Genomic DNA, 57,671 nt, shown 5'->3' with positions numbered 1-57,671 from the left:
CGGTCAGGGGGTAGTTGGTGGCCTCCCGGGCGTCCAGGTCGCGGATCCGCAGGCCGTGGGCGCCGGCCGTGGCGTCCCCGACCGGGTAGTTCTCGAAGACCACCAGGCTGTCGAAGAGCGGCGTCCCCGGGGGCACCTCGCCCAGCGCGTGGATCTCGCCCAGTGGCAGGTGGTCGAACCGGCGGTCCTCCGCGCGCGCCTGCTGCACCTCGCGCAGCCAGGCACCGCTGGCGGCCCGACCGTCGACGGTGACCCGCGCGGGCAGCGTGGTGATGAAGAGCCCCACGATGGTGTCGGCGCCGATCAGGTCGGTGGGCCGGCCGGAGACGGTGGTGCCGAAGCAGACCTGCGCCTCGCCGCTCCAGCGCGACAGCAGCAGTGCCCAGGCGCCCTGCACCAGGGTGTTGAGGGTCAGCCGGTGGCGGCGGGCGAACGCGGTGAGCCGGCCGGTGGCGGCCTCGTCGAGCTGCTGGGAGAGCCAGTCGGCGGAGCGGGCCGTGGTGTGCTGCTCGGGCCGGCGGTCGTAGGGCAGCGCGGTGGGCGCGCTCAGGCCCGCCAGCGTCTGGCGCCAGTGCTCGACCGCGCGGTCGGTGTCGCGGGCGGCCAGCCAGGCCGCGTAGTCACCGAAGGGCCGGCGCTCGGGCAGGCTCGGCCGCTCGCCCCGCGCCAGCGCGGCATGGGCGGCCAGCACGTCGCCCAGGACGTGGAAGACGCTCCAGCCGTCCAGCAGGACGTGGTGGAAGGTCCACACCACCCGCACCGTCCGGGGCGCGAGCCGGACCAGGGCCAGGCGCAGCAGCGGGGCCTGCTGCAAGGTCAGTTCGGCCCGCTGGTCGGCGAAGAGCTTCGCCAGCTCGGCCTGGCAGCGCTCGGCCGGCAGCCCGCTCCAGTCGTGCTCGGTCACCGGCAGCTCCACCTGCCGGTGCACCACCTGCAGCGGTACCGGCACGCCGGTCAGCGCCACGGCGGTGCGCAGCACCGGGGTGCGGTCGACCACGTGCTGCCAGGCGGCGGCCAGCGCGGCCGGCTCGCCCACGCCGTCCAGCACGAAGGTGATCTGCTCGATGTAGAGGCCGCTGTCCGCCTCGTCCAGGCCGTGCACGACCATGCCGGTCTGGGTGGGGGTCAGCGGGTACACCTCCGCCACCTGCCGGCCGGTGCCGACCAGCCGGTCCACGCCTGCCTGGTCCAGCCGGGCGAGCGGGAAGTCGGAGGGGGTACGGCCGCCGGCCCCGGGCTCGGCGCAGTGCGCGACGATCGCCCGCAGCTCCTCGGCCAGTTCGGCCGCGAGCCGGGCCACGGTCTCGCGCCGGTGGACCTCGCCGGAGTAGGACCAGGTGAACTCCAGCCGCCCCTGGCTCACCTGCCCGAGCACGTCCAGCAGGTGCGGCCGCTGTGCCGAGCGGTCCATCCCGCCGGTGAGCGGGCCGTGCGGCCCGAGCAGCAGGCCGCCCGGGGCGGGGCTCCAGTCCTGGCGGCCCAGGTAGTTGAAGCCGATCTGCGGCAGCGCGGGCAGCTGCGGGCCGGGCGCGGGGTGCAGGTGGCGCAGCGCGCCGTGGCCCAGCCCGCCGCGCGGCACGGCCCGCAGGTTCTCCTTGACCGCCTTCAGCGCGCTGCCCAGGTCGGCCCGGCGGGGCACGTCCAGGGCGAGGGGGTACATCGTGGTGAACCAGCCCACCGTGCGGGCGAGGTCGACGTCGGCGAAGAGCTCCTCGCGGCCGTGGCCCTCCAGCGCCACCGCCACCCGGTCCCGCCCGGTCCAGCGGGCCAGCACCCGGCCCAGCGCGCACAGCAGCACGTCGTTGACCCGGGTGCGGTAGACCTCCGGCACCTCCTGGAGCAGCCGGCGGGTCTCCTCGGCGTTCAGGGCGACGGTCAGCGAGCGCTCGGTGGCGCCGGTGTTGGCGCCGGGCAGGTCCCGGGGAAGCTCGCCCGCGGTGTCGCGCCCGGTCTCCTGCCAGTGGGCGAGTTCGTCGTCGAAGCCGCCGGCCGCGGTGTGCGCGGCCAGCTTGTGGACCCAGGCGCGGAACGAGGTGCTCTTGGGCCCGAGGTCGGGCCGCTCGCCCGCGCGCAGCGCCTGGTGGGCGCGCTCCAGGTCGGTGAGGATCAGCCGCCAGGAGACCGCGTCCACCACCAGGTGATGGGCCGCCAGCAGCAGGACCGGGGGCCGGTCCTGGCCCCGGCGGCAGAGCGCGGCACGCAGCAGCTCCCCTGCCGCCAGGTCGAATCCGTCGGCCAGCTCCTCGGTCAGCGCCGCCAGCCGTGCCTCGGCGTCCGCCTCGCCGGACAGGTCGTGCACCCGCAGGTCGGGGGCCGCGCCGGGGGCGCTGCCGTACTGGCGCCACTCCCCCTGGCCGGCCGCCTCGAAGCGCAGGCGCAGCGCGTCGTGGTGGTCCAGCACGGCGGCCAGCGCGGCGCGCAGCAGTGCCTCGTCCGGGTCGGCGGCGAGCTCGAAGGAGACCGCCTGGGTGAGGCGGGCCGGATCGCCGCCGAGGGTGTCGAAGAGCCAGTGCTGGACGGGGCCGAGCGGGACCTCGCCCACCACCGCGCCCTGCTCGGCGGCGACCGCCGCGACCGGCGCGTGCTCGGCGGCCAGCGCGAGTTCGGCCAGCGTCTGGTGGGCGAACAGGTGCCGGGGGGTGAGCGACAGGCCCGCGCGGCGGGCGGCCGAGACGATCTGGATGCCCAGGATCGAGTCCCCGCCGAGCGCGAAGTAGTTGTCGTCGGCGTGCACCTCGGGCACGCCCAGTACCTCGGACCAGATCGCGGCGAGCGTCTGCTCCGCGCCGGTGCGCGGCGCCCGCTCGCCACCGCCGGCCGGGGCGGCCCAGCGCGGCTCGGGCAGCGCGCGCCGGTCGAGCTTGCCGGTGGCGCCCAGCGGCAGCCGCGCGAGCGGCACCACCACGGCGGGCACCAGGTGCTCGGGCAGCGTGCGGCCGAGGAAGGCGCGCCAGCCGGCGGCATCGGGCAGCTCGCCGTCGCGGGCGACCGCGTAGCCCACCAGGCGGCGGTGGCCCTCGTGCTCCACCACCCGGGCCGCGGCGGCCGCCACCCTGGGGTGGCGTGCCAGCGCGGCCTCCACCTCGCCGAGTTCGATCCGGAAGCCGCGCACCTTCACCTGGTCGTCACTGCGCCCGACGTAGACCAGGTCGCCCTCGGCGCTCCAGCGCACCAGGTCGCCGGTGCGGTACATCCGCTCGCCCGGCGCGCCGAACGGGTCGGCGACGAAGCGCTGCGCGGTCAGGCCCGGGCGGCGCAGGTAGCCGCGGGCCACGCCGGTGCCGGCCAGGAACAGCTCCCCGGGCGCGCCGACGGGCACCGGGCGCAGCCGCTCGTCCAGCACGTAGGCCCGGGCGCCGCCGACCGGCCGCCCGATCGGCGGGTCGCGGTCGGGGTCGGCGGGGTCGCAGGTGAAGGCGGTGGCGTAGACGGTGGCCTCGGTGGGGCCGTAGATGTTCAGCACCCGGCAGCCGGGGACCGCCGCGCGCACCTGGCGCACGGTCCGGGCGGGCAGGCCCTCGCCCGCCAGCACCACCGTCTCGGCGGTCAGTTGGAGGGCGTCCTCGGCCAGCAGCCGGCCCAGCGCCGAGGGCACCGCGCTGAGCAGTCCGGCCCGCCACGGCTCGGGGCGCTCGGCCAGCGCCAGCAGGTCGCGGACGATCTCCACGCAGCCGCCCGAGAGCAGCGGCGCGAAGATCTCGAACACCGAGACGTCGAAGTTGAGCGAGGTGGCGGCCACCACGTGGGCCAGGCCCCGGCCGGCGAACTCGGCGGCGGCCCAGTCGGTCAGAGCCAGCACCGAGGCGTGGGCGACCACCACGCCCTTGGGGCGGCCGGTGGAGCCGGAGGTGTGGATCACGTAGGCGGGGTGCTCCGGCCGCAGGGCGGCCCGCCGCTCGTCGTCGCCGAGCGCGGCGCCCGAGGCGGCGGCCAGCTGCGCCGCGCACGCGGGGTCGTCCAGCACGATCCGGGTGAACGTGGCCTGCGGCAGCCGCTCGGCGCCGGCGGTGCTGGTGATGACGGCGTCGGGCCGCACGTCCTCGAAGAGGAACGCGATGCGCTCGGCCGGGTAGCCCGGGTCCACCGGCAGGTAGCCGGCGCCGCTGCCGAGGACGGCGAGCAGCGCCACCACCAGGTCGGCGGTGCGCGGCAGCGCGAGCGCGACGAAGCGCTCGGGCCCGGCGCCGGCGGCGATCAGCAGCCGGGCCAGCCGGTTGGCGCGCTCGGCCACCTCCCGGTAGGTCAGCGCCTGGTCGCCGCAGCGCACGGCCACCGCCTCGGGGGTGCGCGCGGCCTGGCGGGCGAAGGCCTCGGGCAGCGTGGCGTGCGGTGCTTCGGTCACCGTCCCGCCGAAGCGCCGCAGGAGTGCGCGGCCCTGCTCGGGCTCCAGCAGCGGCAGTTCGGCGAGCGGGCCGGTCAGGCCCGCGGCCATCGCCGCCAGCAGGGTGCGCAGGCTCGCCCCGATGCCCTCGACGGTGGCGGCGTCGAAGGCGGCCGGGTCGTAGTCGAGGTTGACGGTCAGGGCCTCGCCGGGGGCGACCACCACGCTGAGCGGGTAGCTGGTCGGCTCCACGTCGCGTTCCGACTCGACCGACAGGCCGTGCCGGGCCACCGCGTCCTCGTCGAACGGGTAGTTCTCGAAGACCACGATGCTGTCGAACAGGCTCGTCCCGCCGGGCACCTCGCTCCAGGACTGGAGCTGGGCGAGCGAGACGAAGTCGTGCCGCCTGGCCTCGGACTGGGCGGCCTGCAGCTCGCGCAGCCAGTCGAGCAGCGGGCGTTCGGCCGCGATCCGCACCCGGGTGGGCTGGGTGTTGATGAACAGGCCCACCATCGAGGTGACGCCCGCCAGTTCGGCGGGCCGGCCGGAGACGATGGTGCCGAACACCACGTCCTCGCCGCCGCCGTAGCGCGAGAGCAGCAGCGCCCAGGCGCCCTGCACGACGGTGTTGACGGTCAGCCCCGCCTGCTGGGCCTGCTCCCGCAGCCGCGCCGACAGCCCGCTCTCCAGCGTCACCCGCACCGAGGACGAGGAGGAGGCGCGGTGCGCCTCGGCGGGGCGCCGGTCGCGGGGCAGTTCGGTCGGGGCGAGGAAGCCGGCCAGGCTCTCGCGCCAGTACCGCTCGGCCGCGGCGGTGTCCTGAAGGGCCAGCCAGCGCAGGTAGTCGGCGAAGGGGGCGCGTTCGGGCAGCTGCGGGCGGCCTCCGGTGGTGAGGGCGGCGTAGCGCTCGCACACCTCGTCGAAGACCTGGGCCGCGCTCCACCCGTCGAGCAGCACGTGGTGGAAGGTCCACACCAGCCGCACCCGGGTCGGCGAGAGCCTGATCAGGGCCAGGCGCATCAGCGGCGCGGTGCCCAGGTCGATGCCCGATTCGCGGTCCTCGGCGAGCAGGCGGGCCGTCGCGCGTTCGGCGTCCTCGCCCGGCTGCCCGCTCCAGTCGTGGTGCGTCACCGCGACGGTGGCCCGCGGCCGCACGATCTGCACCGGCTCGGCGCTCTCCTGCCAGGCCAGTTCGGTCCGCAGGATCGGGTTGGCGTCCGCGGTCCGCTGCCAGGCCTCGGCCAGCGCGCGCGGGTCGGTGACGCCGTTCAGCACCAGCTGCACCTGGTTGACGTAGGTGCGCCCGTGCGGGTCCAGCAGGCTGTGGAAGAGCATGCCCGCCTGCATCGGCGTCAGCGGGTAGAGGTCCGCCACCGCGCGGCCGTCGCCGACCAGCCGGTCCACGGCCGCCTGGTCGAGGCGGGCGAGCGGGAAGTCGGAGGGGGTACGGCCGCCGGCCCCGGGCCGGGCGCAGTGGGCGACGATGCCCTCCAGCGCGTGCAGCATGCCCTCGGCGAGCGAGGCGACGGTCGTCTCGCGGTGCCGGGCGCTGCTGTAGTACCAGCCGATCTCCAGCTCGTCGTCCTCGACCCGGGCCACCACGTCCAGCAGGTGCGGGCGCGACGTGCCGGGCGCCTCCGCGCCGCCCAGGCCGCCGGGGACGGCGCGGACCAGGGCGGCGCCGTCCCTGCCGTCTGCGGCCGCCTCCGCGGCCTCGGCGGCCCAGGCGAAGCGGCCCAGGTAGTTGAAGCTGATGCCGGGGGTCTTCGCACCGGCCAGGCTCTCCTCGCGGCCCAGGTAGCGCAGCGCGCCGTAGCCCAGGCCCTGGTCCGGCACCGCCCGCAGCTGTTCCTTGACCGACTTCAGCGCGGTGTCCCAGTCCCCCTCGGGCAGCTGCAGGGCGACCGGGTAGAGGCTGGTGAACCAGCCCACCGTGCGGGAGAGGTCGACGTCCTCGAACAGGTGGTCGGCGCGGCCGTGCCCCTCCAGGCCGACCGCCACGGTGCGCCGCCCGGTCCACCGGGCCAGCACCTGGCCGAGGGCGGTGAGCAGCACGTCGTCGATCCGGGTGCGGTAGACCCCGGGCACCTGGCGCAGCAGCGCGTCGGTGCGCTCGCGGTCCAGCCGGACCGTCACCACCCGGGTCTCGGCGATGGTGTTCGGGCCCTCGCCGTCCTGCGGCAGCGGGACGGCGCACTGGCGGGCGACCGCCTCCCAGTGGGCGCGCTGGTCCGCGAAGCCGCCGCCGGCGAGGTGCGCGCGCAGCCGGCGCGTCCACTCGCGCACCGAGGTGGTGCGGGCGGGCAGGCGCAGCGGGCGGCCTTCGGCGGCCTGCCGGTAGGCGGTCTCCAGGTCCTCCAGCAGCACCCGCCAGGAGACGCCGTCGACCACCAGGTGGTGCACCGCCAGCAGCAGCCGGGCCGGGCGGGCGCCGCCGGCGGTGAAGAGCCGGGCGGTGAGCAGCGGGCGGGCGTCCAGGCGGAACGACGCGTGCGCCGCCGCCGTCAGCTCGGCCTCGGCCCGCTCGGCCGCCGCCTCGTCCAGGCCGCCGAGGTCGCAGACCTCCAGCAGCTCGGGCGCGGGGGCCTCGGCGGGGGCGCAGTCCTGCTGCCAGGCGCCGTCCTGCCCGGTGCCGAACGATGAGCGCAGGGCGTCGTGGTGGACCCACAGGGCCGTCAGGGCGCGGCGCAGCAGGGCCGGGTCGGTCCCGGCGGGCACCTGCAGCACGAGGGACTGGTTGAAGAAGTCGGCGTGCGCGGGGCGGGGGTCGAGGAACCAGTGCTGGATGGGGGTGAGCCCGACCTCGCCGTGCACCGGTTCGGTGCCCGCGACGGCGACGGCGCTACCGGCGGAGGCGGCCAGCGCCGCGATGGTGGGCCGCCGGAACAGGTCGCGCGGGCTCAGCGCGATCCCGGCGGCACGCGCGCGGGAGACGACCTGGATGCTGAGGATCGAATCGCCGCCCAGCATGAAGAAGTTGTCGTCGACGCCGACCCGCGCCACGCCCAGCAGCTCGGCCCAGAGGTCGGCCAGCACCCGCTCGGTCCCGGTGCGCGGGGCGCGGTAGGCGCTGTCGCCGGCCGCCGACCAGTCGGGGGCGGGCAGCCGCCGCCGGTCCACCTTGCCGTTGGCCGTCAGCGGCAGCGCCGGCACCGCGACGAAGGCGGCGGGCAGCATGTAGTCGGGCAGCTCGGCCGCCAGATGGGCGCGCAGCACGGCGGCGGACGGCAGCTCGGCGCCGGCGGCCGGGACCAGGTGAGCGGTCAGGCGCTTGCGCCCGGCGTCCTGGTGGAGCGAGACGACGGCTTCGGCGACGTCCGGGTGGGCGGTCAGCCGTGCCTCGATCTCGGCGGGTTCGATCCGGAAGCCGCGGATCTTGATCTGGTCGTCGGCGCGGCCCACGAAGTGCAGTTCGCCGTCCTCGCTCCAGCGCGCGGTGTCGCCGGTGCGGTACATCCGGCTCCCGGGCGGCCCGAAGGGGTCGGCCAGGTAGCGGGCCGCACTCTCGCCGGGCCGTCCCGCGTAGCCCCGCGCCAGCCCGGCCCCGGCGATGTACAACGCGCCTGCGATGCCCGGTGGTTGCGGCTGCAGCGTGTCGTCCAGCACGTACGCCCGGGTGTTGTCCAGCGGGCGCCCGATCGGCAGCACGGCGGGCAGCGCGTCACCGGCGCGGTAGGCCCGGCGGGTGGCGAAGGTGGTGGTCTCGGTCGGGCCGTAGCCGTCCACCACGGTCAGGCCGGGGCAGGCGTCCAGCACCCGGCGCACCACCGCGCCCGGCACGGCCTCGCCGCCGGTCCACACCTCGCGGGCGCCGCGCAGGCAGCCCGGGTCCTCCTGGGCGAGCAGGCGCAGCAGGCCGACGGTCAGCCACAGGCAGCGCACGCCCTGGTCCGTGATGGCGCGCCGGACCTGCTCGGCGTCCAGCTCCACCGGCGGCAGCAGCACGGCCGTGCCGCCGCGCAGCAGCGGCACCCAGACCTCGTAGGTGGCGGCGTCGAAGGCGTGCGGGGAGTGCACCAGCACCCGGTCGTGGCCGGCGAAGGAGCGGTCCAGGGCGAGCGCGGCCACGTCGCGCTGGCGCACCGCGACGCCCTTGGGGGTGCCGGTGGAGCCGGAGGTGAACATCAGGTACTGCACGTTGTCGGGGTGGACGGCGGGGGCGGGCAGCGCGCCGGCCGGCTCGGGCCCGGCCGCGGCGCCCGCCGCGTCGAGCAGCAGCACTCCCCCCTCCGGGTCCAGCTCGCGGGCCGTCCGCTCCCACGGCTCGTCGGTGAGCAGCAACCCGGCGCCGGCCTGGTCCAGCATCCGGCGCAGCCGCTCGCGCGGGGCCCGGCCGTCCAGCGGCAGGTAGACCGCGCCGGTGCGGGCCAGGGCCAGTTGGGCGACGACCAGCCCGACGCAGCGGTCCATCAGCACGCCGACCGGGCTCTCCACCCGGGCGCCGAGCGCGAGCAGCCGCCGGGCCAGCGCCTCGGCGCGGTCGTCGAGTTCGCGGTAGCTCAGGCGCTGCCGGCCGGCCTCCAGCGCGACGGCCTCGGGCGTGCGGCGCACCTGCTCGGCGAAGAGCTCGGCGACGCTGCGCTCGGGCAGCTCGGTCCCGGTGTCGTTCCACCCGTGGAGCACCTGGGCGCGCGCCTCGGCGGTCAGCAACGGCACGTTCTTGGGCGCAAGTTGAGCGTTCTCGGGCATGCCGCCCAGCAGCACCGTGAGGTGGCCGGCCAGCCGTCGCACGGTGGCGGCGTCGAACAGCTCCGGGTCGTAGCACAGCCGCAGCGCCAGCTCCGGCCCCGGATAGGCCACCAGGCTCAGCGGGTAGTTGGTGGTCTCGATGCCGTCCAGCTCGCTCAGGGCGAGCCCGTGCGCGGCGGCGAGGTCCCCGTCCACTGGGTAGTTCTCGAACACCACGATGCTGTCGAACAGGGCGACCCGCTCGGGGAGTTCGGTGAAGCCGCGGATCCGGGTGAGCGGGACGAAGTCGAAGCGGCGGTCCTCGCTCTGCTCGCGCTGCAGGGTGCGCAGCCAGTCGAGCAGGGTGCCCTCGCCCGGCACCGCGACCCGGGTGGGCAGGGTGGTGATGAACAGGCCGGTCATCGCCTCGGCGCCGGCCAGCTCGTCCGGACGGCCCGAGACGGTGGTGCCGAACACCACCTCGTCCCGGCCTGCCTGACGGCCCAGCAGCAGTGCCCAGGCGCCCTGGACCAGGGTGTTCAGCGTGAGGCCGGAGCGCTTGGCGAGCTGCTCCAGCGCCCGGGTGCCGGCCGCCGGCAGCGTGACCCTCACCGCCTGGGTGGACTCCGCGCGGTGGCTGTGGCGCGGCTCGCGGTCGAAGGGCAGCGCGGTGGCCTCGGTCAGGCCGGCCAGGCGCTGCTGCCAGTGCCGCTCGGCCCGCGCCCAGTCGCGCTCGCGCAGCCAGGCCACGTAATCACCGTACGGGCGGCGCTCGGGCAGGCTCGCCGCCCTGGGCAGCGCCGCGTGGGCGGCGAAGACGTCGGAGAGCACCTGGAACAGGCTCCAGCCGTCCAGCACCAGGTGGTGGAAGGACCACACCACCCGCACGCCGCGCTCACCGGTCCGGGCGAGCACCAGGCGCTGCAGCGGGGCCTGCGCCAGGTCGATGCCGCGCGCCCGGTCGCGGTCCAGCAGCTCGGCCAGCCGGGCGCCCCGCTCGTCCTCGGACAGCTCGCGCCAGTCCAGGTGGGTGACCGGCAGCGGCGCCCGGCGCTGCACCACCAGCAGCGGCTCGGGCACGTCCTGCCAGCGGACGCGGGCGCGCAGGACCTCGGTGCGGTCGCTGACCTGCTGCCAGGCCGCGGCCAGCGCGTGCGGGTCGCCGACGCCGTCCAGGACGAAGGTCAGCTGCTGGAAGTAGACGCCGCTGTCCTCCTGGGCCAGGCCGTGGAAGAGCATGCCGGACTGGGTCGGTGTCAGCGGGTAGAGGTCCGCCACCGCACCCGGGTCGTCCGCCGTGATCCGGTCCACCGCGGCCTGGTCGAGCCGGGCGAGCGGGAAGTCGGACGGGGTGCGCCCGCCCGTGCCCGGCTGCGCGGCGTACCCGGCCAGGTCGGCCAGCGCCTCGGCGAACCGTGCGGCCAGCGCCTCGACGGTGGCCTGCCGGTGCAGCTGCTCGGAGTAGAACCAGGTGAACTCCAGCGCGTCACCGTCCAGGTGGCCGACCACCTCCAGGGCGTGCGGACGGACCGTCAGCGGGTCGGCGTCCAGCTCCAGCGGCCGGAAGGTACCGCGGAACAGCCCCGCGGGGTCCGCACCGAACCCGAGGCGCCCCAGGTAGTTGAAGCTGATCCGGGCGGGCGCGACTCTGGGCGCCGACTCCGGCCGGCCCAGCCGCAGCTGGGCCTCGAAGCCCAGGCCGTGCCGCGGGACCGCGCGCAGCTGCTCCTTGACCTGCTTGAGGACGGCGTCCCACTGCGCGTGCTCGGGCACGGCCAGGGCGACGGGGTGGCGGGTGGTGAACCAGCCGACCGTGCGGCTGAGGTCGAGGTCGGGGAAGAGTTCCTCCCGGCCGTGCCCCTCGACGTCTACCACCACCGTCTGCGGCCCGTCGGCGGCGCACAGCGCCCGGCCCAGCGCGCTGAGCAGCACGTCGTTGACCTGGGTGCGGTAGGTGTCGGGCAGGGTGCGCAGCAGGACGGCGGTGTCGGCGGGGCTGAGCCGCACGGTCACCGAGCGGGCCGAGGCGTAGGTGTCGGCAGCGTCCAGGTCCGTCGGCAGGGGCGCGATCGCCTCGGGGACGGCCTGCTCCCAGTAGGCCCGCTCGTCCGCGAAGCCGCCCTCGGCCGCGTGGTCCGCCAGCCGCCGGGCCCAGTGCCGCAGCGGCGAGGACTTCGCGGGCAGCGCCGCCGCACCGTCGCGGCCCGCGCGACGGGCGCGGTAGGCGGTCTCCAGGTCCTCCAGCAGCACCCGCCAGGAGACGCCGTCGACCACCAGGTGGTGCACCGCCAGGTGCAGGACCGGCGCGCGGCCGGCGCCCCGCTCGTGCAGCACGGCGCGCAGCAGCGGGCCGTGCTCCAGGTCGAAGGGGCCGAAGTGCGGGGTGTCGGTGTCGGGGCCGGTGTGGCGCGGCAGGGCGATCCGGGGCGCCCGGTCCTCGATCCGCCACCGCACACCGTCGGCACCGCGGTCGGCTCGCGGCTGCGCGTCGGCGGCGGGCGGGGCGTCGTTCGAAAAGGCGGGCGGGACGTCGTTCGGGAAGGCGGAGCGCAGCGCGTCGTGGTGGGCGAGCAGGTCGTTCAGCGCCTCCTCCAGGGCAGCCGGGTCCACCTCCTCGGGCAGTCGCAGGGAGAGCGCCTGGGCGAAGTGGCCGGCCCGGCCTGCGGCGTTGTCGAACCACCAGCGCTGGATGGGGGTCAGCGGGCTCGGTCCGTCGGCGGCCACCACGGCGGCAGCGGCCGGCTGCCGGCTGCCCGCCGCCTCCGCGCACCGGGCGAGGGCGGCGAGCGTCTGGTGGCGGTAGAGGTCCCGGGAGGTCACCTGCAGGCCCGCCTGCCGGGCGCGGGCCACCACCTGGATGCTCAGGATCGAGTCGCCGCCGAGTTCGAAGAAGTTGTCGTCCGCGCCGACCCGTTCCAGCTGCAGGATCTCGGCCCAGATGGTGCTGAAGGCCTGCTCGGTGGGGGTGCGGGGGGCGACGTGCCGCACGGTGCGCACGGCCGGTCCCGGGTCGGGCAGCCGGCCGCGGTCCAGGGCGCCGCCGGCGTCGAGCGGCAGCGCGGGCAGCACCACGACGGTGCCGGGGACCAGGTGGTCGGGCAGGGTGTGCCCCAGCGCCCGGCGCACGCTCTCGGGGTCGAGGACGCTCCGCGGGGCCGGGACGACGTAGCCGACCAGGCGCCTGCCGGCCTCGTCGGCCAGCACGGCGGCAGCCGCCTGCGACACGCCCGCACACCCGCGCAGCGCCTGCTCCACCTCGCCGAGGTCGATGCCGAGGCCGCGGACCCGGGCCTGCCGGTCGGCCCGGCCGACGTACTCCAGTCCGCGCCCGGGGGTCCAGCGCGCCAGCTCCCCGGTGCGGTGCATGAGCGCCCCGGGGCGGCCGAACGGGTCGGCGACGAAGCGGGCGGCGGTCGGGCCGGGCCGGTCGCCCTCCGCGGGTGTGCCGCCAGCGATGTACAACTCGCCGACCACGCCCGGCGGTTGCGGGCGCAGTGCGCCGTCCAGCAGATAGAACCCGGCGCCGCCGGCGACCAGCCGGGCGAGCTCCGCGGGCAGGCCCTCGACCGGCCGGTCCGGCCCGTCGGGTGCGGGCGGATTCCAGGCGTCGAGCAGCGCGCGCTGCTCCTCCTCGGTGAGCATGGGCAGTTCGGCCAGCGTGCGCTGCGGGCCCTGCGCCATGCCCGCCAGCAGGCGGTGCAGGTGCAGGGTCATCCGGGCCACGGTCGGCGCGTCGAACAGGTCGGTGTTGTACTCGGCCGTCAGCGTGCAGCCACCGGTGGCGTCCGGGGCGAACTCCAGCACCAGGTCGAAGCGGGCCTCCGGGCGCGGCAGCGGGTGCTCCTCGAAGTGCAGGCCGCCGGCGGGCGGCAGGGCGGCGGCGGTGGCCTGCTGGACCACGAGCACCTGCACCAGCGGGGTGCGGCTGGGGTCCCGGGGCGGGGCCAGCTCCTCGACCACCCGGTCGAAGGGCACCGCGGCGTGCACGAAGGCGTCCAGCACGGTCGTGCGCATGGTCTCGACGAAGCGGTCGACGGTGGCCGCCTGGTCCACCTCGCCGCGCAGCACGACCGTGTTGGCGAAGAAGCCCGTCACCTCCTCCAGTTCGCGGCGCTCGCGCCCGTTGGTGACGGTCCCGAACGCCACGTCGCGCTGACCCGACCAGCGCGCGAAGAGCAGCGCGCAGCCCCCGGCCAGCAGGGTGAAGAGGGTCGCGCCGCGCCCGGTGGCGAGCCCGCGCAGTTGGTCCACCAGCTGCGCCGGCAGGTGGTGGCGGTGCGCGGCGCCCGCGGTGGTGCGCAGCTCGGGCCTGGGCCGGTCGGTGGGCAGCTGCAGGGGTTCCAGGCCCGCCAGCGAGCGCTTCCAGTAAGCGAGGTCCGCGGCGTCCTCGGCCCGGTCCCGCCGGTGCTCCCACAGGGCGAAGTCGGGGTACTGCAGGCCGGGGGCGGGCAGGCCGTCCGGCTCGCCCAGGGCCTCGGCGCGGTAGAGCGCGGCCAGGTCACGGGTGAGGACGCCCACCGACCAGCCGTCGGTGATGATGTGGTGCTGCCCGAGCAGCAGCAGGTGCTCCTCGGCGGCCAGGCGCACCAGCAGCGCCCGGGCGAGCGGTCCGGTGGCCAGGTCGTAGCGGCGGCCCAGCTCCTCGGTCAGCAGCCGGTCGGCCTCCTCGGCCCGCTGCGGCGGGGGCAGCTCGGCGAGATCGGCCGTGCGCAGCGGCAGCGTGCCCGTCCCGGCGATCCGCTGCACGCCCTGCCCCTCGACGGTGGCGAAGGTGGTGCGCAGCGAGTCGTGACGGGCGGTCAGGCGCTGCAGGGCGCGGCGCAGCGCCTCGGGGTCCAGCGTGCCGCGCAGCCGCAGCACCACGCCGGTGTTGTACTCCGTGCTGCCGGCGCTCAGGTCGTCGAGGAACCACAGCCGCCGCTGGGCGCCGGACAGCGGCAGCGGGTGCTCGCGCGGGGCGGGCGGGATCGGCTCCGGCGGTGCGGCGACCTGCCGCCCGTCCAGCAGCGGGGCGAGCGCGGCGACGGAGCGCGCGGTGAAGAGGTCGCGCAGGGTGAGCCGGGTGCCGAGCTCCGCCCGGATGTGGGCCAGGACCTTGGCGGCGAGGATCGAGTCGCCGCCCAGCTCGAAGAAGTCGTCGTCCGCCCCGACGGCGTCGACGCCCAGCGCCCGCGCCCAGATGGCGGCCAGGGCGCGCTCGGGCGCGGTGCGCGGCGCCAGCCGGCCGGTCGCGGCGGGGCGGGCGGGGGCGGGCAGCGCCTGCCGGTCGATCTTGTGCTGCGCGGTGAGCGGCAGGGTCGCGAGGACGACGAGGGCGGCGGGCACCAGGTGGGCGGGCAGCGCGGCGGCCAGGGCCGCCCGCAGCGCCCCGGGCTCGGGGGCCGCCGTGGGTTCGGCGGGGGTGACGTAGCCGACCAGCCGCTGCTGGCCGGGCTCGTCCTCGCGGACCACGACGACGGCCTCGGCCACCCCGGGCTGCTCGCGCAGCGCCGCCTCCACCTCCCCGGGCTCGATCCGGAAGCCGCGGAGCTTGACCTGCCGGTCGAGCCGGCCCAGGTACTCCAGCTCCCCCTCGGCGCTCCAGCGGGCCCGGTCGCCGGTGCGGTAGAGCCGCGCGCCGGGGGTGCCGAAGGGGTCGGCGACGAAGCGCGCGGCGCTCAGGCCCGCGCGGCCCAGGTAGCCGCGCGCCACCGCATCGCCGCCTACGTACAACTCGCCGTCCACGCCCGGCAGTTGTGGCTTCATCGCGGCGTCGAGGACGTACAGCCGGGTGTGCGGCAGTGCGCTGCCGATGGTCGGCGTGCCGGTGCCGGCCGACAGCGGCCCGGTCCAGCTGGCGACGATGGTGGTCTCGGTGGGGCCGTACGAGTTGATCATGCGTCGGCCGGGCGCCCAGCGGTCCACCAGCGCGGCCGGGCAGGCCTCGGCGCCCACGATCAGCGTGCGCAGGTGCGGCGCGGTGCCGTCGGCCGGGGCGGGGAGGGTGGCCAGCGCCGCGGGCGGGATGAGGGCGTGGGTGATCCGGTGCTCGTCCAGCACGGCGGCGAGCTCCTCGCCGAGCCAGGGGCCGTCCGGCGGGACCACCAGCGTGGCGCCGGACAGCACCGAGATGAACAGCTCCAGCACCGAGGCGTCGAAGCTGGGCGAGGAGAACTGCAGCACGCGGTCCCCGGGCCCCACCGCGTAGCGCTCGGCGGCGGCCGCGGTGAAGCCGCCGATGCCGCGGTGGGTGACCACCACGCCCTTGGGGCGGCCGGTGGAGCCCGAGGTGTAGATCACGTAGGCGGCGTGGTCGGCGTCGGCCTCGGGCCGGGCAACGGCGGCACCGTCGCCCGTCGCCCGGTCCGCCGCCAGGATCTCGCGCACCCGGGCCGGGTCGTCCAGGGTCACCGCGGGAGCCGCGTCGGTGAGCATCAGCTCCCGCCGCTCGGCGGGGTAGGCCGGGTCCACCGGCAGGAAGGCGGCGCCGGCCCGCGCGACGGCCAGCTCCGCCGCGATCAGCTCCATCGAGCGGGGCAGCACGAGCGCCACCGTCCGGTCCGGCCCGGCCCCCTGCCGCACCAGGTGGTCGGCCAGCCGGTCGGCCCGGGCCGCCAGGTCGCGGTAGCTCCAGGTGCGCCGGCCGTCGGTGACCGCGGGCGCGTGCGGGGTGCGGGCGACCCAGGCGGCGAACAGCGCACCGAGTGTCCGGTGCCCCGGCAGCGGGGCCGGGCCGCCGGCGGGCGGCTCGGCACAACCGCCGGCCAGCGGCGAGCTGGGCGCGGCTACGGGCTGGTCGGGCTGGTCGGCCATGCGTGAAGTCCTTCTGGCTCGGGGGGAGGCGTGCGCGAGCGAGGGCGGGCGAACGGCCCGCAGACCCACGGGCGGTGCCGGTGGGTGTGCGGGCGCGCCCGGCCACGGCCCGGCACTGCGGGTCGGCAGGGGGGCGGGGCGGGTCGGCTCAGGCGGGGCCGATGCGGCGCGCGGTGCGCCCGGATATCTGGACCCGGTCGATCGCCCCGGTGGCGGGGTCGCGGTGGAACCGTCCGCCGGGCTCGGGGCGGCCGGTGTCCGGGTCGACCAGATCGCAGGACAGATCCGGGTAACAGCGCAGCGGGATCGCCAGGTCGCCGTCGACCGAGAGCGTCGGCGAGCCGTCGGGCTCCAGCGCGACGCGGTAGCGGATGCCGCCGTTGGCGTAGGTGCCCGCGCACTCGGGCAGGGCGACGGGGGCGCTCTGGGCCGCGGTGGCGCGCTGGGCCACGGGCGCCATCGCGGCGGGCACCCGGATCCCGGTGAGGCGGGCCAGTTCCTCGGCGAGGTCGCGCCAGAGGGCGGTGGCGGCGCCCGCGTTGCCGGTGAAGGCGACCACCACGCCGCTGTCCGGTTCGACCCGCAGGTGACAGGAGGTGCCCTGGGCGTTGCCGTCGTGGCCGCACCAGAGCAGCCCGTCCTGCCGGAAGAGGGCCGGTCCCAGGCCCCAGCCGTCCGCCAGCGCGCCCGGCCGGGCAGCGGGCTGCGGGCTGCGCATCGCCAGCGCGACGTCCTTCGGCAGCAGCTCGCTGCGGCCGGCCAGGGCACGGCCGAGGGCGGCGAGGTCGGTGGCACTCGCCAGCAGGGCGCCGGCCGGGGCCTCCAGCGGCGCCAGGTTCTGACGTACCGGACGGACCCGGCCGGTGGCGGTGTTGACGGCGTGGCCGGCGGCGACCGGCCGGGCGGCGGCCGGGTCGCCGAGCAACGCGGGCACGGTGCCCAGGGGTTCCAGGAGCAGGGTGCGCACGGCCTCGTGCCACGGCATGCCGGTCACCTCCTCCACCAGCCGGCCGGCGGCGACATAGCCGGCGTTGGAGTAGGAGAAGTCGGTCCCGGGCGGGAAGAGCGCGTCCTGGGCGGTGCACACGGCCGCCAGGTAGTGCGCGGGCGTGGTCCGCCCCGCGGTGTCGGAGTCGGGGCCGGTCGGCAGGCCGCCGGTGTGGCTCAGCAACTGCCGGATCGTTACTGCGGGCAGCTGTCGCAGCTCGGGCAGGTGCTCCGCGACGAGGTCCTCCGGGTCGAGGTCGCCGTCGTCGGCCAGGAGCATCACCAGGGCCGCCGTGTAGGGCTTGGTGAGCGAGCCGAGCGGCACGGCGGTGTCCGCGGTGACGGGCGCACCGGTGGCGGCGTCGGCCGTGCCGGTGTGCAGCGCGATGACCTGCGAGCCGGTGTCCAGGACGAGTTGGGCACCGGGGACGCGGTGCTCGCGGGCCAGGGCGTCGAGCCGCTCCTGCAGCTCTCGCGGTAACAGGAACGGCGCGCGCTCGCGGACCGGGGCGGTGGTGGAGTACAGCATGAGAAGGGGGCTCCCGTGGACTGGGTCTCATGTGCGGGCGTGGCGGCCGGGCGCGGGTGAGCGCGCGGGGCGGCCGGGGCGCGGGTGCGCCGGACCTACCGTCTGACGACCTCGACCGGCAACCGGCGCACGCCGAGGATGACGGCCGGGTTCTGGTAGGCGACGTCCTCGTGGCTGGGGATCGTGAGCGCGCGGAACCGGGTCTGCAGCATCCGCAGGGCGATGTCCGCCTCCAGCCGGGCCAGCGGGGCGCCGAAACAGAAGTGGATGCCGTGGCCGAAGGTCAGGTGGGGATTGGGGTGGCGCCTCACGTCGAAGACGTCCGGGCGCTCGAAGCGGGCCGGATCGCGGTTGGCGGCGCCCAGGTGCGCCATCAGCAGGGTGTCGGCGGGTAGTTCGTGCCCGCCGAGGACCACCGGACGGGTGGTGCGGCGCCCCAGCTCGGGGAAGGGCGGCAGCCAGCGCAGCACCTCCTCGACGGCCTGCGGCAGCAGGCCGGGGTCGGCGCGCAGCGCGGCGTCGACCCCGGGCTGCCGGTCGAAGGTCACCACGGCATTGCCCAGCAGCGCGGTCGTGGTGACGTGCCCGGCGACCAGCAGCAGGGCCACGAAGCCGACCATCTGTTCGTCCGTCAGGCGGACCCCGTTCACCTCGGCGGCGATCAGCCTGCTGGTGAGGTCCTCGCCCGGATCGGCGCGGCGGTTGCGGATGTGCTGCAGGACGTAGCCGTTCATCTCCCGGACGGTGGGGGCGATGGCTTCCAGGGCCCGTTCGAGGTCGGCCATGTCGGGGGCCTCGCCGAGCTGGTCGCCGCCGAACAGGACGCTCGCCCACTCCTGGAAGAGCAGGTGCTCGCCGGCCGGGACGCCGAGCAGTTCGGCGATGACGATGATGGGCAGCGGATAGGCCAGCGCGTCGACCAGGTCGAAGCGGTCGTGGTCCGCGACGGCGTCCAGCAGCTGCGCGCAGACGGCCTCGATGCGCGGCGCCAGCCCCTGCACGACCCGCGGGGTGAACGCCTGGCTCACCAGCGTCCGCAGGGTGCGGTGCTGCGGCGGGTCCATCCCGACGAAGTTGCCCTGCCGGAAGGTCTCGAAGTCCTCCTGGGTGGGAGCGAGGGAGGAGAGGTCCGAGGAGTACGTGACCGGGTCGGCGAGCACGGCGGACACACTTTCGTGGTCCAGGACCTGCCAGACGTCCTGGCTCTCCTCGTAACGCACCGGCCCGGTCTCGCGCAATTTCCGCCAGCGCTCGGGTATGTCCTCCAAACCTACCGAGGAGTACCGTATCTGATGGTCAGTCAAGTCTTCTCCTTGAGCACGGCTCCGATCGGAAGCCGGGGCCGGGCGGGGCAACGCGGGCAGGGCACGGCGAACCGCACCGCGCCGGAGCGCACAAGGGCGTCCGAACGAGGCGGGTGCGACCCAGGCAACGCCCCCAGGGCAGGGGCGAACGGCCCGATGCCGTCGGCCTGTTGTCGAGGCAGAACAGCACGCGGCAGAGCAGCGCGCAGCGGCGCAGGACGCAGCAAACCCCCCAGCATCTCTCCCCTGGCACCACCGGCGAACCCGCCACAGTCTTCACGGTGCGTCACTCTCTCGCAACCCCTTGAGGTTGAACGAGGGTCAACTCTCACGCAAACCGGCCGCGGTGTGATATCCCGGCCGGTCCGCCGCCCTTGCGTCTGCCCGGCCACGGCAGCGTAAACCCCGGAAACCGCGCGGTCGGCGCCCCAACCCGGTAAACTGGAAGGACAGTTGCCACTTGCGTGCCATTTGCGCAGGTGCAGGGCCGGTCACCCGTCAGGGCGCCGACCGGTCCAGACCACGTTCAACTGCCGCGAGGCCCGGTCCGTCGGGCTCCCGGCCGCTTCGAGGAGGTGGAGCGATCCCGAACACCGAACCGGGTGCCGCACCACCGCGCCGCCGGTCGGCTGTAGCCGACCGGCGGCCACGTGGTGCCGACTCGACGCGACGTCATCTCTCTGACGTCACGTCAGATCTTCAACCCGGCCAGCTCCGCCGCCGACAGGGTGAGCCCGGCCGCCGCCGCGGAGTCGCGGATGCTGGCCGGTCGGCGCGCGCCCGGGATCGGGAGCACGACCGGGGACTGCGCCAACTGCCAGGCCAGGGCGATCTGTTGCGGGCTCGCCCCGCGCTCTCGGGCGAGGGCGTGGAACGGGGTGTCCGGGGCCGGTACGGTGCTCGCCGGGTCGTCGACGGCGCTGCGCGAGATCCCGCCGAGCGGGCTCCAGGGCAGGAAGGCCAGGCCCAGCGCGGTGCACAGGTCGAGGGTGTCGCGGGTGGCCTGGTGCGCCGGGGAGAACCGGTTCTGGACCGAGACCAGCCGCGGGCCCAGGATCTCCCGCGCCGTGCGGATCTGCTCGCAGTCCACGTTGGACAGGCCGACCATCCTGATCGTCCCGGCGTCGGCCAGCTCGCGCAGCGCGCCGACCGACTCCGCGAACGGGACGGCGGGGTCCGGCTTGTGCAGCTGGTAGAGGCCGATCGTCGCCACCCCCAGCCGGGCGGCCGAGGCCTCGGCCGCCCGGCGCAGGTGGCGCGGGTCGCCGTCGACCGTCCACGATCCGTCGCCGGGACGGCCGCGACCGCCCTTGGTCGCCACCAGCACCTCGCTCGCGCCGCTGCCGCAGCCGGCCAGCGCGCGGGCGATCAGCCGCTCGTTGTGGCCGACTTCGTCGGCGTGCCAGTGGTAGCTGTCGGCGGTGTCGATCAGTCGCACGCCCGCGTCGAGCGCGGCGCGGACGGTGGCGAGTGCCTGCTCCTCGCCGGGGCGCCCCTCGACGGAGAGCGGCATCGCGCCGAGGCCGATGGCGCCCACCGGGACACCGCCGATGGTGCGGGAGACGCCCGGCCGGGTCCGCGTCATCACTGGGCCTCCTTGACGGCCGCTCGGTTCCGGAGGTCGGTCCGGGTCTCCCGGACGACCTGCGGCAGCCAGTCGGCCACCGACGAGAAGCCGAAGCCCAGGCGCTGCGCCCGGCCGGTGTCCAGCGCGTAGCAGCGCTCGAAGGAGAACGGCGAGAGCTCCTCCCCCGCGCCGACCGCGAGCACCGGGTCGACGCCGACCGCCCGGCCGATCGCCGCGCACAACTCGGCGGCGTCCAGCGCCCCGTGGGAGGCGGCGTTGACCGGACCGGTGAAGTCGGCCGCCGCCGCCCAGGCCAGGAAGCGGGCGATCTCCGGCTCGTGGACGAAGGAGGCGGGCTGGGGCGCGGCGTGCACCGCCACCGGCAGGCCGCCCTCGATCCGCTCGACGTAGTGGGCGAACCGCCCGGTGAAGTCGCCGCCGCCGAGCACGTGCGCGGTGCGGACGACGGCGAGGTCGAAGGGTGCCCGGCGGGTGAGCAGCGCCTCCGCCTGCCGCTTGCCCTCGCCGTAGTGGTCGGCCAGGAACCTCTCGTCGCTCCAGGGCAGTTCGAGGTCCACCGGCCAGGCCGAGGGATCCACGGCCCGCTCCGCGACGGCCTGCCTCCCCGGTCGGCCCCGCTCGGCGTAGACCTCGACCGTGGAGGTCAGCACATAGCGCCGGGTCCGTCCGGCGAAGACCCGGGCGGCGACGGCCGCCTGCCGCGGCGTGTAGCAGACCTGGTCGACCACGACGTCGAAGCTCCGGCCGGCCAGCGCGGCGCGCAGCGCGGCCTCGTCGTCGCGGTCGGCGCACAACCGGGTCACGCCCCGCGGCGGGAGCGAGGAGCCGCGGTTGACGACCGTCACCGCCGCGCCCCCGTCCCGCAGTTCCTCGATCAGCCGCCGCCCGAAATAGCGGCTCCCGCCGATCACGCACACCTGCATGCCGCAGTTCCTCCCTCGGCCCGTTTCCTGACGTCCTCCGACGTCCTCGGCGGCCAGTCTTTCGAATGGTGATCATCAGCAGTAGTGTCTGCTCGGCCACCTCGTCATTAGGAGAACTGTTGATCGACGTCCAGCGACTGGCCGTACTGCGCGAGGTCGCCCGCCACGGCAGCTTCAACCAGGCGGCGCTGACCCTGCACTGCACGCCGTCGGCCGTCTCGCAGCAGATCGCCGCGCTGGAGCGCAGCCTCGGCACACCGGCGGTCGAACGCTCCACCCGCGGCGTCACACTGACGCAGGCGGGGCGTCTGCTGGTGGAGGCCGCGGACGCGATCGCCGCCGAGCTGACCGACGCACAGCAGCGCATCGAGCGCCTGACGGCCGTGCAGACCACGCTCACGGTCGCCACCTTCGCCAGCGCGGGCCGGCGGCTGCTGCCCGCCGCCCTGGCCGGGTTCGTGGCGGACCATCCGGAGGTGGAGCTGACCATCCTGGAGGCGGAGCCGGAGGAGAGCCTGCCCGCGCTCCGCGAGGGGCGGGCCGACCTCGCCCTCGCCTACCACTTCGACGGGCTGCCGCCCGCGCGGCCCGGCGACCGCTCCGGCCTGGACTGGACGCCGTTGGGCACCGACCCGATGCAGGTCGTGCTGCCGCGCAGCCACCCGTCCGTGGCCGACTACCTGGACCGCCCTGAACCGCCGCAGCTGGCCGAACTGGCCGACCAGCGCTGGATCCTGGGCTGCCACAAGTCCGCCGCCCAACTCGCCCGCCACGCCGGGACGCTCGGCGTCGAGCTGCGGATCGCGTGCACCGCGACGGACTACGACTTCGCGCAGTCGCTGGTGCGGGCCGGCATCGGCATCGCGCTGATCCCCGCGATCGGCCTGACCCGGCACCCGGAGCTGGTCGCGTTCCCGCTGGCCGAGCCCGCCCCGCGCCGCCACCTGGGGCTGGCGCTGGCCCGCCGCCGGCGCGGAACCGCCGCGCGGCTGGCCGAGGATCTCGCCGCGCGCCTCGTCGGGCCGTGCGATCGCTGACGGAAGGACAACGGCTCCCGGCCCCCGTCGCATGCGCCGGGGGCCGGGAGCCGGGAAAGTCACCAGCCCGTCGCGGCCGCCCCGCAGGACGGCCCCGACGGGCCACAGGAGGGACTACAGCGTGCCCGACTCCTTGATGACGATCTTGCCCTTGGTGGCGCCGCTCTGCGAGCCCAGGGCCTCGATCTTCTTGACGATCTCCTCGCCCTCGACGACCTCGCCGAAGACGACGTGCTTGCCGTCCAGCCAGTCGGTGACGATGGTCGTGATGAAGAACTGCGAGCCGTTGGTGTTCTTGCCCGCGTTGGCCATGCTGAGCAGGAACGGACGGTCGTGCTTCAGCTGGAAGTTCTCGTCCTCGAACTTCGCGCCGTAGATGCTCTTGCCACCGGTGCCGTTGTGGTTGGTGAAGTCACCACCCTGCAGCATGAAGGCGGGGATCACGCGGTGGAAGCCCGAGCCGGCGTAGCCGAAGCCGTTCTCACCGGTGGCCAGCTCGCGGAAGTTCCGCGCGGTCTTCGGCACCACGTCGTCGAACAGCTTGAAGACGATCCGGCCAAGAGGCTCGTCGTTCACGGTCACGTCGAAGTAGACGTTCGCTCCGGTGTCAGCCATTGTGCGCTCTTTCGCTTGGGTGTCGGAATCCTTACAAGCTGGGAGCTTAGCGTCCTGACGTGCGGTTTGCTGGTACTCCCCGGGGGTCATACCATGGTCGGGCCCCGAGGCGCGCCGGCTGCACCGGTCCGGGCCGCCGGCCGCTGCCCGCCCCGGGGGCGTTCGATTCCGGTGGCCAGCAGGTAGGCGAGGCAGGCCACCGCGAGCAGCGCCGTCCAGAGCCAGGCGCTCCCCCGGTTCAGCAGCCGGGTGAAGAGGCTGGGTGCCAGCACGGCGGCCAGGCTCCAGCAGGTCTGGTGGAGCGCGAAGTACCGTCCGCTCAGGCCCGGCGGGGCGAGCGCGGCCACCAGGTCGGGCAGCACCGGTGAGCAGATGATCTCGCCCAGGGTGAAGGCGAGCAGACCGGCCACCAGCCCGACCGCGACCCACCCGGTGCCGGCCGCGTCCGCCGACCACAGCAGAACGGCGGAGGCCGCGAACATCGCGGCTGCCAGCCGCAGCCGGCGCGGACCGTGGCGGCGGCGCAGCAGCTCCGCCAGCGGCGTCTGCAGGGCCGCGACCAGGGCGGTGTTCCCGGCGATCAGCAGCCCGGCCACCCAGGCGGGACGCCCCAGGAGTCGGGTGGTGTAGAGGGTGAGGACCAGTGGCACCGCCAGCAGGTTGAGGACGAGGAGCAGCGTCACGGCGTTGAGTGCCGCGAAGGAGCGGTCGGCGAGCACCCTCCGGTAGCCGCACGGCGCAGCGGGTGCCGGGGGCACGGCGGGTGCCGGAGCGGCGGCGGGGGCGGGGGCGAGGGCAGCGGCGGTCGCTGGTGGCCGCCACCGGGCGAGCACGCCGGCCGCCAGCAGGAAACTGCCCGCGTCGGCCGCCACCACCAGGCGGCCGCCGGTCGGGCCGGCGCCCGAGGCGAGCACCACGGCCAGCAGTGCGCCGGTCCCGGTGCCCGCGTTGCGCACCACCCGGAGCAGGCCGAACCAGCGCGCCCGGTCCCCCGGTGCACCGACCAGCGTGACCAGGGCGCCGTTCGCCGTCCAGAACAGGCTCTGGCCGGCGTTGGCCAGGAACCCGAAGGCGGTGATCTGCCAGGCGGCTCCGGCCGCCAGGTAGCCGAGGAAGCCGGCCGCCTGCACCGCGTTGGCCAGCACCACCGCGGCGCGGGCACCGATCCGGTCGACCAGCGGGCCGAACAGGGCGGCGCACGGCAGCGCGAGGGCCGCGGCCGCGGAGAGCGCGACTCCGATCGTGGTCAGCGGAAGGCGGGTGGTGTCGAGGAAGTAGAGCAGCGCGTACGGCAGGAAGAGTCCGGAGCCGGCGCTGTCCACCAGCGACGCCGTCAGCAGCGGCCCGGCGCCCCTGACCTGTGGCAGGCCCAGCCGCTCGCGCCGGCTGCGCGCCGGGCGGACCGCCTCCTCGAGGGTCACGCCGCCGCGCCGGTCAGCCGTTGAGGAGGGTCAGCAGTTCGTCGCGGGCCAGGCCGGCCCGGGCGAACTCGCCGTTGATGGAGGTGGAGGTCATCCGGGCACTGGTCCTGATCCCGCGCATGGTCATGCACAGGTGCTCACCGTGCCCGACCACGGCGACGTCCTGGCTGCCGGTGATCCGGATGATGTCGGCGGCGATGTCGGCGACCAGGCGTTCCTGCACCTGCAGCCGGTGCGCGTGCTGGTGGGCGATGCGGGCGAACTTCGACAGTCCCAGCAGCCGTTCGGTGGAGCGGTAGGCGACGCTGATGGAGCAGCTGAACGGCAGCAGGTGGTGCTCGCACAGCGACCAGACCTCGATGCCGGAGACGAGGACCAGCTGCCCGGTGGTGGTGGTCTCGAACAGGGTGGCGACGGTGCCGGGGTCGTAGTCGGTGAACTCCCGCCACCAGCGGGCGAACCGCTCGGGCGTCTCGCGCAGCCCGTCGCGGTCCGGGTCCTCCCCGATCTCCTTCAGCAGGCTGACCGCGAGGCCGACCAGCGGGTCCGGCTCGGTGACGGCGGCGATCTCCATCGCCGCGGCGACGGCCTCCTCGTTCACCCCGATGCCGTTCACCTCGATGCCGTTCACCTCGATGTCGTTCACGGCGATGTCGTTCACGGCGATGTCGTTCACGTCGGTGCTCAACTCAGACGCCCCTTTCCTGTCCCCAGATCAAGGTGTGCAGCCGGGTGGTGAGGTTCCAGCCCCGGGCGATGACCGGGGCCGCCAGCTGGTGCAGGTGCTCCTCGAGGCGTTCGGCGCTCTGCCCCTCGGGCATGATCCACACCGGGTCGAGGCCGTAGCGCGCCACGAGTGCGCCGACCTCCTCCAGATCGGCGGTGTCCCGGCAGACGAACTTGAACGCGGTGCCCGGTGTGCCGGCCAGCGCCCGCAGTGCCGCCGGTCTGATCCGGCGCGCGGCCAGGACCCCCGAATGGGCCAGCTTGGGCGAGACGTTGAACCGCGCGCCCGCCGCGACCAGCGCCGGGTGCGGGACGTGGGTGCCGTTGGTCTCGATCTCCACCTCCATGCCCCGGCCGGTGAGCAGGTCGACCAGCGGCGCCAACCGGGCCTGCTGGCCGAGCGGTTCGCCTCCCGAGATCACGACCAGGCCGACGCCGAGCGCGCCGACCTGCTCCGCGACCGAGGCGACCGAGCGGCGGTGCAGCTCCTGGCGGGGGTCGTAGGCGATGCCGGTGTCGCTGCTGCCGGTCCAGTCCCAGGTGTAGGGCGTGTCGCACCAGCGGCAGGTCAGGTTGCAGCCGCCGAGGCGCACGAAGGCGCAGTGCCGGCCGAGCGAGCGGCCCTCACCCTGGACGGCTAGGTGGGGCCGAAGATTTCGTTGACGACGATCTGCGGTTCCACTGGCATCACCTCCTCGTGGTCTGCGGGCCGGTCCGGGCGCCCGGTCACGGGCGGAACTCGGCCCAGGTCTTGGGCGTCTCGGAGATGCGGACGGCGGAGAGCTCGGGCAGCCGCGCCGACCACTGGTCGTAGATCCAGCGGGCCAGGTTCTCGGCGCTCGGGTTGGACCTGACGATGTCGTTGAGGTGCTGGTGATCGACGGTGGTGTCGATCCACTGCTTGAACGGCGCCAGGTCGCCGTAGTCGCGGACGAATCCGGTCGGGGTCAACTGGTCTGCTTCCGCGGCGAGTTCGACCTCGACCACATAGTTGTGGCCGTGCAGGCGGGCGCACTGGTGCCCGTCCGGCAGGCCGTCGAGCCGGTGGCTGGCGGAGAACGCGAACTGCTTGCTGATCCGCATCGTCACGGGTCTGGTCCCTTCTCGTGGTGGGGTCAACACCGGTACTCGGTCGGGTCTTCGACAGCGGCGGTGACGAACGCGGTGCGCCGCTCGACGCAGGCCGCGCAGCTGCCGCAGTGCAGCTCCTCACCGCGGAAGCAGGTCCAGGTCCGCTCCCAGGGCACCTTCAACTCCTCGCCAAGGGCGATCACTTCGTGCTTGTGCAGGGTGATCAGCGGGGCGAGCAGGCCGAGGTCGGCGCTGCCCTGGCCGCGGGTCGCGATCCGCTCCATGGCGAGGAACGCGTCGAGGAAGGCGGGCGAGGTGTCAGAGGGGCCCACGTCGTCGGCCATCACCCCGAAGGCCACCGCGTGCGCCCGCTCGACGACCGCCACCGTGTAGGCCACCGCGAGCAGGACCGCGTTGCGGTTGGGCACGATGTCGGGGTTGGGCCCGACCGGGGCCCGGCCCGCGTCGGGGACGGGCACCGTGGGGTCGGTCAGCGAGGAGCCGCGCATCAGGCGGCCCACCGCGGTCAGGTCGACCTCGTCGTAGCCCGTGCCGAGCCGGCGCGCGGCGGCGCGGGCGCAGTCCAGCTCCCTGCGGTGGCGCTGTCCGTAGTCGACGGCCACCAGGTGCAGCCGGTGTCCGCCGGCGGCCAGGTGATGGGCCATGGTCACCGAGTCGATCCCGCCGGAGACGACGGCGACGATTCTGCTCACCTTTCACTCCCCTCCCGGGCGCCGTGGCCGGCGCCGCCCACCGCGCCGGGGCCGGGGACCGGCGCCACGTCGAGTGCGTACAGTTGTGCGAGTTCCGCCAGGCGCAGCGGGACCTCGTCCTCGCTCCCGACGGTGAAGAGCACCACCCCGGTGTGCGAGGTGGAGTAGAGGTCGGGGTCGATCAGGTCGCCGACCCGCCGGGTCATGGTGACCTGCCGCACGCCCGGCAGCGCGGCCAGCTTCTCGGCCGGGGTGATCGCCGTGATGCGCCCCGGCCGGGCCGGCAGCATGGAGTTGACCACGATGCGCTCGGCGGTGCGCGGGCGCAGGGTCGGCGCCAGCCCCAGCGAGGTCTCCAGGAACGCCTGCCACAGGTCGACCCCGTACTGCAGGGCCAGTCCGTCGACCAGTCCGCCGCCCGGTGGGCGGCAGGCGAGTTCGCCGACCAGGATCCCGCCCGCGGTGCGGAACATCTCCACGTGCGCGACCCCGTGGCGCAGGCCCACCGCGCCGAGCACCCGGCGCAGCAGGGTGCGGGCCGCCCACTGGTCGCGGTGGTCCTCGGGCAGCGGGTAGGAGCCGACGAAGCCGCCGAGGGTGCGCAGCACCGGCCCGTGGTAGCGGGAGACGGCGGCGAACAGCACCTCGCCGTCGTGTACCACCGCGTCGCAGTGGTACTCCGCCTCCATCTCGACCAGCGACTCGACCAGCAGCGGTGTGCGGCTCGCGCGCAGCCGCCGCGCGCCCGGGCTTTCGGCGAAGGCCGCGAAGTCCCGCGGTCCGGCCAGCTCGACCACGTCGAAGGTGCCGCCGCCGAAGGTGGGTTTGAGCACCACGGGCCAGCCGAGATCGGCCGCGGCGGCCGGTACGTCGGCCAGCCGGTAGGCCGGCCGGAAGGCGGTGACCGGCACGCCGGCCGCGGCCAGGGTCCGCTTCATCACGTACTTGTTGGAGCACGCGTTGGCGGTCTCGTAGCCGATGCCCTGGATCCCGTAGTGCGAGCGCAGCAGGCCCGAGGCGGCGATGCCCGCCTCGGCGGGCGTCAGCACCGCGTCGACGGGCCCGTCGGCGAAGAGGCCGAGGGCGGCGTCGCGCACGGCGCTCAGGTCGTCGATGCTGGGGACACAGGTCACCTCGGCCCGGCCCCCGTAGAGTCCGGCGAAGGCGGGCTCGGTGATGACGCGGACCCGGCCGAGCAGGTCGTCGGCCAGCAGGCGTGCGGGGAGGGGCTTGTAGGAGCTGACCACCAGCACGTCGTGCGCGGCGCGGGCGGTCACCGGGTGCCCTTGCGGGCGACGAGCACGAACCAGTGGCGGGCCAGGTGGATGCCGCGCTCGCCGGTCGCGCGCGCGAGGTAGCCGTCGAGGGCGGCCCGGTCGGCGTCCGGGTCGAAGTCCTCGAAGATCGGGACCTTGCCCAGGAACCCGCGCAGGTCCTGCGGGTGGTGGAAGTACTCGTCGAAGCGGTACGAGCGGATCTCCACCGCGAAGCCCGCGGCCACCAGGCGCGCCCGGCCCTGCTCGGCCAGCGGCGCCTCGTGCCAGCCGCCGTAGTGCTGGCCGCGGCCGAAGGCCTCCTTGAGCGCCCGGACGTCCTGTTCGCCGATGCCGAGGTGCACGACGGCGCCGCCGGGCTTCAGCACGCGGTGGAACTCGGCCGGGAAGAGCGGTCCGCGTCGGGAGCAGATCACGTCCACCGAGTGGTCGGGCAGACCGGTGGCCGAGGCGTCGCCGACCTCGAAGACGACGTGGTCGAGGCTGGTCCGGGCCTGGTTGCGGCGGGCGGCGGCCACCATCTCGGGCGAGAGATCGATCCCCCGCACCCGCGGGAACCGGTCGGCCACCGCGAGCAGGTTGCGCCCGTCGGCGCAGCCGACGTCCAGGAGGCTGCCGCCGCCCAGGGCGGCGAGCACGCTGTCGACGTACGCCTCCGGATCCCCCTCGGGATAGTCGGTGTCACGTGGCGGCCAGTCGGGGTAGCCGCCGAACCGGGTGGCCACCTTGGAGTAGAACGCGGGGTCGGACACGATCGGTCGCCTCCTCGGGCGGGGTCGGGCCGGGCGGTGCGCGGGCGTCGTCACGCGGGCGTCAGCGGGACGCCGAGCTTGCCCAGGATCGACTCGCCCGCCACGGCCGGCGCGAGGCCCAGGCCGCCGCCCGCCGGGGCGGCGAGCGGCTCGATCAGGGCGTCCGGGTCGGCCTCGAAGAAGAACACCAGGGAGACCTGCTCCTCGTCGGGGGCATCGGCCCCGGGCGCCGGTACGCGGTGCCGCAGGGCGCGCCAACGGCCGTCCGTCCACAGCTCCATGAGGTCGCCGAGGATCACGATCAGGGTGTCGGAGTCCATCGGGTAGGCGGGGGCGAACCAGCCGTCGGCCTCGTTCCACACCTCCAGGCCGCCCTTGCCCGGCTGACGGTTCAGCAGGGTGAAGGTGCCCAGGTCGGTGTGCGGGGCGTTGCGCATCCGGCCGGTGCCCGGCTGCCCGAGCCGGGTCAGCGACGGGTACCAGCTGACGTTCTGCGTCCAGGTGGCCCGCCGGGCCCGGGAGGTGAAGAAGTCCGCCGGCTGGCCGAGCAGTTCGGCGAACATGCGGTTCACCTGCTCGGCGACCCGGACCATGTGGCCGGTGTACGCCTCGGCCGTCGCCCGCAGCTGGGGCAGCTCGGCGGGCCACCGGTTGGCCGGGTAGAAGAGCTCGTCGAACCTGGTGTCCCCGGTGCGGTGGGTGGGTCCCGCATAGAAGGACTCGTGCAGGTCGGGGGCGCTGGTGTCGTCCGCGGCCGCGGCCGGAATGCCGACGTTGCGGTGCACCTCGCGCCAGCCGTTGTCGTACTGCCACTGGATCTCGTAGCCGAGCTTGGCCTGCCGCGGCAGCCGGAAGAAGGAGAGCCCCGCCTGGCGGAAGTCCTCGCCGCGGGCGCGCGGGACCCCGTGACCGGTCAGCAGGAACATCCCGGTTTCGCGCAGCGCGGCATCGACGGGCCGCAGCAGGTCCGCGCGTTCGCCGGCGTCGGCGGCCAGCCATTCCTCCAGGTCGACGGAAGGGATTTCGGTGGTCACAGCTGCACGCTCCTCGGGTGCGGGCCGGAGGCCTTTCGGGTCGAATTCCGCAGCCGCTCAGGGAAATTCGGAATCTCGCCCTGACCCAGTCTCAGCCGCACCGGGAAGCGGTGTCAACGACATGGTTGAAGGTTAACCAGAAAAAGGCCCCCAGCTTCGCGAGGGCCACATGCAGCGTCCATATCGCCGACTTTCGCTGAATCATCAGGAGATGATGCGCCAGCGAACAGTGGCCGGGGATTTACCGTCCTGGGTTTGTCCGGTACCCGCCCGCCTCCGGCCGCACCCGGATCATGCAGGGGCTATTTCACGCCAGAATACGATCATCATTCCTACTCGACGGCGAGATGGCGTTCGATCCAGTCCGCCGCGGTACGGCGGAACAGCACCCGGCTGCGGGTGCGCCGGAACTCGTGGCCCTCGCCCGCCAGCAGCAACAGCTCGGCGGGGATGCCCCGTTGGCGGGCCGCCCGGACGAGCTGCTCGGACTCCCCCGGCGGGACGTTGGTGTCGTGCTCCCCGTGGACGGTCAGCACCGGGACCCGCAGCGCGTCGATGCGGCTCATCGGCGACAGCGCGTGCAACAGGTCCCGGTCCCGCTCGGGGTGGCCGTACTTGACGGCGGCCGATCGGGCGATCCAGGGCTCGGTGCCGGCGAAGAAGGTCAGGAAGTCGGACATGCCGCACACCGAGACCCCGGTGCGGAACAGCTCCGGGTGCCAGACCAGCGAGGCCAGCGTGAGGTACCCGCCGTAGGAGTGGCCCATCACGGCCAGCCGCCGGGCGTCGGCGACCCCGAGGGTGATCAGGTGCGCCGCGCAGTCCGCGACGTCGTCGATCGCCGCGAAGCGCCCCTCCCCGAGGTCGGCGTTGACGAAGGAGCGGCCCGCGCCCAGCGAGCCGCGCACGTCGGGGGCGAACACGTCCAGGCCGTGGCCCAGCAGCTCGTGGTAGAGCGGCTCGAACACCGGTCGCTCCTGCTGCTCGGGGCCGCCGTGCAGGTGGATCACGCACGGGCCCCGGCCGTCCGGCTCCCGGCGCGGGGCGCGGTAGTACCAGCCCCCCAGTTCCAGCCCGTCGCGGGCACGCAGGCGCAGGTGCTCGGGCCGGACCGGCGCGGGCTGGCCGGGCGCGACGACGTCCTCGTCGCGCGAGGACCAGGGGGTGCGCAGCGGGCTCCCGCCGTCGGGCGTGTGCCAGACCCCGGGGCGGCGGCGCGAACCGGCGACGGCCAGCGCCAGCCCGCGCGGCCCCGCCGGGCTGATCCGGGTCACCACCTCGTGCGGCAACGTCATTACCCGGGCGGCGAGTTCGGGCGCCGGTGCGGACGGCGCCGGTGCAGCGGGAGCGGCCGGTGCGGCGGGTTCGGCGGGAGCGGCGGGAGCGGCGGGGAGCGCGACGGTCTCCAGCTCGGTGCGCCCGCGCACGTTCCACGCCAGCACCGCGGTGCGACCGTCGTCGGCCACCGACAGCAGCTCCAGGTCGGCGTCCTCGCGCCCGGCGGTCACCACCCGGCGCAGGCAGCTCCCGTCCGGTCCGAGCTCGACGGTGACCAGCGCCGCGAACTCCCGGTCGGCGTCGCTGCGCAGGTAGAGCCTGCGGCCGTCGGGCGAGAACCGGCCGACCCAGGGATCCCCGTCGGCCACCCGCACCGAGTAGGCCGTCTCGCGCCCGTCGCTCCGCAGCACCACGGCCTCGCGCCCGCCGCGCGGTCCGCGCAGCAGCAGCACGAGCCGGCCGTCCGCGGTGCTGTCGCACACCCGCAGCGTGGCGCCCCCGGGTTCGGTGGCGATCAGCTCGGCCGGCCGCACGCCCGCCGGATCGGCCAGGAAGACGGCGAGCCCGCCGCCGGTGAGGTGCGGCTCGTCGGCGGCGGCGCCGGGCGCCGGGCCCGCCGGCCGCAGCACCGCCGGCCCCGCCGCTCCCGGCCGCCCCAGCTCGCCCCGGTGCGCGCCGCCGAGCAGCGCGGGGCCGGCCGCGCCGCGCTCCGCGATCAGCAGGCCGGTCGGCGGGTCGGTGGCGGTGACGGCGATGAGCGCACCGTCGCGGCTCCAGCGCCCGAGGTAGGCGGTGCTGCCCGAGGCGGCGCCGGCCAGCACCCGGCGGTCGCTGCCGTCCGGCCGCACGCAGAGCACCCGGGTGAGTTCGCCGCCGCCGGGCGCGGTGGTGTACGCGATCCAGCGCCCGTCCGGGGACCAGGAGACCTCGGTGACCGGGTCGGGCCCGGTGTCCAGCAGGTGCGCGTCCTCACCGTCGGCCGGACCGGTCCACAGCTGCGGCACCCCGCCCCGGTTGCAGATGAAGGCCACCTGCCGGCCGCTGGGGTCGGCCGAGGGGTACCAGCAGCCGTGGGCGGTCACCGGGCTGTGCGTCTCCCGGGCCCCGCGCGCCTCCGGCAGGGCCGCGGCGCGCGGCGCCGGCTGTCCGGGGCCCGCGGGATCGGTCGGCCGGTCCACCACGCCGCGCCTCCCGCTCAGCCGATCCGGTGGGACTGGAGCCACATCTCCAGCAGGGCCACCTGCCACAGGGCGTTGGCCCCGCGCGCCGTGCGGTGCGCGTCCGGCGCGGCGAGCAGCCGCTCCAGGTAGGCCTCCTGGAAGACCCCGCGGGAGCGGGCCTCGGGAGCGGCCAGGGCCTGGCGGATCCGGTCGAGCACCGGCGGCGCCATCCGCCGGATCGCCGGCACCGGGAAGTAGCCCTTGGGCCGGTCGATGACCTCGGCCGGCAGCAGCTTGCGGGCGGCCTCCTTGAGCACGCCCTTGCCGCCGTGCGCGAGCCGGTGCTCCGGCGGGCAGGCCGCGGCCAGCTCGACCAGCTCGTGGTCCAGGAACGGCACCCGCGCCTCCAGGCCCCAGTCCATGGTCATGTTGTCGACCCGTTTGACCGGGTCGTCGACCATCAGCACGTGGGTGTCCAGCCGCACGGCCGCGTCCAGCGCCGTCTCGGCGCCCGCGAGCGCCATGTGCGAGCGGACCAGCTCGCCGGAGGCGTCGTGCTCCGCCAGCAGCTCGGGCTTGAGGATCCGGCCCAGTTCGGCGTGCGAGCGGTCGAAGAAGACCTCGACGAACCTCTCGGGCTCCTGCTCGCGCGGCACGGCCGCCAGCGCCGGATGCCAGCGGTACCCGGCGAAGATCTCGTCCGCGCCCTGGCCGCTCTGCACCACGCTGACGTGCTTGGAGACCTGTTCCGCCAACAGGTGGAAGGCGACCACGTCATGACTGACCATCGGCTCGCTCATCGCCGCGATCGACCGGTCCACCGCGGTCTGCAACCGGTCGGAGGGCACCATGATCTGGTGGTGGTCGGTGGCGAACTCCCGGGCCACCAGGTCCGAGTAGTGGAACTCGTCGCCCTGCTCGCCGCGTTCCGTCTCGAACCCGACGCTGAAGGTGGCCTGGTCGTCGAAGCCCGCCTCGGCCAGCAGCGCCACGATCAGGCTGGAGTCCAGACCGCCGGAGAGCAGCACCCCGATCGGCACGTCCGCCACCGTGCGCCGGCGCACCGCGGTGCGCAGCGCCTCGAGCACCGCGTCGCGCCAGTCGTCGGCGTCCATGCCGGCGTCCTCGGGGCGGCGGCGGTGCGGCGGCTGCCAGTAGCACTCGTCGTGCTGGCGGCCGTCCGGCTCCACCACCCGCACGGTGGCCGGCGGGAGCTTGCGCACCCCGGCGAGCACGGTGCGCGGCGCGGCGACCGTGCCGTGCAGGGTCAGGTACTGGTGCAGCGCGGCCGGGTCGAGCGAGGTGTCCACCCCGCCGCCCGCCAGCAGCGCGGGCAGCGCGGAGGCGAAGCGCAGCCGGCCGGGGCGCTGCGCCAGGTAGAGCGGCTTGATCCCGAGCCGGTCGCGGGCCAGCACCAGCCGCCCGGTGTCCAGTTCGGCCACCGCGAAGGCGAACATGCCGTAGAGGTGGGACACGCACGCCGTGCCCCACTGCCGGTAGGCCTTGAGCAGCACCTCGGTGTCGGAGGTGGAGAAGAAGCGGTGCCCCAGGGCCTCCAACTCGCCGCGCAGCTCACGGTAGTTGTAGATGCAGCCGTTGAAGACGCCGGTGAGCCGGGCCGCGGAGTCGGTCATCGGCTGGGCGCCGCGCTCGGACAGGTCGATGATCTTCAGGCGCCGGTGGCCGAGCGCCACGGCGCCCTGCGACCACAGGCCCCGGCCGTCGGGACCGCGGGCCGCCAGCCGGTCGGTCATGCGCTCCACCGCGGCCAGGTCGGGCCGCCCGCCGTCGAAACGGATCTCACCACTCAGCCCGCACATGCCGGCTCACCTCCGTTGCAGCACCGATACCGCGCGGATGCGCGTGGGTCCGGTCGACCAGGAAGTCGACGGCCGCCGTCAGGTCGCCGGCGGCGGCGACGCGCCGCACCTGGTGGGCGGCGTCCCCCAGGGCCAGGGTCTCCTCCGCCACCGCGGAGACGATCTCCCAGTCGCCGAGCTCCTCCAGCGTCGGCCGCAGCCGCGCCAGCATCCTGCGGACCACGGCCCGGGCCGGCTCGGCCAGCCCGGTGGTCGGGTCGACCAGTTCGCCGCCCAGCCCCGAGCGGGCGGCCCGCCAGGTCATCGCCCGCAGCCACTGCGGCCGGGCGTGCCGACAGCCGTCGGCTCCCCGCACGGCCGCACAGGCGTCCACCACCAGCGCGCGGTACAGTCCGGCGATCATCACCACCGTCTCCACCCGGGGGCAGGCGTCGCAGATCCGCAGTTCGAGCGTCTGCTGGTGTGCGGAGGGCCGCAGGTCGTAGTAGACCATCCCGGCGTCACTGATGACTCCGGAGCGCACCAGCCTCGTCACGGCCGCGTCGTACTCGGCCGCCGAGTCGAAACAGCCGGCCGGACCGCTGGTGGGCCAGCGCTGCCACAGCAGTGTCCGCCAACTGGCGTAACCGGTGTCCGCGCCGAGCCAGAACGGCGAACTGGCCGACAGCGCCAGCAGGGTGGGCAGCCAGGCCGAGATCACGCACATCGCCCGGACGGCCGTGTCGCGGTCGGGCACGTCCACGTGGAACTGCCCGCCGCAGATCAGCTGCTCGTCGGCCACCACGCGGTACTCGTCGGCCATGTGCAGGTAGCGGGGGTGCGGGGTGGCGTCCACCACGCCCGCCCTGGCCAGCGGCGCGGTGCCGGCGGCGACGATCGCCAGGCCCAGCCCGGCGGCGGCCTCGGAGAGGGTCCGCCGGGAGTGGGCCAGATCGGCGTAGAGCGCCTCCAGCGAACCGTGCACGCCGCTGTTGGACTCGACCACCGACTGCAGGAACTCGGTGACGAAGCCGCGCCGTGGCAGGCGGTCCAGCACGTCCTGGGCCCGTGCCACCAGCATCCGGCTCTCCACATCGACGATGTGGAACTCCTCCTCGACTCCCATCGACACGGCCATCGGACACCTCCGAACCGGTTCGACGTCACGGCGGGTCACCGACCCGCCGTGCCGGGGCGACCGCTCCACGGTCGCCCGTCCCCCCCAAGGGTCCAACCTCCCACGACCGCCCCCGCGCCGCATCATGAGTGCGGGGTACCGGGCTCGCCCCGGGACTCCTCAGCCCTCGCCGAACCACCGCCGCAGGGCACCCGCCAGCGGCTCCGACGGGTACGGCCGGGCCGCGGCCCAGCAGACGTGGCCGTCCGGGCGGATCAGCAGCGCGTCGGTGGCCGTGCTGGTCGGGACCCGGTCGACGCGGTCCTTCCAGCCCCGGGCGACCGCGGCGAGGTCGGAGCCGCCGCTGGGGTCGAGCAGCAGGCCCCGGCCCGCCCGCAGCAGCGCGTGCAGGCGCACCGGGCCCTGCGCGCCGGTCAGGTCGAGATCGGGCGCGCGACGGCCCAGCAGCGGGTGGCCGGGCGCCCCGGGCATCGGGTACCGGATGTCGAGTCCGGCCATCCGGGCGGCCAGGTGGCGCCTGGTGTCGGGCAGTTGGAGCAGGGTGTCGAAGAGTTCGCGGGTCGCGGCCACGTCCGGACCGCCGGTGCCGGCCCAGTCCATGAGCAGGCTCTGCGCCTGGACGATGCGCAGCACGCCGGCCGCGACCGGATGGCGCTCGCTCTGGTAGCTGTCCAACAGGCCCTGCGGTGCCCAGCCGTGCACGGCGGCGGCGAGCTTCCAGCCGAGGTTGACCGCGTCCTGGAGGCCGGTGTTCATGCCCAGGCCCCCGATCGGCAGGTGGATGTGGGCGGCGTCGCCGGCCAGGAACACCCGGCCGTGCCGGTAGTCCGCCACCTGGCGGGCGGCGTTGGTGATCCGGTACGTGTAGCGCTGCTCGACCAGGTCCACGCCCGGCCCGTACACGGTGCGCAGGCCCGCGCGGATCTCCTCCTCGGTCACCGGGATCTCCCTGGGCAGCGAGTGCGCCGGGCCGCCGAGCGCGAGCCGGCGCAGGTCCCCGCCGAGCGGGAACTGCATCGCCCAGCTCCCGTCCGCGGCGGTCGTGTGGGACTGGCCGGCAGCCGCGGGCCGCGAGGGCCGGGTGTCGCGCAGCCGCACGTCGGCCACGAGCGCGGTGTCCGTGCCGGGCCTGCCGGGGAAGGCGATCCCCAGCAGCCTGCGGACGGTGCTGTGCGCGCCGTCCGCCGCGACCAGGAACGCCGAGCGCACGGTGCGGGTGGTGCTGCCGTGGCGCAGGGTCGCGGTGACGCCGTCCTCGTCGGCCGCCAGCCCGACCAGCTCGTGCGCCCGGCGGACACCGACGCCGTGCCCCGCCAGCCGGTCGGTGAGGAAGTCCTCGACGACGGTCTGCGGGATGAACCGTCCGGGCAGCCTGCTGTCGTGGTCGGCGGGATCGAAGAGCCGGCCGGCGAAGTGACCGGGGCTCACCGGGTAGTCGCCGGTGGCCAACAGCGGCTCCAGCAGGCCGCGCTGGTCCAGGACCTCCATCGTGCGCGGGTGCACCCCGCCGGCCCGCGACAGCTCGCTGCGCTCGGGCAACCGGTCGACGACCACCGCCGACACCCCGGCCACCCGCAGTTCGTGGGTCAGCATCAGTCCCGTCGGACCGGCTCCCACCACGAGAACGTCGGTGTCCATGTCCACTCCTCGGCTCCGGAGCCCGCAGCTTGACGGACCCTCAGGAACCAGGCTGCGACCGCGGTCCGCGCCGGTGCCACGCACAATCCGCATCCTGGCGGAATCCGAACCGGGTACGCTGCCGCAGGTGGAATCCGACAGGTACGACGATCTGGACCGCCAGCTCGTCCACTCCCTCCAGATCGACGGGCGGGCACCGTTCAGTGCGATCGCAGCCGTTCTGGAGGTGTCGGACAAGACCGTCGCGCGCCGCTACGCGCGGCTGCGCTCGCGCGGCGCGGTGCGGGTGGCCGGGACCACCGATCCGCACGCGCTCGGTGAGGTGGTCTGGTTCCTGCGGGTGCGCTGCGCACCCGACGCCTCGGTGGCGGTCGCCGAAGCGCTGGCCCGGCGCTCCGACACCTCCTGGATCAGCCTCACCTCCGGCGGCACCGAGGTCGTCTGCATCGTCCAGGCCGACAGCGAGCAGCAGAGCGAGGCGCTGCTGCTGCACAGGCTGCCGCGCACCCCCCGGGTCGAGGGGATCACCGCGCACTGCGTGCTGCACCACTTCTTCGGCGGACCGGCGAGCCTGATCACCAAGCACGGGCCGCTCTCGGGCGACCAGATCGCCCGGCTGCAGCCGCCGCCGGCCCGGCACCGCCCGGGCGGGGTGCACCTGGACGCGGACGACCAGCGGCTGCTCGCGGTGCTGGCCGCCGACGGCCGCGCCGGATACGAGGACCTGGCCGCGGCCACCGGCTGGTCGCCCAGCACCGTGCGACGACGGATGGCCGAGCTGCGCGAGTGCGGCGCGCTGTACTTCGACGTCGAGTACGACTGGCCGATCTTCGGCCTGCTCGTCCGCAGCCTGCTGTGGCTCTCGGTGGCGCCCGCCCATCTCGAAGCCACCGGACGGGAGCTGGCCGGCCATCCGGAGGTCGCCTTCGTCGCCGCGACCACCGGCCCCTCCAACCTGTGCGCGAGCCTCATCAGCGCCGACCGGCACGCGCTCTACGCGTACCTGACCACCCGGATCGCCGGGCTGCCGGGCATCACCCAGGTGGAGACCGCGCCGGTGATCCGCACGCTGAAGCGGGGCGTGCCCCGGCGGCACCTCCCCTGAGCCGGTTGCTCCTGACGCTTCATCAACTACGGCCCGGAGGGCGCTCCGGCGCGCCCGCACGCCCCGCCCGGCGCTTCCTGCGCCGCTGCGCACCCCTGTGCGGGCGTTCACGGTTCCCATACGATCGAGCGGAACCGGGTGATCACCGTCCGGCTGCGCATTCGGCCATCCTGCCCGTCCTCCGGGAGGTCCCCCATGGTCCCCAAGCGTCTGCTCGTCATCCACCGCCGGCCCTACGGGCGTTCGGCGGCGCTCGCCCTCACCGGCCTGCTGCTCGCCGCCCTCGTGCCCGCCGCCGCCCTGCTGCCCGCCGGCCGCGCCGCCGCTTCCGCCACCACCGCGACCGCGGCAACCGCCGGCCGCTCGGCCGACGCCGCCACCACCGGCTCGGCCGGCACCCCGGTGCCGATCACCAACGGCAACGGCACGAGCGTCCTCGTCCGCAACTCCGACGGCACGCTCTACCAGCGGCAGCGCGACCCCGGCAGCGGCGCCTGGGGCGCCTGGACCAGCACCGGCTTCGTCGCGGCGGGCGACCCCGCGGCGATCCAGGATCTCGACGGCACACTGGAACTCTTCGCGCAGGGCTCGGACGGCCACCTGTACCAGGAGTCCGAGACCCCGCGCGGCCAGGGCGGCTGGCAGGACCTGGGCGCCCCGACGGGCACCACGGTGGCCGGCCGCCCGGTGGTGGTGGCCGACGACAACACCGCCGCCGACCCGAACCCGAACCCCGCCGGCCAGGTGCAGGGCAACACCGACGGCCGGTTGGAGGTCTTCGTGCTCGGCGCCGACGCCTCGCTCTGGCACCTCGCCGAGCTGGGTTCGAACGGCGGCGGCTGGAGCGCCTGGGAGCAGGTCGCCCGCGGGTTCGTCACCGACCCGACGGCGGCGGTCACGGGGGACGGCCGGATCGCCGCCTTCGTGGTCGACAACAACAACCACCTGTGGGAGTACGCGCAGAAGGTACCGGGGACCCAGCAGACACCGCTGCCGCAGCAGAACTGGTCCGGAGCCGACCTCGGCGGCACCTGGACGGGCGACGCGGCGGTGGCGACCGAGGACACCACGACGGGCACCCTGCTCCAGGTCTTCGGCGCGCACACCGACGGGGACCTCTGGACGGCGACCCAGTCCACCGCGGGCAGCACGTCGTCCCCCACCGGTGCGTGGGACCTGGCCCACACCGCGAACCTCGGCAAGGCCGGGCAGGTCCCGCCGGTGGTGGCCGCCAACAGCGACGGCCGGCTCACCGTCTTCGGCCTGAACCACGACCACCTGGTGACCTACCGCTCGCAGACCTCGCCGGCCGTGCCCACCACCAACCCGAACGGCATCTGGGAGGGCGGCTGGGACGATCTGACCGGCCAGAAGGTGGACTCGGTCGCGGTCGAGAACGCGCCGGAGGGCGGCTTCGAGGTCTTCTCGGTCGGCCACGGCGGCACCACGCTGCACCAGCGCGGCCAGCTGGCGCCCGGCACCCCGTCGGCCCCCCGCGGCTACTGGCTCGACTGGACCGACCTGGCGCCGATCGGCTCCGGCCTGTGCGCGGGCCCGGGCAGCCTGCAGTGCCTCGCCCTCACCAACGCCGACCTCGGGACGGCGCTGGACCTGGCGAACTCCTCCGACCTGGAGTCGGCCGTCATCCAGGACGCGCCCAACCCGTCGGACGCGGCCCAGCAGTGGTCCCTCACGGTGAACGCGGCCTCCGGCAACTCGACCTTCAGCATCACCAACAACTCCGACAACCAGTGCGTGGGCGATGCGCCCACGGGGATCGGGGGGCTGCACCTGGACATGGCGGCCTGCGACACCAGCGACTCCACCCAGCAGTGGTACCTGGAACCGGTGGCACCGGCCTCGACCACCGGGAAGCCGACTCTCTACCGGATCCACCAGGTCGGCAGCAGCACCTGTCTGACCGCCCTGAAGCACAACCCGGGCTTCCACCCCAGCGAGTTCGTCGAGCGGATCGACTGCACCGGCAAGAACGCGAACGACCACAACACCTGGCGGCTCGGCAGCGGCACCACCAACGCCCCGGGCGTACTGGAGCTCGCGCTGAACCGGGCGGCCCAGCAGTGCAGCACCACGCCGGCGAGCAACAGCTGCAGCTTCACCGACACCTCCACCCCCGCGGCCTACCAGGCGGCCACCGGCTGCGTGGTGAGCAGCATCCTCTACAACGCCGGCCCCACCACCACCGCGAGCGACACCGTCAGCTGGGCGCACATCACCGGCACCGAGTGGTCGCTGGGCCGTGAACTCGAGTTCCAGGTCCCCGAGGTGCTGTCGACCAGCTTCACCGCCTCGCACAGCTGGATCGACCAGACCAGCGTCACGCAGTCGGCCACCGTGCAGGTGCCGCCCCACCAGTTCGGCTGGGTCGAGTACGCCCCGGTGGTCCGCGAGACCGAGGGCTACTGGACCTTCACCCTGGCCGGTCAGAGCTGGACGGTGCCCGGCCGCAACCTCTCGGTCGCCGCGTCAGGCACCAGCGGGGTGAACCCGATCACGGTCACCGTCACCTCCGGCGAACCGCCCACCGACAGCCGGTGCGACTGACGCAGGGCGCATGACCTCACCCGGCGACCGGCTACTCGGCCAGTCCCCGGGTGAGCACCACCACCGCGACGAAGGCCCGGTAGAGCCGGACCGGGTCCTCGTCGGTCAGCGTGACGGTCAGCGCGTCCACGCGTTCGGTGCCGCTGATCCAGATGGCCTGCTCGGCCAGGTCCGCGTTGCGGAAGCGGACGGTGAGGGTGGCCGGCAGGGTGATCGCCGGCGCCACGGCACCCGGCAGCTGCGCCACCGCCTCGCGCGCGGCGGCGCGGATCACCTCCCGCGCCTCCTCGGGGTGCAGGCTCTCGGCCGCGAACCGCGACACCGAGGACTTGACGACCGCGGCCCGCACCCCCGGACAGAACGGCTCGATCTCCCGCGCGGTCACCTCGTCGCCGGTGATCAGCACCACGGGCACCCCGTGCCCGAGCGCCACCAGCGCGTTGATGCCGCTCTCCCCCGCCGGCACGCCGTTCAGGCGCACCTCGGCGATCGCCCGCGGGTTGTAGGTGTGCGACAGCGCCGACGGCTCGCCGGCCATCGAGCCGTGGTAGGAGACCAGGAACACCGCGTCGTACGAGGCGTCCAGACCCTGCATCATGTACAGCGGCTTGTGCCGGCCCGACAGGTAGCGGGCCCGCCCGGCCAGCGCGTCCGGGCGCAGGTTGGCCATCGCCCCGTGCGAGTCGTTGACCAGGAACTCACCTGCGCCGCCTGCGATCGCTCCCTCGATCGCCGCGTTGACCTCGCCCTGCAGCAGCTCGCGGTAGTAGCCGTAGTCGGCCCCCGAGGAGCGGCACTGCTCCCAGTCGACGACCCCCGCGGTGCCTTCCATGTCCGACGAGATGAAGATCCGCACGGTCCCTCCCCTGCTCACCGATGCCCCGGCCGCCCCGGCGCTGTGCGCAGTCTGCCACCCGGGCGGCGGGCCGGTCAGCGCTGTGGAGGCCGGTCGGCGCTGTGGTGAGCCGGTCGGCGCCGCGGGGGAAGCCGGTCAGCGCCACGGGGGCCGGTCGGCGCCGCGGTGGGCCGGTCAGCTCCGCGGGTCGCCGGGCCAGGCGACGGTGGTCTCCACCGGGGCCGCCTGGTCGACTCCCGGCACGTCCCAGCCGTAGAGCTCGCGGAACTGGCCGTGGAACCACGCCGGTGCGGCCGGGTCGGCCGCCAGCGCGGCGGCCGGATCGGCCCACAGCGCGCGGACGCGGTCCTGCACGTCCTGGTCCAGCTCCCAGCCGTCGAGCCGGATGCGGCCCTGCTCGTCCAGGTCGAGCGGCCGGGCACCGGTCAGCTGCTCCCACAGCTCCACCGCCTGGTCGGCGGTGGAGCGCCAGCCCTGCGGGCCCAGCACGGTGCGCAGCAGCGAGGTGTAGAGGGCGATGGAGGGGATCGCGGTGGAGGCCTGGGTGACCGCGGCACCGGCCACGGCCGTGAAGGCCCGGCCGTGGCCGGCCAGCACACCGGCGTTGAGCTGGTGCGCGGTCCGCTCCAGGTGCTGCTTGGCGGCACCGATGGTGCCCTGCCGGTACACCGGGGCGGTGATCTCGGAGCCGACGTAGGACAGCGCGACGGTGCTGAAGTCCTCGGCGAGCAGGTCGGCTTCGGCCAGCGCCCGGCACCACAGCGCCCAGTCCTCGCCACCCATCACCTTGACGGTGGCGGCGCGTTCGGCCTCGTCGGCCGGGGCGAGCTCGACGCTGCCGACCCTCGGCTCGCCGTCCTCGAAGACCAGCGACGGGGAGGTGTAGGCGTCCCCGAGCGGCTTGATCACCGAGTGGTGGACCTCGCCGGTGGCCGGGTCGGTGCGCCGCGGGGAGGCCAGCGAGTAGATCAGGTGGTCCACCGGTCCGTAGCGCTCGGCCAGCAGCTCCAGCACCTCGGTGCGGGTCCGGTCGGCGAAGGCGTCGGCGTTGACCAAGGTCAGATCGGCGGCGGACGCGGCGGCCAGCTCGGCGAGGGCCGCGCTGCGGTACCAGCCGGCCGAGGCGGTGCGCCGCTCGGTGCCGGCCGCCTCGAAGGCCACACCGATGCCGCGGATGCCGTGCCGGCGCAGCCCGGCCGCCAGCACGGCCAGGCCGTAGCCGGCGCTGGAGCCGAGCACCAGGACGACCGGCGCCCGCCCGCCCGGCTCGGCCCGGGGGATGGACTCCCACAGCCGCTCGACCGTCTCCGCGCAGCCGGTGGGGTGCGAGTTGACGATCAGATAGCCGCGCTGCTTCGGGGTGATCTGCTGGGTGCTCACTCGGCGGTGTCCTCTCGGCGGCTGTCGGTCCCCGGACCGCGGTCCAGGTGTCCGCAATCCGGTGATCGTTTCCGGCGATCGTAGCCACGCCGACGGTCCGTCACCGGTGCCGGAGAACCACGGAGGAGGTGCGCCGTCGTTGTAGGGGTCGGCCTTGCGGCGGCGGCCCGGTTCGGCTAAGCCGCACCGGCGAGGCGGTGGGTGGGTGGGTGGGTGGGTGGTGAGCGGGTGAGCGGGGCGGTGAGCACCCGGCTGGCCCCGGTGGCGTCGGCGCAGGTACTGATCAGGCCGTCGCCGAGGATGAAGCCCCGGCGGCGGTTGACCCGGTAGACGCCGGCCTCCAGGTCGACCCAGGGCAGCGCGCGCAGCAGGTAGCGCGGGGTGATCCCGAGCATCTGCGGCACGGTCTTGGTGGTGGTCGCCAGGTTCCTGGCGGCGGAGGAGCCGAGGCTCTGCGGGCTGGGCTGCGCGGTTTCGGTGGTCATGACTGATTCCCGTCCTGTGAGGAGAGCCGACTGGACGTCAGAGCACGAACGAAGGCGGCAGCAAGGCCGTTCGCCAGGTCCGCCCCAGTGATTGTCACGACTGCCGAGTGCCGGTGCGGCGATGTTCGAGGAGATATTCCGGGCCCCGCGCGGGCGGCAGGACATATGTCCTTGTCAAAGTCAGTGCCGAAGTGATGATTTATCCACAAGGGCTGATAATGCGTTCGAAAGTGAAGGTTGGGAATACCGCCGAATTGCCACGGCAGTTCGACTCGAAAGGGCCAGAACGCCCCGCATGAGGTGAACACTTCACGACGTCCCGTGGTCGTGTTAGCGTCGCTCGGATGTCGAGGATTCTGGTCACCGAGCTGGACAACTCCTTACCCGGCAGCGCTCGCGAGGAGCGCCCCGTCCGCGGGCACTCGCTCGTCGTCGGCTACCACCGGCCCCCCATGCACTGGAACGGTGCCGTCTGGCAGCCGCCCGCCAGCCCCAACGGCATCCTACCGACCCTGACCAGCGCCTTCACCGACGGCCTGCCGGGTGTCTGGGTCGCGGCCCTGGCCGGCGGCGACCGCCGGGCCACCGGCCCGCACCCCACCGAACTGCCGCTGTCACTCGTGCCGTTGAGCAGCGCCGAGTGGACCGGCTACTTCCACCGTGCCTGCAAGGAGACGCTCTGGCCGGTGCTGATGTCCGAACCGGAGCGGTCGGTCTTCGCCGGGCAGGCCTGGCACGACTTCCGCACGGTGAACGCCCGCTTCGCCGAGCACATCAGCACCGAGGCCGCGCCCGGCGCCACCGTCTGGCTCCACGACTACAACCTGTGGCTCGTCCCCGGTCTGCTCCGCACTGCCCGCCCCGACCTGCGGACCGGGCTCTTCCACCACACGCCGTTCCCGTCCCCGGAGGTCTTCGCCACCCTGCCGGTGGCGGCCGAACTGCGCGCCTCGCTCACCTGCCTGGACTGGGCGGGCTTCCACACCGGCGTCTTCGCCGACCGGTTCCGGCGCACGCTGGCCGACGCAGACGGCCAGGACGAAGCGGACGGCCCGGACGGCCCGGACGAACCGCTGCGGATCGAGGCGCCGCGCATCGAAGTGCCTCGGATCGAAGTGCATCCGCTCGGGATCGACCGGGGCGCCGTCGAGCGGCTCGCCGCCGGCCGCACCACACGGCGCCGACCCGCCGGGACCCACCTGGTGCTCTCGGTCGAACGCCTGGACTACGCCAAGGCCCCGGTCCAGAAGGTCGACGCCATCGACCACCTGCTCACCCGCCGGCCCGACCTGCGCGGCAAGCTCAGCTTCCGGCTCGTCTGCCCACCGCCCGAACCCGGCATCACCGCCTACGACACCACCCGCCGACGCCTGGAGCAGCGGGTGGCCGAGGTCAACGCAAGCTGGGCGGAGCGGAGTTGGCAACCGATCGACTACCTCCCGCGCAGTCTGTCCGGCTCCCGGGTGATCGAGGAGTACCTGGCGGCCGACGTGCTGTGGGTGACCTCCCTCCAGGACGGGATGAACCTGACCGCCAAGGAGTTCGTCGCCGCCCAGGCCGCACACCCCCGGCACGGCGCCCGGGGGCCGGGCGTCCTGGTGCTCTCCCGGCACGCCGGTGCCGCCACCGAGCTCGGGCCGGCGGCACTGCTCACCGACCCGCACTCACCCGGCGACCTCAGCTCGGTGCTGGCCCGGGCCCTTGCCCTCACGCCCGCCGAACGCCGGACCCGCATGGCCGCACTCGCCGGACTCCTCGGCCACGAGCGCCCCGCGGACTGGGCGAACCGGATCGTCCACGCGATCGGGCAGTGCGGCCCACCGCGACAAGTCGGTGGACACGCTCGGCGGGCGGAGCCCACGATGGGCGGATGCTGAGCACCCTTCCCGCCTTCCTCGGCGCCTGCACCCTGATCGCGGCCTCGCCCGGCCCGAGCACCATGCTGATCATCCGGCAGTCGCTGCACAGCAGGCGGGCGGGCTTCCTCACCGTGCTGGGCAACGAGTCCGGTGTCTTCATCTGGGGCACCGTCGCCGCGTTCGGGCTCACCGCTCTGCTCGCGGCCTCCCAACTGGCCTACGACGCCATGCGGATCGTCGGCGCCGTGACGCTGATCGCCTTCGGGGTCAAGACGCTGCTCGACGCCCGCCGCGAGCACGAGGGGCCGGCGGCGGAGGAGGCGGCGGCCGAGCGCTCCGGCTGGCGGTCGTACCGCTCGGGCCTGCTGCTGAACCTCGCCAACCCCAAGGCGGCGGTGTTCGCGATGTCGTTCCTGCCGCAGTTCGTGCCCGCCGGCGCACCCCACCTGCCCACCATGATCGGCCTGGCGGCGGTCTGGGCCGTCTTCGAGATCGGGTACTACGGACTGTACGTCTGGTTCGTCGGGCGGCTGCGCAAGGTCATCTCCCGGGTCCGCGTCCGCAGGTGGCTCGAACGGGTCTCCGGCGGCGTGCTGCTCCTGCTCGGGATCCGGATGGCCATCGAGAGCTGACGGCCGTCGCGTACGCACGCCCGCGCACCCGCCGAACGGATCGGCGGGTGCGCGGTGTTCGACGACCTTTGATGGCCTTTGGCAGCCTTTGACCGAAAATCAGCGCCCGGTCGGCAGGTTGGCGCCGCCCGTGCAGTCCAGGACCACGCCCGTGATGAAGGTGTTGGCCGCCAGCAGCTGGATCGCCTGGGCCAGGTCCTCGGGCCGCCCGACCCGGCCGACCGGGGTGGTGGCCGCGAGCCCGTCGAAGAGCTCCTTGCGCTGCTCGGCCGGCACGGCATCCCACCAGGGGGTGTCCACCACGCCGGGCGAGACCGCGTTGACCCGCAGCGGCGCCAGCTCGACGGCCAGCGGCGGCACCATCGCCTCCAGCGCGCCGTTGATGGCCGCCAGGCCCGCGGTGCCCGGGAAGGCCGACCGGGCCGAGGCGGCGGTGATCAGCGTGACCGAACCGTCCCGCCGCAGGTGGGGCAGCGCGGCCTGGAGGACGCGGACCTGCGGCCAGAACTTGCCGTCGAACCCGGCCGCCAGCTGGGCCAGGTCGAGCTGCGCGAACGGCCCGACGCCGGCTCCGCCGCTGACCCCGACGACCAGGTGGTCGATGGTGCCGGCCTCGGCGAAGAAGGCTTTGAGGGCCTCCGGGTCGGCCGCGTCCACCCGGTGGCCGGTGGTCCTGCCGCCGATCCGGGCAACGGCCTCGTCCAGGCGGGCCTGGCTCCGGCCGGTGATCACGACCTCCGCGCCGTCGGCGGCGAAGGCGGTGGCCGCGGCCTCCCCGATGCCGGAGCTGCCGCCCATCACGAAGACGCGCTGACCGGTGAAGGCGGGTGCCGAAGTGCTCATGATGGTACTTCCTTCGTATTGTCGAGACCGCTCGTTTCGTCAACCATGGTTGCCGAGACTGATAGTCTTGTCAAGCGGGGGTCGAACGGGGGCCTGAGCGAGGGAGAAGAACGATGAGCGCGGCAGCACCCCAACCGGACGCACCCCAGCCGAGCGCAGCCCAGCCGGACGCAGCCCGGCCGGGCGCGGCACAGCCGGACGCAGCTCAGCCGAACACGGCCCGCCCGCACACCGGGCGCCGCCGCAACGAGGCCGCCCACCAGGCGATCCTCGACGCCGCCCTGCGCCTGCTGGCCGAATCCGACGGCACACCGGTCACCATCGACGCCATCGCCCGCACGGCCGGCGTCGGCAAGCAGACCGTCTACCGGTGGTGGCCGTCCAAGGGCGCCGTCCTGCTGGACGCCCTCAGCGACCGCGCCGCCCAGCACGTCGCCGCGCCCGACACCGGCGTGCTCCACGACGACCTGCAGGCCTTCGTCGCCACCACCTTCGACGCCGCGCAGCAGGACACCACGGCCTCCGCCCTGCGCACCCTGGTCCGCGAGGCCGCCCGCGACCCGCACCTCGCCGAACTCATGCGCGGTTACACCGCCGACCGCCGCAGCGCCCTGCGGGACCTCCTCGACCGTGGCCGCGAGCGCGGCCAACTCCCCCCGGACGCCGACCTCGACCTGATCGTGGATCAGATCTACGGCCTGTTCTGGTACCGCTTCATCCTCGGCCACGGCCCGCTCGACCACACCGTCGCCGAACAGCTCGCCACAACCCTGCTGCACGGCGCGGGTGGGAGCGCCCTGCCGAGCGAGCGCAAGTGATAGGACGGAGTCGAGCCGAAGGAGGTCCGACATGACCCGCTACTGCGTCGACCCTGTGCGACACGAACTCATCGCCGTCTGGGGCACCGGGCAGGGCGAACTCGCCGCGCGCGTCGCCGCCCTCCCGGCCGGCACCGACCTCGCCGCACTGTCCCGCCTGGCCGCCGCGCTCACCCAGCTGTCCACGGCGGCCTGGCGCACCTACACCCACCCCGCCAGCGCCGCCGACTCGCTCGACGTCGACAGCGAGGGCTGGCACCGGGAGCAGGAGCGCCGGGCCTTCGAGGAGGTCCCCCAGGCCGTGGAGGCACCCAACCTCCCGCACGGCGGCACCATGACCGTCTCCTACAGCCCCGTGCTGGAGAACGCGCACCGCATCGGCCGTGCCCTGCTCGCCCTGGAGCTCCCGGAGCTGACCGACACGATCCGCGACGAGACCGCGGCGGAGCTGGCCGCCGTCGAGAGCGCCGAACTCGGCGACCTCACCGGGCGGGCCCAGCAGGCCGTCCTGCTCAGCCGCGAGGGCGCCTCCCCCGTCCAGGTCGCCGCCGCCGACCGGCTGCTGGAGGAGGACCCGTTCGGCCCGTCCGCCCTCTACTCCGAGGTCGACCCGACCGCCGCGGCCGTGGCAGCCGCCCACTGGCTGCGCGCCGCCGCCGAAGCCGTCTCCGAGGCCTCCGGCTACGAGGCGTCCGAGGTGGTCCGGGAGGCGGACACCATCGAGGCGCTCCCCCACGAGACGCCCACCCTCGTCCTGGAACTGCTCGACGCCGGCTTCTCCCCCTACGACGCCGTCACCGGCCTGGTGCGCCATGCCATGAAGGTCGCCGACGGCGTCCTGCCCGACCCGGCGACCTTCCGCGAACAGCTCGACGAGGCCGAGGAGATGGTCGCCCAGTACTCCGACGACGACGGCGGCTCGGAGGCGGTCCTCAGCGGCATCCGCCTCACCCCACTGGACCCGCGCCGGCCCGCCCGCGACCTCCTCGAAGACCTCCTCCTGGGCATCCACGGCTGCTGGCTCGTCCACGACGAGTACACCGAGAGCGACGAGGACGACGAGGACGAAGGCGAAGATGACGCCGAGGACGCGGACGCGGAGAACACCGAGGGCGAGCAGCCGGACGACGCGGCGGACCAGGAGCAGGAGGAGGCGGCGGAACGCCACCAGCACCACAGCCGCGCCCAGTTCGCCGCCCTCGTCCGCACCGTCGCCGCCCGCAACCACGAGCGGCTGATCTAGTGTCATGAGTCTTAGGAAAGCTATAGAAGTATGCTGGGTTCATGGCGCGGATGGGTCGGCCGACGGTCGAAGTGGTTCTGACGGATGACGAGCGTGAGACGTTGCTGCGTTGGTCGCGGCGGGCGACGTCCGCGCAGGCGCTGGCGCTGCGCTGCAGGATCGTCCTCGCGTGTGCCGACGGACTGTCGAACACCCAGGTCGGCGCGAACCTCGGGATTCATCCGACCACCGTGGCCACCTGGCGCAAGCGGTTCGCGGCCCAGCGACTGGAGGGCCTGGCCGATGAAAAGCGGCCGGGCCCTGCCCGCACGGTGACGGACGAGCAGGTCGAGGACGTGATCGTGCGGACTCTGGAGACGACGCCGAAGGGCGCCACACACTGGTCCACCCGCGAGATGTCGAAGCAGAGCGGGCTGAGCCAGTCGACGGTCTCGCGGATCTGGCGCACCTTCGGCCTCAAGCCGCACCAGGTCGACACCTTCAAGCTGAGCAAGGATCCGCAGTTCATCGAGAAGGTCCGCGACGTGGTGGGCCTCTACCTCGATCCGCCCGAGCGCGCCATCGTGCTCTGCGTCGACGAGAAATCGCAGATACAGGCACTGGACCGCTCCGCGCCGGTGCTGCCGATGATGCCCGGCATGCCCGAGCGCCGCACCCACGACTACCTGCGAGGAGGTGTCACCACCCTGTTCGCGGCGCTCAATACCGCCACCGGCGAGGTCATCGGCTCCCTGCACCGCCGCCACCGCGCCGTCGAGTTCAAGAAGTTCCTCGCCAAGCTCGACAAGGAGGTCCCCGCCGAACTCGACGTCCACCTGATCTGCGACAACTACGCCACCCACAAGACCCCGCCATCAAGAAGTGGCTACTCGCGCACCCGCGCTTCCACATGCACTTCACTCCCACCAGCTCGTCCTGGCTCAACCAAGTCGAGCGCTGGTTCGGCCTACTGACGGACAAGCAGATACGGCGCGGAGTCCACAAGAACGTCCAGGCGCTGGAGAAGGACATCCGCGACTGGATTGCCCACTGGAACGAAGACCCCAAGCCGTTCACCTGGACCAAGTCCGCCGACGAGATCTTCGAACGTCTCGCCGGCTATCTGAACCGCCTGCCGAACCCCAACCCCTAGATATGCAGCCGTTCTGAGACTCATGACACTAGCTTGACTCTGCTGGTGATCTTGATAGTCGCGGTCAGCTGCTGACGGTTCGCCCGGCGACAGGGCCTACGACCACCACAATGACACCACCGAGACACCCCTCCGCCGGCCCAGCGGGCCACCTTGACGGACCGGAACTCCCCTCCCCGTCCCGAACGGGCCGAGGAGGGGAAGGGAGGGCAGCCGCGGACCGCTTACGGCTTGGGGAGCGATAGGAATCTGGGCAGGCTCGGCTGAGCAATCCGCCTGGGATTGATCAGCAGGACGTCGGGCGGGCGTCGGCGGCGAGGACGAGTTCTTTGCTCGTCCTGCGGCGGGCGGCCCGGCGGGCTGACCAGTCGGAGACCAGGCCGGCTATAGCGGCTTGGGTCTCGGCGAAGTCTTCGCGGCGGCCGGTGTAGCGCTGCAGGGGCCGCCACGCTTGTACTCGGCGTTGGCGTGCTCCACGCAGATCCGGTTGGAGGACTGTGCTCGGCGTTCGTGCCGCCAGGCGTGCTGTTCGCCGAGGGTCGCGTCCTTCTTCGGCTTGCGGGGTGGGGCGGTGACCTGATGTGGGAACTGGTTGGCCAAGCCCAGGTAGCCCTCGTCGACATGCACCTTGACGCCGGGGCGGCAGCGCAGCTGCTCGGCGATCCCCTCGGTGCGCACCGCGGTCTGGTCGTGCATTCGTCCTGGCCGCGCGACCCCGGAGTAGAGGGTGCGGCCGTGGCCGTCGCTGAACGTGGTGGTCTTCATGGTGTTCTGCTTGCGCTTGCCGGACACGAACGCCTTGCGGCCCGGACGCCCGGCCTTCGGGCGTCTCACCTGCACGTCGGTGCCGTCGATACGCAGCTCGACGTCCTCGGCCTCGGCGTAGGCGAACACGTCCTCGATGGTGCGCAGCCGGATGGCGGGCTGGTCGGGCACGGCGAACCCGCGCGCCGCCAGCAGCGGCCGGACCTGCCGGATCGCGGCGGACACCGTGGAGCGGTCCACTCCTAACAGCACAGCCAGGGCCGAGTGCGGAAGGTCGTGTCGCAAGTGCGCCAGCGTGACCAGCACCCGATCGACGAACACCAGACGATGCTTCGGGCCAGCACCGGCCTCGCGGCGGCGATCGCCGCCGCGCCGCTCCCGCAGCGCAGACTCCTGCCGCGCCTCCCATGCCGGGGCGAGCTCAGCGACGAGTTCGGCAAGATGCTGTCGGGATATGCCCGATGGGGCTTGATGAGACAAGGCCGCGCGGGCTGATGACTTCACATCCACGGGCGCCGCGCCTCGCGCCGCCTACGCCTGCCGCCGCTCCCACTGTTCCTTCGTGATCTCGTACCGCACACCCCCGTGCTCGGAACCCTCAACCGCCATCATGTCGTCCGGCGTGGGGATGCTCTCCGCGAGCGTCATCCCGAGCTTCTCCATGACGTTGCGCGAAGGGCGGTTCACGGTCATAGTCTCGGCCCAGACCATGCGGATCCCAAGCTCGGCGAACCCCTTCGCCAGCAGCGCCTGCGAGACCTCCGTAGCGTAGCCCCGGCCCCAGGCCGCCTGGCGCAGGCGGTAGCCGAGTTCGGCCTCCTCACGCGGGCCGCTGCGGAGCGGACGCAGGCAGAACCAGCCGACGAACGCGCCGTCGTCCTTCTCGTGCGCGGCGAACAGGCCGAGGTTGTGATCCCAGCGCTCGTAGCCGGCGAGGATGCTGGGGATGGCGAGGTCGCGGACCTCCTCCGGCGGAGTCGGAGCGCCGCCGGTCAGATAGCGCATCACCGCCGGGTCGCTGTCCAGCTCGATCAGCAGGTCCGCGTCGGCGGCGGCGAAGGGGCGCAGGGTCAGGCGCTCGGACTCGAGGTAGGTGGTCACGTGAGGATCATGGCCGAGGGGGGTCCGACGGTCCAGGCGTTTTCGGACCGCGTCTGTCACCGGGTGGGGTGCTGGAGGAGCAGCATGGCACGGCCGCCTTCACGTCATGGCCGAGGACCCGCCTCTATCGCTCCCCAAGTCGTTAGGAGTTGGCGTGCTCGATCGCCTCGAAGATGTCGGCATCGGTCTCCTGCTGCCAAGCGGGCAGGTCGTTCGAGCCAGCGACGTAGCCCGGCTTCGGGTCCTCAATGTGCGTGTGGATCTGAGCAATCCAACATGTCGCGACGAACCGACCCTTCTGCTCCCGGGTGAGCTTTGACGTATTCCCGCCGCTCACACTGATGAAGTCTCGAACCTGGCCATACACGGCGGCGGCACTCGCGTTCCCCGTCAGGCCCCGAAAGCTGCCGTCAAAAGTCTTGACAGCAACACCGGTTTCCCGGTCCATACCTCCCCGGACCCCGATGTGCCCCGACGCCTGGTGGCCGATCAGCAGCCCGCCCGCCGACCACCAATAGGGACCGGCCACGAAGTGGGGCCCGATGAGCAGCCGCTGCTCACCGGGCCTCACTGTCTTCGGTTCTACGGGACGAGCCCGGTCACGGGAGCTGCTGGTCGGACCAGCAGCGGCGCGATGCCGGTCTCGCCGCTGGTGTAGTGGGCGCCGCGAATGAGGACGACGGGTCGCGCGGCGCCGGACTGGCCCATGAGGGCCGAGGCGGCGCCGGCGAGTTCGTCCACCCGGTTGAGATCGCCGTGGGCTGGGTTGCCGTACAGGTCGGCGTCGCCGACCGGGGGCTTCTCGACGGCGACGATGCCGGCCAGTCCGATCGCGGCGCCGTGGGAGCCTTCGCGGTGGGGGCCGCCGAGGCTGTCGGTGACGATCACGGCGACGGTGGCACCGGTGAGCTCGCGGATCCGGTCGCGGATGCGGCGGGCGGAGGCGTCCGGGTCGACGGGAAGCAGGCAGGCCCAGCCCTCGCTGTAGATGCCCGCGTTGGAGAGGTCGACACCGCCGGCGGTGTCGACCAGCCCGCGGCGGTCCAGGGTGACGACGTGGCGGCCGATCAGGCCGAGGACCTGCTCGCTCTCGTCCAGGACGAGCTGGCACCAGCGTGGATCGCGGCCGGTGCGCTGCGCGAGCTCCTCGGCCCGGGGGCTCGGGGTGACGTCGGCCAGGCGCACGATCCGGCCCTCCGTCTTGCTGACGATCTTCTGGGCGACGCACAGCACGTCGCCGTCGGCGAGCTGGTGGCCGTCCTCGGCGCCGGCCTTGCAGATCAGAGCGGCGATGTCGTCGCCGGTACTGACCATCGGGATGCCGGGCAGAGCGCGCAGCCGCATGTCCCAGGTACTCATTGGTGCCTCCTCGCGGGGCGGTGTGGTGCTGGCAGTATCCGCTCTGTGATGGTCTGTCAGGCGCTGCGCTGGAACGCGCAGGCCGCCATGTCACCAGGCGACTTCACCCGCTCGGTCGGCATGCGCCTGGCCATTGTCGCCACCACCCACCTGCAGGAGCAGGAACTGGAACAGGGCCTGACGCTCGGACACCAGGCCGTCGGGATCCTCGCCCACGTCGAGTCCACCCGGGCCCGCGGCTACGTCCAGGACCTGGTCACCGCCCTCGCCCCCTGGCAGCAGGAGACGGCCGTCGCCGACTTCGTCCACCACGCCCGCACCGAACTCGCCCTGACCGGCTGACCACCCGTACCGGCAGAGAACGGCCTGCTGGATTGTGTCCCGCGGGACACAATCAGGCCCATCTTGGTGGCGGACCGGATGGCCCGTCAGCTCCTCCGGGGCGGCCAGGTCGATCCCGCTGGCTGGGTCCTCGCTCGCCCAGCGGTACGCGGACGGTGTCAGGACCGGGCAGCCATCCCAACCGGCACGTTGAGCGGCACGGATCGGTATCTCCAGCTGGCTGGCGGGCGGAGCCGCGCACGCGACCAGGTACAAGGTGCTGGATGTCGTCACGCGGGCAGTCCACACCGCTCGGCGAGAGACGCAAGCGTTCCTCCGCGGCCCCGCCCCCAGAGCCCGCAGATCCTCCACCAGCCTGCGGGTCCGCGGGCGGCAGCGCACTTCCTGCGGTGCCTCCCGCTCGGCCGCCGGCAGCGTATCCACCACCTCGACCCGCTGCCCGGCCTGAAGGTAGCCGCGGGCCGGGTCCGCCACACATGACGCCAGCCTGCAGTCTGCCTCATCAGCTTCGGCCTCCGCGCGCGTGATCAGGCTTCGCACGTGGTCACGAACCTTCCGCCGGTCCCGGCGTAGTGCCGGCGGGGTCGGCCGGCCTCCTCAGCGTCGCCAGATCCACCCACACCGCCCGCCATCCACTCCCCTGCACAACCGGACCACCACTTGGAACGGGAGGAAGCCTCCCCGGCCCCCGTCACAGTGAACTCGCCGTCAGCCAGCCGCTCGTGGCGGCGGCGAGCAGGAGGGTGAGGTTGAGGGCGATCCGGCGGTCCCCCATGCGCAGGTGTACCGAGGTCGCGCCGAGCTGCAGGAGCACGAACCCGAGGGCGGCGGCCGGGGCGAGCCAGCGTGCGAGGCCGGTCAGCGGTGGCAGGACCAGCCCGAGCGCGCCCAGCACTTCGATCGCCCCGATGGCCCGGACGGCCGGCATCGGCACGCTGTCCACCCAGGCCATCATGGGGCGCAGCCGCGCACGGCTGCGGAGCAGCTTCAGCCCGCCGCCGTAGAGGTAGAAGAGGGCGAGCAGAGCGGCAACGATTCCACCGGCGGCCCTCACGATGCGCTTCCTCGGGGACCGGTCGCCGGGCTGCCGCCGGCCGCCGGGCGCTCGCCGAAGTCGGTGGCCGGCACGGTGGCGTAGCGGCTCATCGTCTCGATGCTCGCCTGCGGGGTCATCGCCCGACCGCCGGCGATCATGTCCTGCAGGTCCCGGAAGTACTGCACGTACAGGTCCGGCGTGAACGTGCTGAGCATGACGGCCGGTTGGTCGGTCGTGTTGGCGAAGGTGTGCGGGGCGCCCGGCGGAACCATCACCAACGTGCCCGCCGTCGCGTCGTACTGGCGCTCGCCGACCGTGAACCGCACGGTGCCGGAGATGATGTAGAAGCCCTCGTCGTGCTGGGCGTGGCGGTGCTGCGGTGGTCCGGGCGTGTGCGGCGCGAGGACCGACTCGGCGAGCCCGAGGCGGTGCCCGGTGTTGCTGCCGTCCTCCAGCAGGCGCAGCCGCGTGGTGCCCAGCACGATCGTCTCGCCGTCGTCCGGACCGACCACCGACACGGCGGGGTCGGCGGTCGGGTGCTCACTGGCTTTCGGTTCGCTCGTCGGTTCGCTCGTCGTGTCGTTCGTCATGCTTCGATTCCACCGCCGGGGCACCGCGGGCGTCCAAGACCTGTTCGATGGCCTCGATACCGTACGGGTATCGTTGCCCCATGGAACTGCGTACCCTGCGCTATTTCGTGGCGGTTGCCGAGGAACTCCACTTCGGCCGGGCGGCCTCGCGACTGCACATGAGCCAGCCGCCGCTGAGCCGGGCGATCAAGCAGCTGGAGACCGAGACCGGCGCCGCGCTCTTCGACCGGTCCTCCGCCGGCGTCTCGCTCACCCCGGTGGGGGCGGTGCTGCTCGACGAGGCGCGTGCCCTGCTCGACCACGCCGAGCAGGTGCGCACGCGCCTGGCCAGGGCGGCCGGAGCCGCGACCCTCACCGTCGGCCTCCTCGGCGACGGCACCGACCCGGGCACCACCCGGCTGGCCCGCGCCTACCGCCGTCGGCACCCGCGCGTCGAGGTCCGCATCCGCGAGACCGACCTGACCGACCCCACCTGCGGGCTGCGCGCCGGGCTGGTCGACATCGCCGTGACCCGCGCGCCGTTCGACACGGCCGGCCTGATCACCCAGGAGCTGCGCGCCGACCCGGTCGGAGCCCTGCTGCGCACCGACGATCCACTGGCCCGCCGCGACAGCCCCGACCTGGCCGACCTGGCCGACCGCCGCTGGTTCCGGTTCCCGGAGGGCACCGACGCGCGCTGGCAGTCCTACTGGCACGGCCGCGAACCCCGCGAGGGCCCGGTGGTGCGGGCCGTCCAGGAGTGCCAGCAGGCGGTGCTGTGGAACGGCACCGTCGGCATGACCCTCCTGGACCACGAGCCGGCGGCCGGCCTCACCGTGGTGCCACTGGCCGACATGCCGCCCAGTCGCGTCCTCGCGGCATGGAACAAGGGCGACACGAATCCGCTGATCCGCTCGTTCGTCCAGGTCGCGACCGCCGCCTACCAGCGGTGAGCGCCGGGGAGGCAGCCGACTTGTGCGCGGCTTCAGCCCCATGCGCGGCTCAGGTCAACAGGTCGGCCGCCCGCACCCGGCGGAGGTGGATGAGGACGCCGTAGGACGGCCCCAGCGCGATGTCGGCGAGCGGGCACGGGTACTCGGTGCCGATGTGGCGCGTGGGGCGGACGGTGTCCAGCCAGGCACGGGCCGCGGCCGGGGCGGTGCGGGCGTCGAGGTACCAGTCGGAGCGGCAGACCTGGTCGAGGGTGTACTCGTTGGAACCGGGAGCGGCCGCGTCCACCGTGAAAGGCTTCCACGGGCCGTCCAGGGCCTGGTCCTTCGACAGGAAGGAGCCCTGGTCGAAGGTGGTTCCGATGGCGAGATAGGCGCTGCCCAGCGCCTCGCGCAGGAACGCACCCTGGACCTTCGGGTACATCACCGGGTCGTCGGTCACGTACCCCACGTGCCCGTCGTGTGCCGACAGCAGCATCCGGTGGCCGGTGTTGCGCTGCCACCAGACGATGTTGTCGGCCATCAGCTGGTCGCGGTAGAGCTCCGCGGCGGTCACCGCCTTGGCGTCGTCGAAGTCGCAGGCGAGGAACCTGGCGGTCTGGGCGATCGACCGGGCGTGCTGCACCGTCCAGGCGAACTCCGTGGCGCCCGCGTTCGGTTGACCCTCCAGCAGCTCCAGCGCCTGCTGGGCGTTGGCCGCCAGGCGCTGGCGCTCCGCCACCGGCTTCGCGATGTAGGCGAGGTAGTCGTCGAGCGGGCGCAGGCCGGTGTAGAGCTCGTCGAGCCGCGCCAGCAGCTGCGGCTCGTGCTGACGGACGTAGCCCGTCACCCGCTCGAAGAAGGCGTCCCCCACGCTGGGCGCACCGGCGTCGTCGCCCATGAAGTGCACCCGCCGGCCGGGATTGCGCCGGTTGTGGTCCCGCATCCACTCGACCAGGTGCAGGAACTCCTCGCGCTCGAAGGGCGATCCGCCCAGGGCCTGCTTCACGACCTGGCGCGCGTCGCCCTGCCCGCCCTGGATGTAGTCGTCGATCAGCATGCCCGAGGGCCAGCCGATCTCCAGCGCGAAGGTGGTGAAGCCCTTCGCCTCCACGAGGTACTGGAAGATCCGGTGCTTCAGGGCGAAGAACTCGTGCGACCCGTGCGTGGCCTCGCCCAGGCCCACCACCGCGGCGTCGCCGATCATCGCCCCCAGCGGCCGCAGATCGGCCGTGCCCGAGCCCGGTTCGGTCGACCGCAGCGGGCGCGCGGCCCGCTCCAGCGCGCGCACCGGGTCCTGGCCGTCGGGCTTCGCCGGCGCCTTGCCGGCCGTGGCCCCGTCAGCCGCGTAGGCCGACGCGGGGGCCAGCAGCGCCCCCACCGTGGCCGCCGCCGCCATCAGTAGCGGCCGTCGCCCGAACTGCTCCGTCATGCCCTCGCTCCTCGCCTCGTCCAACCGGCGCCGTCGGTGTCGGCCCGGGAGGATCCCAGCTCATCACCTGGCCGGCGGCTGCTCGTCGGAGCGCAGGACGAGAACGCGCGGGGGACCAGGATCCACCCGCGGCGCCCGGACCAGGACCGTGGTCCTACCCGCGCCCCGGCCGTTGGGCCGGAGCGCGGGTGGGCCGCGGGTCCGGGCGCGGGTGGGCCGCGGGTCCGGGCGCGGGTGGGCCGCGGGTCGGGCACCGCCGGGGGCGGATCCGACCATGGGTGGATCCGACCGTGGGTGGATCCGACCGTGGGTGGATCAGCCGGCCGCGGCCGGTCCGAGGTAGGTACCGCCGGAGGCGTCGATGGTCTGGCCGGTCACCCAGCGCCCCTGCGGGCCCACCAGAAAGCCCACCACGTCCGCGACGTCCTCCGGCTCGCCGATCCGCCCGAGTG

At 74.1% G+C, this 57,671-nt stretch carries 37 protein-coding genes and 3 pseudogenes (2 of these 40 only partly in view); 10 read left to right on the top strand and 30 right to left on the bottom strand.

Annotated features, from left to right (window positions below):
• From OG294_RS38765 to OG294_RS38745, 5 genes are all read right to left on the bottom strand, one after another.
• Positions 1-15,781, bottom strand: the 5' portion of a protein-coding gene (locus OG294_RS38765) for a non-ribosomal peptide synthase/polyketide synthase (protein ID WP_327071270.1). It extends 1,991 nt beyond the left edge of the window; the window shows 15,781 of its 17,772 coding nt (coding positions 1-15,781); its start codon is at positions 15,779-15,781; its stop codon lies off the left edge, out of view.
• A gap of 148 nt (positions 15,782-15,929) precedes the next feature.
• Positions 15,930-17,297, bottom strand: coding sequence for a serine hydrolase domain-containing protein (locus OG294_RS38760; protein ID WP_327071269.1), 1,368 nt, complete (start codon positions 17,295-17,297; stop codon positions 15,930-15,932).
• 95 nt (positions 17,298-17,392) lie between these two features.
• Positions 17,393-18,601 carry a cytochrome P450 gene (locus tag OG294_RS38755; protein WP_327071268.1) on the bottom strand — a complete coding sequence of 403 codons (1,209 nt, stop codon included), beginning with the start codon at positions 18,599-18,601 and terminating at the stop codon, positions 17,393-17,395.
• 691 nt (positions 18,602-19,292) lie between these two features.
• The gene (locus OG294_RS38750) at positions 19,293-20,186 is read right to left on the bottom strand and encodes an aldo/keto reductase (protein WP_327071267.1); all 894 of its coding nucleotides are present in this window, start codon (positions 20,184-20,186) and stop codon (positions 19,293-19,295) included.
• Entirely contained in the window at positions 20,186-21,112 is a 927-nt protein-coding gene (locus OG294_RS38745) for a reductase (protein ID WP_327071266.1), read from the bottom strand. The genes OG294_RS38750 and OG294_RS38745 overlap by 1 nt, the downstream gene beginning before the upstream one ends.
• A 119-nt stretch (positions 21,113-21,231) precedes the next feature.
• Here OG294_RS38745 and OG294_RS38740 point away from each other — a divergent pair, with 119 nt between their 5' ends.
• On the top strand, positions 21,232-22,149 hold the full coding sequence (locus OG294_RS38740; protein WP_327071265.1) for a LysR family transcriptional regulator: 918 nt from the start codon (positions 21,232-21,234) through the stop codon (positions 22,147-22,149).
• 114 nt (positions 22,150-22,263) lie between these two features.
• Here OG294_RS38740 and OG294_RS38735 read toward each other — a convergent pair whose 3' ends face one another.
• The 13 genes from OG294_RS38735 to OG294_RS38675 all read right to left on the bottom strand — a co-directional run bounded on the left by OG294_RS38735 (position 22,264) and on the right by OG294_RS38675 (position 36,768).
• A complete protein-coding gene (locus OG294_RS38735) occupies positions 22,264-22,764 on the bottom strand; it encodes a peptidylprolyl isomerase (protein WP_327071264.1) in 501 nt (166 codons plus the stop codon).
• 86 nt (positions 22,765-22,850) lie between these two features.
• Positions 22,851-24,185 (bottom strand): MFS transporter, encoded by a 1,335-nt coding sequence (locus OG294_RS38730; protein ID WP_327071263.1) that lies wholly within the window; start codon positions 24,183-24,185, stop codon positions 22,851-22,853.
• A 13-nt stretch (positions 24,186-24,198) separates the two neighbouring features.
• A complete protein-coding gene (gene folE / locus OG294_RS38725; RefSeq protein WP_327071262.1) occupies positions 24,199-24,873 on the bottom strand; it encodes a GTP cyclohydrolase I in 675 nt (224 codons plus the stop codon).
• 1 nt (position 24,874) lies between these two features.
• On the bottom strand, positions 24,875-25,504 hold the full coding sequence (locus OG294_RS38720) for a 7-carboxy-7-deazaguanine synthase QueE (RefSeq protein ID WP_327071261.1): 630 nt from the start codon (positions 25,502-25,504) through the stop codon (positions 24,875-24,877).
• A gap of 133 nt (positions 25,505-25,637) precedes the next feature.
• Positions 25,638-25,994: a 6-carboxytetrahydropterin synthase QueD gene (queD, locus tag OG294_RS38715; RefSeq protein WP_327071810.1), complete on the bottom strand. Its 357-nt coding sequence runs from the start codon at positions 25,992-25,994 to the stop codon at positions 25,638-25,640.
• A gap of 32 nt (positions 25,995-26,026) precedes the next feature.
• Positions 26,027-26,695: a 7-cyano-7-deazaguanine synthase gene (locus tag OG294_RS38710; RefSeq protein WP_327071260.1), complete on the bottom strand. Its 669-nt coding sequence runs from the start codon at positions 26,693-26,695 to the stop codon at positions 26,027-26,029.
• Positions 26,692-27,972 (bottom strand): ATP-grasp domain-containing protein, encoded by a 1,281-nt coding sequence (locus tag OG294_RS38705; protein ID WP_327071259.1) that lies wholly within the window; start codon positions 27,970-27,972, stop codon positions 26,692-26,694. Before OG294_RS38705 ends, OG294_RS38710 begins: the two co-directional genes overlap by 4 nt.
• Positions 27,969-28,721, bottom strand: a complete 753-nt coding sequence (locus OG294_RS38700) for a methyltransferase domain-containing protein (RefSeq protein WP_327071258.1) — start codon at positions 28,719-28,721, stop codon at positions 27,969-27,971. The genes OG294_RS38705 and OG294_RS38700 overlap by 4 nt, the downstream gene beginning before the upstream one ends.
• Before the next feature lie 50 nt (positions 28,722-28,771).
• Complete coding sequence (locus OG294_RS38695) at positions 28,772-29,755, bottom strand: isopenicillin N synthase family dioxygenase (protein WP_327071257.1); 984 nt, start codon at positions 29,753-29,755, stop codon at positions 28,772-28,774.
• Between the two features lie 332 nt (positions 29,756-30,087).
• On the bottom strand, positions 30,088-32,214 hold the full coding sequence (locus OG294_RS38690) for a S9 family peptidase (RefSeq protein WP_327071256.1): 2,127 nt from the start codon (positions 32,212-32,214) through the stop codon (positions 30,088-30,090).
• Between the two features lie 14 nt (positions 32,215-32,228).
• A complete protein-coding gene (locus OG294_RS38685) occupies positions 32,229-34,013 on the bottom strand; it encodes an N-acetylglutaminylglutamine amidotransferase (protein WP_327071255.1) in 1,785 nt (594 codons plus the stop codon).
• Positions 33,994-35,130, bottom strand: a complete 1,137-nt coding sequence (locus tag OG294_RS38680) for a carboxylate-amine ligase (RefSeq protein ID WP_327071254.1) — start codon at positions 35,128-35,130, stop codon at positions 33,994-33,996. The genes OG294_RS38685 and OG294_RS38680 overlap by 20 nt, the downstream gene beginning before the upstream one ends.
• A 159-nt stretch (positions 35,131-35,289) precedes the next feature.
• Positions 35,290-36,768 (bottom strand): FAD-dependent monooxygenase, encoded by a 1,479-nt coding sequence (locus OG294_RS38675; protein ID WP_327071253.1) that lies wholly within the window; start codon positions 36,766-36,768, stop codon positions 35,290-35,292.
• Positions 36,769-36,895: 127 nt separating this feature from the next.
• Here OG294_RS38675 and OG294_RS38670 point away from each other — a divergent pair, with 127 nt between their 5' ends.
• Together OG294_RS38670 and OG294_RS38665 are read left to right on the top strand one after the other, a co-directional pair.
• Complete coding sequence (locus tag OG294_RS38670; RefSeq protein WP_327071252.1) at positions 36,896-37,873, top strand: Lrp/AsnC family transcriptional regulator; 978 nt, start codon at positions 36,896-36,898, stop codon at positions 37,871-37,873.
• A gap of 195 nt (positions 37,874-38,068) precedes the next feature.
• Positions 38,069-40,438, top strand: coding sequence for an RICIN domain-containing protein (locus tag OG294_RS38665; protein ID WP_327071251.1), 2,370 nt, complete (start codon positions 38,069-38,071; stop codon positions 40,436-40,438).
• 31 nt (positions 40,439-40,469) lie between these two features.
• Here OG294_RS38665 and OG294_RS38660 read toward each other — a convergent pair whose 3' ends face one another.
• The 3 genes and pseudogenes from OG294_RS38660 to OG294_RS38650 form a co-directional block, all read right to left on the bottom strand.
• A complete protein-coding gene (locus OG294_RS38660; protein WP_327071250.1) occupies positions 40,470-41,294 on the bottom strand; it encodes a M55 family metallopeptidase in 825 nt (274 codons plus the stop codon).
• A gap of 174 nt (positions 41,295-41,468) precedes the next feature.
• The gene (locus OG294_RS38655) at positions 41,469-42,674 is read right to left on the bottom strand and encodes an enoyl-[acyl-carrier-protein] reductase FabV (RefSeq protein ID WP_327071249.1); all 1,206 of its coding nucleotides are present in this window, start codon (positions 42,672-42,674) and stop codon (positions 41,469-41,471) included.
• 266 nt (positions 42,675-42,940) lie between these two features.
• A pseudogene (locus OG294_RS38650) lies at positions 42,941-43,159 on the bottom strand (Crp/Fnr family transcriptional regulator); the annotation flags it as partial.
• Between the two features lie 344 nt (positions 43,160-43,503).
• On the opposite strand from OG294_RS38650, the gene OG294_RS38645 reads away from it, so the two are divergent.
• Entirely contained in the window at positions 43,504-45,036 is a 1,533-nt protein-coding gene (locus OG294_RS38645) for an alpha,alpha-trehalose-phosphate synthase (UDP-forming) (RefSeq protein ID WP_327071248.1), read from the top strand.
• Positions 45,030-45,650 (top strand): LysE family translocator, encoded by a 621-nt coding sequence (locus OG294_RS38640; RefSeq protein ID WP_327071247.1) that lies wholly within the window; start codon positions 45,030-45,032, stop codon positions 45,648-45,650. Before OG294_RS38645 ends, OG294_RS38640 begins: the two co-directional genes overlap by 7 nt.
• A gap of 99 nt (positions 45,651-45,749) precedes the next feature.
• Here the strand turns inward: OG294_RS38640 and OG294_RS38635 are convergent, their stop codons facing one another.
• Positions 45,750-46,493, bottom strand: a complete 744-nt coding sequence (locus tag OG294_RS38635) for an SDR family oxidoreductase (protein WP_327071246.1) — start codon at positions 46,491-46,493, stop codon at positions 45,750-45,752.
• A 113-nt stretch (positions 46,494-46,606) separates the two neighbouring features.
• Between OG294_RS38635 and OG294_RS38630 the strand changes: the two genes are divergently transcribed.
• From OG294_RS38630 to OG294_RS38620, 3 genes and pseudogenes are all read left to right on the top strand, one after another.
• Positions 46,607-47,311: a TetR/AcrR family transcriptional regulator gene (locus OG294_RS38630; protein ID WP_327071245.1), complete on the top strand. Its 705-nt coding sequence runs from the start codon at positions 46,607-46,609 to the stop codon at positions 47,309-47,311.
• 31 nt (positions 47,312-47,342) lie between these two features.
• Positions 47,343-48,554: a hypothetical protein gene (locus OG294_RS38625; RefSeq protein ID WP_327071244.1), complete on the top strand. Its 1,212-nt coding sequence runs from the start codon at positions 47,343-47,345 to the stop codon at positions 48,552-48,554.
• A 41-nt stretch (positions 48,555-48,595) separates the two neighbouring features.
• A pseudogene (locus tag OG294_RS38620) lies at positions 48,596-49,686 on the top strand (IS630 family transposase).
• 367 nt (positions 49,687-50,053) lie between these two features.
• On the opposite strand, the pseudogene OG294_RS38615 reads toward OG294_RS38620, so the two are convergent.
• The 4 genes and pseudogenes from OG294_RS38615 to cofE all read right to left on the bottom strand — a co-directional run.
• Positions 50,054-50,955: pseudogene (locus OG294_RS38615) on the bottom strand (transposase family protein); the annotation flags it as partial.
• A 27-nt stretch (positions 50,956-50,982) separates the two neighbouring features.
• Complete coding sequence (locus OG294_RS38610; RefSeq protein WP_327071243.1) at positions 50,983-51,552, bottom strand: GNAT family N-acetyltransferase; 570 nt, start codon at positions 51,550-51,552, stop codon at positions 50,983-50,985.
• A gap of 142 nt (positions 51,553-51,694) precedes the next feature.
• Positions 51,695-52,123, bottom strand: a complete 429-nt coding sequence (locus tag OG294_RS38605; protein ID WP_327071242.1) for a hypothetical protein — start codon at positions 52,121-52,123, stop codon at positions 51,695-51,697.
• Positions 52,124-52,134: 11 nt separating this feature from the next.
• Positions 52,135-52,911: a coenzyme F420-0:L-glutamate ligase gene (gene cofE, locus OG294_RS38600; protein WP_327071241.1), complete on the bottom strand. Its 777-nt coding sequence runs from the start codon at positions 52,909-52,911 to the stop codon at positions 52,135-52,137.
• Positions 52,912-52,956: 45 nt separating this feature from the next.
• On the opposite strand from cofE, the gene OG294_RS38595 reads away from it, so the two are divergent.
• Positions 52,957-53,253, top strand: coding sequence for a hypothetical protein (locus OG294_RS38595; protein ID WP_327071240.1), 297 nt, complete (start codon positions 52,957-52,959; stop codon positions 53,251-53,253).
• A gap of 691 nt (positions 53,254-53,944) precedes the next feature.
• On the opposite strand, the gene OG294_RS38590 is transcribed toward OG294_RS38595, so the two are convergent.
• Together OG294_RS38590 and OG294_RS38585 are read right to left on the bottom strand one after the other, a co-directional pair.
• A complete protein-coding gene (locus OG294_RS38590; RefSeq protein ID WP_327071239.1) occupies positions 53,945-54,307 on the bottom strand; it encodes a DoxX family protein in 363 nt (120 codons plus the stop codon).
• Positions 54,304-54,879, bottom strand: coding sequence for a cupin domain-containing protein (locus OG294_RS38585; protein ID WP_327071238.1), 576 nt, complete (start codon positions 54,877-54,879; stop codon positions 54,304-54,306). Before OG294_RS38585 ends, OG294_RS38590 begins: the two co-directional genes overlap by 4 nt.
• Positions 54,880-54,959: 80 nt before the next feature.
• Here OG294_RS38585 and OG294_RS38580 point away from each other — a divergent pair, with 80 nt between their 5' ends.
• Positions 54,960-55,811 carry a LysR family transcriptional regulator gene (locus OG294_RS38580; protein ID WP_327071237.1) on the top strand — a complete coding sequence of 284 codons (852 nt, stop codon included), beginning with the start codon at positions 54,960-54,962 and terminating at the stop codon, positions 55,809-55,811.
• A gap of 49 nt (positions 55,812-55,860) precedes the next feature.
• On the opposite strand, the gene OG294_RS38575 is transcribed toward OG294_RS38580, so the two are convergent.
• Both OG294_RS38575 and OG294_RS38570 read right to left on the bottom strand, forming a co-directional pair.
• Positions 55,861-57,219: an erythromycin esterase family protein gene (locus OG294_RS38575; RefSeq protein WP_327071236.1), complete on the bottom strand. Its 1,359-nt coding sequence runs from the start codon at positions 57,217-57,219 to the stop codon at positions 55,861-55,863.
• 315 nt (positions 57,220-57,534) lie between these two features.
• Positions 57,535-57,671, bottom strand: partial view of an SDR family oxidoreductase gene (locus OG294_RS38570; protein ID WP_327071235.1) — the end only. The gene runs 643 nt beyond the window's last position; 137 of the gene's 780 nt are visible here — the last part of the coding sequence; its start codon lies off the right edge, out of view; the stop codon is at positions 57,535-57,537.

It is taken from the genome of Kitasatospora sp. NBC_01302 (genome assembly GCF_035976515.1).
GTDB lineage: Bacteria > Actinomycetota > Actinomycetes > Streptomycetales > Streptomycetaceae > Kitasatospora.
Note: the sequence above shows the minus strand (reverse complement) of the source record. Positions and strands in the feature narration are given on the sequence as shown.

What these genes read in the sequence shown, in the direction of transcription:
- OG294_RS38635 (WP_327071246.1), bottom strand. Translation starts at nt 46,493, where the DNA reads ATGAGCACTTCGGCACCCGCCTTCACCGGTCAGCGCGTCTTCGTGATG.
- OG294_RS38665 (WP_327071251.1), top strand. Translation starts at nt 38,069, where the DNA reads ATGGTCCCCAAGCGTCTGCTCGTCATCCACCGCCGGCCCTACGGGCGT.
- OG294_RS38685 (WP_327071255.1), bottom strand. Translation starts at nt 34,013, where the DNA reads ATGTGCGGGCTGAGTGGTGAGATCCGTTTCGACGGCGGGCGGCCCGAC.
- OG294_RS38760 (WP_327071269.1), bottom strand. Translation starts at nt 17,297, where the DNA reads ATGCTGTACTCCACCACCGCCCCGGTCCGCGAGCGCGCGCCGTTCCTG.
- OG294_RS38640 (WP_327071247.1), top strand. Translation starts at nt 45,030, where the DNA reads ATGCTGAGCACCCTTCCCGCCTTCCTCGGCGCCTGCACCCTGATCGCG.
- OG294_RS38680 (WP_327071254.1), bottom strand. Translation starts at nt 35,130, where the DNA reads ATGGCCGTGTCGATGGGAGTCGAGGAGGAGTTCCACATCGTCGATGTG.
- OG294_RS38750 (WP_327071267.1), bottom strand. Translation starts at nt 20,186, where the DNA reads ATGACGCGGACCCGGCCGGGCGTCTCCCGCACCATCGGCGGTGTCCCG.
- OG294_RS38675 (WP_327071253.1), bottom strand. Translation starts at nt 36,768, where the DNA reads ATGGACACCGACGTTCTCGTGGTGGGAGCCGGTCCGACGGGACTGATG.
- OG294_RS38745 (WP_327071266.1), bottom strand. Translation starts at nt 21,112, where the DNA reads ATGCAGGTGTGCGTGATCGGCGGGAGCCGCTATTTCGGGCGGCGGCTG.
- OG294_RS38630 (WP_327071245.1), top strand. Translation starts at nt 46,607, where the DNA reads ATGAGCGCGGCAGCACCCCAACCGGACGCACCCCAGCCGAGCGCAGCC.
- OG294_RS38625 (WP_327071244.1), top strand. Translation starts at nt 47,343, where the DNA reads ATGACCCGCTACTGCGTCGACCCTGTGCGACACGAACTCATCGCCGTC.
- queD (WP_327071810.1), bottom strand. Translation starts at nt 25,994, where the DNA reads ATGCGGATCAGCAAGCAGTTCGCGTTCTCCGCCAGCCACCGGCTCGAC.
- cofE (WP_327071241.1), bottom strand. Translation starts at nt 52,911, where the DNA reads ATGAGTACCTGGGACATGCGGCTGCGCGCTCTGCCCGGCATCCCGATG.
- OG294_RS38735 (WP_327071264.1), bottom strand. Translation starts at nt 22,764, where the DNA reads ATGGCTGACACCGGAGCGAACGTCTACTTCGACGTGACCGTGAACGAC.
- OG294_RS38585 (WP_327071238.1), bottom strand. Translation starts at nt 54,879, where the DNA reads ATGACGAACGACACGACGAGCGAACCGACGAGCGAACCGAAAGCCAGT.
- OG294_RS38575 (WP_327071236.1), bottom strand. Translation starts at nt 57,219, where the DNA reads ATGACGGAGCAGTTCGGGCGACGGCCGCTACTGATGGCGGCGGCGGCC.
- OG294_RS38580 (WP_327071237.1), top strand. Translation starts at nt 54,960, where the DNA reads ATGGAACTGCGTACCCTGCGCTATTTCGTGGCGGTTGCCGAGGAACTC.
- OG294_RS38645 (WP_327071248.1), top strand. Translation starts at nt 43,504, where the DNA reads ATGTCGAGGATTCTGGTCACCGAGCTGGACAACTCCTTACCCGGCAGC.